The organism is Sphingomonas sp. ID1715 (assembly GCF_013044515.1).
Taxonomy (GTDB): domain Bacteria; phylum Pseudomonadota; class Alphaproteobacteria; order Sphingomonadales; family Sphingomonadaceae; genus Sphingomonas_B.
In genome coordinates this window covers 1-57,191 of the sequence record NZ_JABEPR010000006.1, presented here as the reverse complement: position 1 = coordinate 57,191, position 57,191 = coordinate 1, and the positions used below count along the sequence as shown (strand labels likewise).

The 57,191-nt window shown below is 64.8% G+C and carries 54 protein-coding genes (1 of these 54 running past the window's edge); 24 read left to right on the top strand and 30 right to left on the bottom strand.

Annotated elements, in window-relative coordinates; genetic code table 11:
• The 10 genes from HJG53_RS14165 to HJG53_RS14125 form a co-directional block, all read left to right on the top strand.
• Positions 1–740, top strand: partial view of a toprim domain-containing protein gene (locus HJG53_RS14165; RefSeq protein WP_368039589.1) — the 3' portion only. It extends 202 nt beyond the left edge of the window; only the last 740 of its 942 coding nucleotides appear in the window; its start codon lies beyond the left edge, outside the window; its stop codon occupies positions 738–740.
• A gap of 45 nt (positions 741–785) precedes the next feature.
• Entirely contained in the window at positions 786–5,021 is a 4,236-nt protein-coding gene (locus tag HJG53_RS14160) for a strawberry notch family protein (protein ID WP_171131680.1), read from the top strand.
• Positions 5,022–5,114: 93 nt separating this feature from the next.
• Positions 5,115–7,139, top strand: coding sequence for a ParB/RepB/Spo0J family partition protein (locus HJG53_RS14155; RefSeq protein ID WP_171131678.1), 2,025 nt, complete (start codon positions 5,115–5,117; stop codon positions 7,137–7,139).
• 125 nt (positions 7,140–7,264) lie between these two features.
• Positions 7,265–8,200: an ArdC family protein gene (locus HJG53_RS14150; protein WP_171131677.1), complete on the top strand. Its 936-nt coding sequence runs from the start codon at positions 7,265–7,267 to the stop codon at positions 8,198–8,200.
• 52 nt (positions 8,201–8,252) lie between these two features.
• The gene (locus tag HJG53_RS14145) at positions 8,253–8,630 is read left to right on the top strand and encodes an MbcA/ParS/Xre antitoxin family protein (protein ID WP_254447791.1); all 378 of its coding nucleotides are present in this window, start codon (positions 8,253–8,255) and stop codon (positions 8,628–8,630) included.
• A complete protein-coding gene (locus HJG53_RS14140; protein ID WP_171131667.1) occupies positions 8,602–9,330 on the top strand; it encodes an RES family NAD+ phosphorylase in 729 nt (242 codons plus the stop codon). The genes HJG53_RS14145 and HJG53_RS14140 overlap by 29 nt, the downstream gene beginning before the upstream one ends.
• Before the next feature lie 60 nt (positions 9,331–9,390).
• Complete coding sequence (locus tag HJG53_RS14135) at positions 9,391–10,035, top strand: hypothetical protein (RefSeq protein ID WP_171131666.1); 645 nt, start codon at positions 9,391–9,393, stop codon at positions 10,033–10,035.
• Between the two features lie 251 nt (positions 10,036–10,286).
• On the top strand, positions 10,287–11,261 hold the full coding sequence (locus HJG53_RS14130; protein WP_171131665.1) for a DUF2493 domain-containing protein: 975 nt from the start codon (positions 10,287–10,289) through the stop codon (positions 11,259–11,261).
• Positions 11,262–11,357: 96 nt separating this feature from the next.
• Positions 11,358–11,789 carry a thermonuclease family protein gene (locus HJG53_RS18810; RefSeq protein WP_254447790.1) on the top strand — a complete coding sequence of 144 codons (432 nt, stop codon included), beginning with the start codon at positions 11,358–11,360 and terminating at the stop codon, positions 11,787–11,789.
• Positions 11,790–12,392: 603 nt separating this feature from the next.
• Complete coding sequence (locus HJG53_RS14125; protein WP_171131663.1) at positions 12,393–12,797, top strand: single-stranded DNA-binding protein; 405 nt, start codon at positions 12,393–12,395, stop codon at positions 12,795–12,797.
• Between the two features lie 44 nt (positions 12,798–12,841).
• Here the strand turns inward: HJG53_RS14125 and HJG53_RS14120 are convergent, their stop codons facing one another.
• Positions 12,842–13,066, bottom strand: a complete 225-nt coding sequence (locus tag HJG53_RS14120) for a hypothetical protein (RefSeq protein ID WP_171131659.1) — start codon at positions 13,064–13,066, stop codon at positions 12,842–12,844.
• Complete coding sequence (locus tag HJG53_RS19010; RefSeq protein WP_171131657.1) at positions 13,059–13,358, bottom strand: DUF6437 family protein; 300 nt, start codon at positions 13,356–13,358, stop codon at positions 13,059–13,061. The genes HJG53_RS14120 and HJG53_RS19010 overlap by 8 nt, the downstream gene beginning before the upstream one ends.
• 318 nt (positions 13,359–13,676) lie before the next feature.
• On the opposite strand from HJG53_RS19010, the gene HJG53_RS14110 reads away from it, so the two are divergent.
• The 5 genes from HJG53_RS14110 to mobF all read left to right on the top strand — a co-directional run bounded on the left by HJG53_RS14110 (position 13,677) and on the right by mobF (position 20,530).
• On the top strand, positions 13,677–13,877 hold the full coding sequence (locus HJG53_RS14110; protein ID WP_171131655.1) for a hypothetical protein: 201 nt from the start codon (positions 13,677–13,679) through the stop codon (positions 13,875–13,877).
• 470 nt (positions 13,878–14,347) lie between these two features.
• Entirely contained in the window at positions 14,348–14,596 is a 249-nt protein-coding gene (locus HJG53_RS14105) for a hypothetical protein (RefSeq protein ID WP_171131653.1), read from the top strand.
• A 413-nt stretch (positions 14,597–15,009) separates the two neighbouring features.
• Positions 15,010–15,297, top strand: coding sequence for a hypothetical protein (locus HJG53_RS14100; RefSeq protein WP_171131651.1), 288 nt, complete (start codon positions 15,010–15,012; stop codon positions 15,295–15,297).
• The gene (locus tag HJG53_RS14095; protein WP_171131649.1) at positions 15,287–17,602 is read left to right on the top strand and encodes a type IV secretion system DNA-binding domain-containing protein; all 2,316 of its coding nucleotides are present in this window, start codon (positions 15,287–15,289) and stop codon (positions 17,600–17,602) included. Before HJG53_RS14100 ends, HJG53_RS14095 begins: the two co-directional genes overlap by 11 nt.
• 9 nt (positions 17,603–17,611) lie before the next feature.
• Positions 17,612–20,530: a MobF family relaxase gene (gene mobF / locus HJG53_RS14090; protein ID WP_171131647.1), complete on the top strand. Its 2,919-nt coding sequence runs from the start codon at positions 17,612–17,614 to the stop codon at positions 20,528–20,530.
• Here the strand turns inward: mobF and HJG53_RS14085 are convergent.
• Complete coding sequence (locus HJG53_RS14085) at positions 20,527–20,928, bottom strand: HIRAN domain-containing protein (protein WP_171131645.1); 402 nt, start codon at positions 20,926–20,928, stop codon at positions 20,527–20,529. The two genes, mobF and HJG53_RS14085, sit on opposite strands and share 4 nt — an antisense overlap.
• Before the next feature lie 348 nt (positions 20,929–21,276).
• Here HJG53_RS14085 and HJG53_RS14080 point away from each other — a divergent pair, with 348 nt between their 5' ends.
• The 6 genes from HJG53_RS14080 (at position 21,277) to HJG53_RS14055 (ending at position 27,149) form a co-directional block, all read left to right on the top strand.
• Positions 21,277–21,495, top strand: a complete 219-nt coding sequence (locus HJG53_RS14080; protein ID WP_171131643.1) for a sigma factor-like helix-turn-helix DNA-binding protein — start codon at positions 21,277–21,279, stop codon at positions 21,493–21,495.
• 53 nt (positions 21,496–21,548) lie between these two features.
• Positions 21,549–22,460, top strand: coding sequence for a HEPN domain-containing protein (locus tag HJG53_RS14075; RefSeq protein ID WP_171131641.1), 912 nt, complete (start codon positions 21,549–21,551; stop codon positions 22,458–22,460).
• A 673-nt stretch (positions 22,461–23,133) separates the two neighbouring features.
• Entirely contained in the window at positions 23,134–23,607 is a 474-nt protein-coding gene (locus HJG53_RS14070; RefSeq protein WP_171131639.1) for an SgcJ/EcaC family oxidoreductase, read from the top strand.
• A 205-nt stretch (positions 23,608–23,812) separates the two neighbouring features.
• Complete coding sequence (locus HJG53_RS14065) at positions 23,813–24,850, top strand: hypothetical protein (RefSeq protein ID WP_171131637.1); 1,038 nt, start codon at positions 23,813–23,815, stop codon at positions 24,848–24,850.
• A 285-nt stretch (positions 24,851–25,135) separates the two neighbouring features.
• Positions 25,136–25,795, top strand: a complete 660-nt coding sequence (locus HJG53_RS14060) for a PEPxxWA-CTERM sorting domain-containing protein (RefSeq protein WP_171131635.1) — start codon at positions 25,136–25,138, stop codon at positions 25,793–25,795.
• A gap of 211 nt (positions 25,796–26,006) precedes the next feature.
• Complete coding sequence (locus HJG53_RS14055) at positions 26,007–27,149, top strand: helix-turn-helix transcriptional regulator (protein WP_217352865.1); 1,143 nt, start codon at positions 26,007–26,009, stop codon at positions 27,147–27,149.
• A 268-nt stretch (positions 27,150–27,417) separates the two neighbouring features.
• Here the strand turns inward: HJG53_RS14055 and HJG53_RS14050 are convergent, their stop codons facing one another.
• Both HJG53_RS14050 and HJG53_RS14045 read right to left on the bottom strand, forming a co-directional pair.
• Positions 27,418–29,457 carry a hypothetical protein gene (locus tag HJG53_RS14050; RefSeq protein WP_217352864.1) on the bottom strand — a complete coding sequence of 680 codons (2,040 nt, stop codon included), beginning with the start codon at positions 29,455–29,457 and terminating at the stop codon, positions 27,418–27,420.
• 226 nt (positions 29,458–29,683) lie between these two features.
• The gene (locus HJG53_RS14045) at positions 29,684–30,610 is read right to left on the bottom strand and encodes an S-4TM family putative pore-forming effector (RefSeq protein ID WP_217352863.1); all 927 of its coding nucleotides are present in this window, start codon (positions 30,608–30,610) and stop codon (positions 29,684–29,686) included.
• A gap of 211 nt (positions 30,611–30,821) precedes the next feature.
• Between HJG53_RS14045 and HJG53_RS14040 the strand changes: the two genes are divergently transcribed.
• On the top strand, positions 30,822–32,270 hold the full coding sequence (locus HJG53_RS14040; RefSeq protein WP_171131628.1) for a cyclic GMP-AMP synthase DncV-like nucleotidyltransferase: 1,449 nt from the start codon (positions 30,822–30,824) through the stop codon (positions 32,268–32,270).
• 48 nt (positions 32,271–32,318) lie between these two features.
• On the opposite strand, the gene HJG53_RS14035 is transcribed toward HJG53_RS14040, so the two are convergent.
• The 24 genes from HJG53_RS14035 to HJG53_RS13925 form a co-directional block, all read right to left on the bottom strand.
• Entirely contained in the window at positions 32,319–33,839 is a 1,521-nt protein-coding gene (locus HJG53_RS14035) for a hypothetical protein (protein ID WP_171131626.1), read from the bottom strand.
• 103 nt (positions 33,840–33,942) lie between these two features.
• Positions 33,943–34,074, bottom strand: coding sequence for a hypothetical protein (locus HJG53_RS19005; protein ID WP_302477388.1), 132 nt, complete (start codon positions 34,072–34,074; stop codon positions 33,943–33,945).
• A 188-nt stretch (positions 34,075–34,262) separates the two neighbouring features.
• The gene (locus HJG53_RS14030; protein ID WP_171131624.1) at positions 34,263–34,838 is read right to left on the bottom strand and encodes a PIN domain-containing protein; all 576 of its coding nucleotides are present in this window, start codon (positions 34,836–34,838) and stop codon (positions 34,263–34,265) included.
• Positions 34,839–34,840: 2 nt separating this feature from the next.
• Positions 34,841–35,344, bottom strand: a complete 504-nt coding sequence (locus HJG53_RS14025) for an excisionase family DNA-binding protein (protein ID WP_171131622.1) — start codon at positions 35,342–35,344, stop codon at positions 34,841–34,843.
• A gap of 928 nt (positions 35,345–36,272) precedes the next feature.
• Complete coding sequence (locus HJG53_RS14020; protein WP_171131620.1) at positions 36,273–39,011, bottom strand: conjugal transfer protein TraG N-terminal domain-containing protein; 2,739 nt, start codon at positions 39,009–39,011, stop codon at positions 36,273–36,275.
• A gap of 71 nt (positions 39,012–39,082) precedes the next feature.
• Positions 39,083–40,432, bottom strand: a complete 1,350-nt coding sequence (locus HJG53_RS14015; protein WP_171131891.1) for a conjugal transfer protein TraH — start codon at positions 40,430–40,432, stop codon at positions 39,083–39,085.
• A 163-nt stretch (positions 40,433–40,595) separates the two neighbouring features.
• Positions 40,596–41,369: a conjugal transfer protein TraF gene (locus HJG53_RS14010; protein WP_254447806.1), complete on the bottom strand. Its 774-nt coding sequence runs from the start codon at positions 41,367–41,369 to the stop codon at positions 40,596–40,598.
• 20 nt (positions 41,370–41,389) lie between these two features.
• Entirely contained in the window at positions 41,390–43,114 is a 1,725-nt protein-coding gene (locus tag HJG53_RS14005; RefSeq protein ID WP_171131616.1) for a conjugal transfer protein TraN, read from the bottom strand.
• Positions 43,111–43,860: a type-F conjugative transfer system pilin assembly protein TrbC gene (trbC, locus tag HJG53_RS14000; protein WP_217352862.1), complete on the bottom strand. Its 750-nt coding sequence runs from the start codon at positions 43,858–43,860 to the stop codon at positions 43,111–43,113. Before trbC ends, HJG53_RS14005 begins: the two co-directional genes overlap by 4 nt.
• 8 nt (positions 43,861–43,868) lie before the next feature.
• On the bottom strand, positions 43,869–44,867 hold the full coding sequence (traU, locus tag HJG53_RS13995) for a conjugal transfer pilus assembly protein TraU (protein WP_171131890.1): 999 nt from the start codon (positions 44,865–44,867) through the stop codon (positions 43,869–43,871).
• A gap of 83 nt (positions 44,868–44,950) precedes the next feature.
• Positions 44,951–45,586 (bottom strand): type-F conjugative transfer system protein TraW, encoded by a 636-nt coding sequence (traW, locus tag HJG53_RS13990; RefSeq protein WP_368039588.1) that lies wholly within the window; start codon positions 45,584–45,586, stop codon positions 44,951–44,953.
• Positions 45,583–46,104, bottom strand: coding sequence for a S26 family signal peptidase (locus HJG53_RS13985; protein WP_368039587.1), 522 nt, complete (start codon positions 46,102–46,104; stop codon positions 45,583–45,585). Before HJG53_RS13985 ends, traW begins: the two co-directional genes overlap by 4 nt.
• Positions 46,091–46,420, bottom strand: a complete 330-nt coding sequence (locus tag HJG53_RS13980; protein WP_171131614.1) for a TrbI F-type domain-containing protein — start codon at positions 46,418–46,420, stop codon at positions 46,091–46,093. Before HJG53_RS13980 ends, HJG53_RS13985 begins: the two co-directional genes overlap by 14 nt.
• A 52-nt stretch (positions 46,421–46,472) precedes the next feature.
• Positions 46,473–46,811: a hypothetical protein gene (locus tag HJG53_RS13975; RefSeq protein ID WP_171131613.1), complete on the bottom strand. Its 339-nt coding sequence runs from the start codon at positions 46,809–46,811 to the stop codon at positions 46,473–46,475.
• On the bottom strand, positions 46,808–49,357 hold the full coding sequence (gene traC, locus HJG53_RS13970; RefSeq protein ID WP_171131612.1) for a type IV secretion system protein TraC: 2,550 nt from the start codon (positions 49,355–49,357) through the stop codon (positions 46,808–46,810). Before traC ends, HJG53_RS13975 begins: the two co-directional genes overlap by 4 nt.
• Positions 49,354–50,085, bottom strand: a complete 732-nt coding sequence (locus HJG53_RS13965) for a hypothetical protein (protein WP_171131611.1) — start codon at positions 50,083–50,085, stop codon at positions 49,354–49,356. The genes traC and HJG53_RS13965 overlap by 4 nt, the downstream gene beginning before the upstream one ends.
• Positions 50,082–50,960 carry a DsbC family protein gene (locus HJG53_RS13960; protein WP_254447789.1) on the bottom strand — a complete coding sequence of 293 codons (879 nt, stop codon included), beginning with the start codon at positions 50,958–50,960 and terminating at the stop codon, positions 50,082–50,084. Before HJG53_RS13960 ends, HJG53_RS13965 begins: the two co-directional genes overlap by 4 nt.
• Positions 50,957–52,273 carry a TrbI/VirB10 family protein gene (locus tag HJG53_RS13955; RefSeq protein ID WP_171131610.1) on the bottom strand — a complete coding sequence of 439 codons (1,317 nt, stop codon included), beginning with the start codon at positions 52,271–52,273 and terminating at the stop codon, positions 50,957–50,959. Before HJG53_RS13955 ends, HJG53_RS13960 begins: the two co-directional genes overlap by 4 nt.
• On the bottom strand, positions 52,267–53,076 hold the full coding sequence (locus tag HJG53_RS13950) for a type-F conjugative transfer system secretin TraK (RefSeq protein ID WP_171131608.1): 810 nt from the start codon (positions 53,074–53,076) through the stop codon (positions 52,267–52,269). The genes HJG53_RS13955 and HJG53_RS13950 overlap by 7 nt, the downstream gene beginning before the upstream one ends.
• Positions 53,073–53,639 carry a type IV conjugative transfer system protein TraE gene (locus HJG53_RS13945; protein WP_171131607.1) on the bottom strand — a complete coding sequence of 189 codons (567 nt, stop codon included), beginning with the start codon at positions 53,637–53,639 and terminating at the stop codon, positions 53,073–53,075. Before HJG53_RS13945 ends, HJG53_RS13950 begins: the two co-directional genes overlap by 4 nt.
• A 10-nt stretch (positions 53,640–53,649) precedes the next feature.
• The gene (gene traL / locus HJG53_RS13940) at positions 53,650–53,937 is read right to left on the bottom strand and encodes a type IV conjugative transfer system protein TraL (RefSeq protein ID WP_171131605.1); all 288 of its coding nucleotides are present in this window, start codon (positions 53,935–53,937) and stop codon (positions 53,650–53,652) included.
• Between the two features lie 31 nt (positions 53,938–53,968).
• The gene (locus HJG53_RS13935; RefSeq protein WP_171131603.1) at positions 53,969–54,289 is read right to left on the bottom strand and encodes a hypothetical protein; all 321 of its coding nucleotides are present in this window, start codon (positions 54,287–54,289) and stop codon (positions 53,969–53,971) included.
• 491 nt (positions 54,290–54,780) lie between these two features.
• On the bottom strand, positions 54,781–54,966 hold the full coding sequence (locus HJG53_RS13930) for a DUF6771 family protein (protein ID WP_171131601.1): 186 nt from the start codon (positions 54,964–54,966) through the stop codon (positions 54,781–54,783).
• A 55-nt stretch (positions 54,967–55,021) separates the two neighbouring features.
• A complete protein-coding gene (locus tag HJG53_RS13925; RefSeq protein ID WP_171131599.1) occupies positions 55,022–55,381 on the bottom strand; it encodes a hypothetical protein in 360 nt (119 codons plus the stop codon).
• Positions 55,382–55,768: 387 nt separating this feature from the next.
• Between HJG53_RS13925 and HJG53_RS13920 the strand changes: the two genes are divergently transcribed.
• Complete coding sequence (locus HJG53_RS13920; RefSeq protein WP_171131597.1) at positions 55,769–56,239, top strand: hypothetical protein; 471 nt, start codon at positions 55,769–55,771, stop codon at positions 56,237–56,239.
• Positions 56,240–56,622: 383 nt separating this feature from the next.
• The gene (locus HJG53_RS13915) at positions 56,623–57,015 is read left to right on the top strand and encodes a hypothetical protein (RefSeq protein WP_171131595.1); all 393 of its coding nucleotides are present in this window, start codon (positions 56,623–56,625) and stop codon (positions 57,013–57,015) included.
• A 53-nt stretch (positions 57,016–57,068) separates the two neighbouring features.
• Here HJG53_RS13915 and HJG53_RS13910 read toward each other — a convergent pair.
• On the bottom strand, positions 57,069–57,191 hold a 123-nt coding region (locus HJG53_RS13910), incomplete at its 5' end, for an ATP-binding protein (protein ID WP_171127209.1).

Sequence of the window (57,191 nt, the reverse complement as noted above, 5' to 3'; positions counted from 1 at the left end):
CTCTCGTCATCCAAGCGCTACGCGCGCTGCGCATCGTCGGCACGTCGACGGGCGGTGGCGGCGACATAATCTCCCCGCCGGCATTCACGAAGTCGCTCGCGCCATTGGCGGCACGGATATGGTCGGAAGCACGACCTGCCGACGGAACGTTGACCGAAGCTTATCTTCAATCTCGAGGCATCGACCTGTTGCCGACCGAGCTCCGTTTTCACCCACGTGCACCGCAAGGACGTGCGCCGCTCACAAGCTTTCGCCCGGCGATGATCGCAGCGGTCAGAGATGACAGCGGATTAATCGCGGTTCACCGGACCTTTCTCGCCTTCAAGCACGACAGCCTTTTGTGCGGATCTCCCTCGAAGCTGGCTTTGGGTCGCCTGGGCAAGGGGGCGGTTCGCCTCGCGCCACCGCGGGATGATATTCTAGGCCTCGCGGAGGGCATCGAAACCGCATTGTCGGCATGGCAGTTGTTCAACATCCCTTGCTGGGCGGCTCTTGGCACTGAGCGTTTTCGTCACGTCGCCATTCCCAGTTCAGTGCGACAGTTGACCCTATTTCTTGACAATGATGCCGCCGGCCGACGAGCCGAACGCCTCTGTCGTGAGGCGCATCGCGAAGCTGGGCTCTCCATCGAGGCGCGTTACCCCAACCTGGCCGGCCAAGACTGGAACGATGTTCTGCAACACGAACTCGGCCTCTCGGACCGCGCGCACGATCGAGAGGAGAGCAAGGCGGTGGCGTGATGCACCAGCTCGGGCGACTCCGCCCGGGCGGGCAGGAGATCCGCCATGCAGACTGCGCTCGCACTTGACTGCCCCGTCCCCGCCGACCCCGTCTTCACGGCCGCAACCCGCCTCGCCGAGATGCTCGAAGTCGATATTCCGATCGACGCGCGCCTCCTTCGTTGCCTGTTCGAAAGTGCGACGAGAAGCTCCGACGCGTCCGCGGGGTGGTCGATCCACGACGCCTATCGGGCGCTTGAGCTGGCCCAGGTCCTGTATCTGACGAGCCCAACCTGCCCGATTGGTCTCGGGTCCCCCGCCGCCGCGCTGAGCAGCCTTCAGGCCCTGGCTGCTCGCCTCCCGACGCAAAGTTATCGCAGCGAGGATCAGCTGGATCTGCAGCAGTTCTCAACGCCGATCCCTGTCGCCTGGCTCGCCGGCATGGCGGCAATGTTCCGCCCGCAGGACTTTGTCCTCGAACCTTCCGCAGGGACTGGCCTTCTCGTCTGGCCAGCGGCACGGACCGGGTCCCGCCTGACGCTGAACGAGATCGATGTCCGGCGGCGCGCTTGCCTCGAGACGGCTTTCCCGACCGCATCGATCACTGGGCATGATGCCGAGATCCTCGACGATCTGCTCCCGGCTTCGCTGAGTGCTGACGTCGTGATGATGAACCCGCCATTCGCGCGCTCGCACGGCCGCGGCGACGACCGTCATGCTGCGGTTCGCCATCTCGACGCCGCCTGGAAGCGACTCCGGACCGGCGGACGCCTGGTGGCGATCATGCCGGACCGGTTCAGCGCCAGGGGCTGGACCGATAGCCGCCCCAAAGAGGCGACGCTTCGGCTCGACGCGCGGCTCGCGGCAGGGCTCTACGCCAAGCAGGGCACCGGCATCGCTGTCCGCCTGATCGTGATCGACAAGCTCGTGGACACGGTCGCTCCATGCGATGTGGAGACCAACGACTTGTGTGCCTTGCTCGAGCCGATAAGCAGGATTCCCGCGCGGTCGGCTGCTCCACCGATCCCAGCACCCGCCCCTCCCCGGCTATCGCTGTTCGGCGATCGTCATCGTGGACGGCCAGCCCTCGCTCCTACACCTGTCCGGAGCCAGTCGGCGGATCTGGCCGAGGCCCTGGACCTCGCCATTCTCGAAGACCCCGCACCCGTTGGCGATCAGGTCGGCATCTACCTCCCATGGCGCCCGAGCCGGCTCAACATTCCGGATGCCTGCGAACATCCCACCCCGCTCGTTGAGTCGATCGCCATGGGGTCGGTCGCGGCGCCAAAGCCGACCTACCTACCTTGTCTTCCGCGCCGGCTTGTGACCGATGGCGTTCTCTCGAGCGCGCAACTTGAGACGCTCGTCTATGCTGGCGACGCGTTCGAGCGCGACACGCCGGGTCGGTTCGTGGCCACCGATGAGGGTTGCACGCTCAAGCCGGACGCCGACGGAACAGCCTATGCCGGTGGGTTCTTCCTGGGTGACGGCACCGGAGCCGGCAAAGGCAGGCAGATTGCCGGGATCATCCTCGATCAATGGCTCCGAGGTCGTCGGCGCCACATCTGGCTCTCCAAAAACGAGACCCTGCTCGAGGACGCGCGGCGCGACTGGTCGGCGCTGGGCGGGCTCGCCCTGGACATCCAGCCGCTGTCGCGTTGGAAGCTCGGAGCGCCACTCGCTCTCGATGCCGGTATCCTATTCGTCACCTATCCGACGCTCCGATCCGGACGCGACGACGCGACCCGGCTTCGGCAGATCGTCGAGTGGGCGGGCACCGATTATGACGGCGTAATCGCGTTTGACGAAGCACACGCGATGGCGAACGCTGCCGGGGAGACGGGCAGCCGGGGCAAGGTCAAGGGATCCGAACAGGGCATCGCCGGGCTTCGGCTGCAGAACCTGCTGCCTCGCGCCCGCGTGCTCTACGCATCGGCGACCGGCGCATCCGACGTTGCGAATCTCTCCTACGCGACCCGGCTCGGCCTGTGGGGCCCGGGGACGGCGTTCGCCGACCGGGAGCAGTTTGTCGGCGCAATCCGCAAGGGCGGCATCGCAGCAATGGAGCTGGTTGCACGCGATTTGAAAGCGCTCGGCCTTTACACCGCCCGTGCCCTGTCCTTCGCTGGCGTCGAATATGATCTGCTCGAACACGCGCTGAGCGATGTGCAGATCGGGATCTACGACGCCTATGCCGAGGCTTGGGCGATCATCCACCGCAATCTCAGCGCTGTGCTGGAGGAGACCCGCGTCGTCGATGCAGTATCTGGCGCGACGCTCAACGCCAACGCCAAGTCGGCCGCGCTGTCGCGCTTTGAGGGCACCAAGCAGCGCTTTTTCGCGCAGCTTTTGCTGTCGATGAAGCTGCCCAGCCTCATTCCCGCGATTGAAGCCGATATCGAAAATGACCACGCTGTGGTGGTGCAGCTCGTCTCGACGGCAGAGGCGATGCTTGATCGGCGACTTGCCGACCTGACGCCCGACGAGCGCGAAGCGCTCGAGATCGACCTGTACCCGCGAGAATATGTGGTCGACTATCTGACCACCGCGTTTCCGACACGCCAAATGAAGGTCTTCACTGACGCGGAAGGCACGGTTCGCTCGGAACCGATGTCGGATGACGAGGGACGCCCTGTCCATTGCCGATCCGCCATGCTGGCCCGCGACACCCTCATCGAACAGCTCTGCGCGCTCCCTCCGATTGCTACGGCGCTCGATGCCCTGATCGAACGGTTCGGGACCGAGGCAGTTGCCGAGGTCACCGGCCGCACCCGTCGGCTCGTCATTGGCAATGACGGCCGGCAGCGGATCGAGAACAGGACGCCACGGTCGAACCTGATCGAAGCTCAGGCCTTCATGGACGGCACCAAGCAGGTGCTGGTCTTCTCTGACGCAGGCGGCACTGGCCGCAGCTATCATGCAAGCCTCGACGCCAAGAACCAGGCGCGACGCATCCACTATCTGCTGGAACCGGGCTGGCGGGCCGACGCCGCCATTCAGGGTCTGGGCCGCACCCATCGCACCAGGCAGGCCTCGGCGCCTCTGTTTCGTCCTGTCACGACCAATGTTCGCGGCGAACGCCGCTTCATCTCGACCATTGCACGGCGGCTCGACGCGCTGGGGGCTCTGACCCGGGGTCAACGCCAGACCGGAGGCCAGAACCTGTTCGATCCGGCCGACAATCTTGAAAGCGACTATGCCAAGGACGCTCTGATGACCTGGTACCGGCTGCTGTTCGACGGCAAGCTTCGCTCGGCCACGCTCGGCGATTTTCAAGATCGCACCGGCCTCAGGCTGGAGAGCGAGGATGGAGGACTGCGCGAGGATCTGCCTCCCATCCAGCGCTGGCTGAACCGGCTGCTGGCCCTCCCGATCGCATTGCAGAACGCGATCTTCGACGAGTATCTGGCCTTGATCGAAGCGCGGGTCTCGGCCGCCCGCGATGCCGGCACGCTCGACATTGGCGTCGAGACGCTGCTGGTCGACCGCTTCGACATCGCCGAAGACCGCGTCATCCGGACCGATACCGTCTCGGGCGCGACCACCCATCTCCTCCGCCTTGAGATTTCGCGACGCCTCAAGCCGATGACTATCGAGCGCGTATCTGCCCTGCGCACCCCGCAAAATGACGCTCAGCCGCTCATCAATCAAAAGTCCGGAATGGTCGCGCTCCGGCTCAATGCCAGGAGCTTGATGACATCCGACGGCGAGCCTGTGCAGCGCTACCAACTGCTCAGACCAACCCGATCCGACTATCTGGCCCGCGACCTGTTCGAAGAGACGAACTGGCGACCTGTCGATGAAGCACGATTTGCGATCCTGTGGGCAAAGGAGGTCGGCGAGGCGCTCGCGACGCCTTGCCGCGAGACGCTCCATCTCGCAACCGGGCTGCTGCTGCCGATCTGGGACAAGCTGCCCGACGATCATGTCCAGGTCCTGCGCGTCGCCGATCCCGCTGGTCGCTCCCTGCTCGGCCGCGAGATACCGCCGTCGTCGCTCGCCGCGCTCGGCACGCGGCTCGGGCTCGAACTCGACGCGGGTCTTTCGCCGAATGAGGTTGTCGCATCGGTCCTGAAAACGGGCCGGCCTTTGCGCGTTTCTGGACCAGGGGTGCTCGAGCTCAAGCGGTCGCTGGTCAACGGGTCGCAACGCCTCGAGCTGACCGCGTTCGAGCCCGCACGGCTCGCCGAATACAAGGCTCATGGCTGCTTCACCGAGATCATCCGGTACCAGACCCGGCTGTTCGTGCCCGTCGACAGTGCCGCCGAGGTCATCGCTCGCATCGCCTCCGGCGCCGCCTGACATCAGCGGCTGCACCGCCCGATGTCGGGAGAAGAGGAAGCCGGGGTGAGGCGAGCCGGGCGATCGTCCGGTTCGTCCACAAGGAGATGTCCCATGACTCAGACGATCCCCCTCAACAAGCTTGTGCCATCTTCGCGCAACGTGCGCCGGCAGAGCGATCCTGCTGCCGATGCCGAGCTCAAAGCCGATATCGAGGCCCGCGGCCTCCTCCAGAATCTGATCGTCACCGCGCTCAAAAAGCCGCGCGGGAAATATGCGGTGGAGGGCGGTGGCCGACGGCTCGCTGCACTGTCGGCGCTGGCCGCCGATGACAAGCTGCCCGTCGACTTCGGGGTTCCCTGCCTCGTTCTCGACGACATCGGCACCAACGCCGCCGAGGCCAGCCTCGCCGAGAACTTCCAGCGGCTGGCGCTCAACCCCGCCGACGAATGCCTCGCCTTTCAGCACTTCATCGAGAAGGGATCGGATGTGGCAGGCGTAGCGAAACGCTTCGGCCTGACTGTCCGCTTCGTGGAAGGCCGGCTCCGCCTTGCGGCGCTTGCGCCGGTTGTGTTCGAGGCGCTCGGTCGCGGCGACATCACGCTCGATATCGCTAAGGCCTATGCCACGACGCCCGACCAGGAACGGCAGGCCTATGTCTTCGAACAGATGGCGACGAGCTACAATGGCGCTCATCCGGACAGCATCCGGCGCATGATGACCCAGGCGACCGTCGCGGCCTCGGATCCGCGTGCGCGCTTCGTTGGCGAGGACGCTTATGTCGCTGCGGGCGGACGTGTCGAGCGTGACCTGTTCGCCGACGATCAGTCGACACGGTGGCTCGACATCGCGCTGCTTGAACGCCTTGCGAGCGAAAAGCTCGAAGCCGCGGCTGCCTCGGTTGCCACCGAGACCGGTCTCGGATGGGTGCGCCCATCGCTCGATCAGCATGTCAGCTGGGAGCAGACCGAGGGACTGCAGCGCGTCACGCTTGAGGCCCCTGCCCTCACCGCTGAAGAACAAGCCGAAGTCACTGCGCTCGAGGCAAGCGCATCGGACCAGATCGCGATCATTGAGGATGAAGACGCGACCGATGACCAGCGCGCCGCTGCCGAGGCCGAAGTCGAACGGCTCGAACATGCGATCGAGGCGATCACGGACAAGCCGCCGGTCATCGACGAGGCGGCGCGGTCCACGCTCGGAAGGTTCCTCGTCCTTGGTCGCGACGGCCAACCGCGCCTCCATGAGGCCGTTTATGCCGAGAAGCCCGACACGCCGCCCGAGGACGAAACCGGCGATACATCCGAGGAGCGCGATGACTCGAGCACCGGCAGGCGTGGGGCGTTCACACAGCGACTGACTGACGAACTCGCGATCCAGCGTCGCGACATCCTCGCAGTCCATGTCGCCGCAGATCCCGACTTTGCGCTCGACCTCGCGATCTTCCTGATGATCGACCGCGCTAGTTGCGGTCAGCGCAACGGCTCCTCGCTGTCAGCGCGGCATCCGAGCGATCCGATCTTGGGGTTCAAGACGCCGTTGGCACCCGCGACGATCGCACGTGAGGAGGCTGAAGCAGCGCTTGACCGGTCATGGACCGAGGGCGAAAGCCTGGCCGCGCGGTTCGACGCGTTTCGGGCACTTGGGCAGGACGCACGCGCAGCCTGGCTCGGCCACGCAGTTGCAGGAACGCTTGAGGCAAGTCTGGATGTCGCTGGGGCAAGCGCCTGCCGCTTCCACGACCATCTCGGATCGCTGCTCGGCATCGACACGGCCCGCTGGTGGCGCCCGACCGGCAGCAACTTCTTCGATCGCATCTCGAAGCCGATGATGTTCGAAGCACTCGGTGAGGTCGGCGGGCCGGTCCTCGCCGCACGCTATATGGCCTCGAAGAAAGCCGAGCTCGCCCAGGCTTGCGAACGCATCTTCGCCGGCGACTTCATCGGCGAGGTCGAGGTGAAGGAAGCGGCCACGGCGTGGGTTCCTGCCCCCATGCGGTTCGCAGGTGGGAGTGTGCCTGCCGATCAGGCGGTCCATCCCGAGGCCGCTGCCGACGGTCCCGGCGATCCAGAGGCGGCTGGCGCCAGCGGGGCAGCGGCATCGCTGGAAGTCGATGCGGACAAGCTCGAAGCGGCCTGACGTCTCCTGCAGGTCGTGACGGATGGGCGGCTTCCTCGACAGGAAGTCGCCCATTTGCGTGCCTCAGGAGGAGAGGCGGCTGCCGCCGGAGCGGGCCGATTGGGCCCGTTTTCCGGAGAGAGACCATGCCATTTTCCTCGAAGACCGATCGTACGAGCCCGGCCGAGACCATCACGCGCGCTATCATCGAACGGCTTGAAGCCGGCACCAGGCCCTGGGTGCGCCCTTGGAGCGGCGCCGCGGTGTCGCGCCCGTTACGCTCTTGCGGTACTCCGTATCGCGGTATCAACGTGCTCTGGCTTTGGATGGCGGCCGAAGCCGGCGGTTTCTCATCGCCATTCTGGCTGACCTATCACCAGGCCCAGTTGCAGGGCGGCCAGGTTCGCAAGGGCGAGCGCGGCACGATCGCCGTCTTCTACAAAAGCTATTCCAAAACCGTCGAGGACCGGGAGACCGGCGAGGCGCACGATGAGGCCCGCCGCGTCCTGAAGAGCTTTGTCGTCTTCAATGCCTCGCAGGTTGACGGTCTGCCCGCCCGTTACGCCCCGCCGACGGCACAGCCGCTGCCTGTGGACGAACGCGATACGAGGCTCGACGCCTTCTTCGCCGCAATTCCGGCCAGGCTGCGGCATGGCGGATGCGAAGCCTATTACAGCCCGTCGACTGATCACATCACAATGCTGGAGATCGCAGCCTTTCGAGGTCGTGACCATTATCGGGCGACGCTCTCGCACGAGCTTGCCCATTGGACCGGCCATACGAGCCGGCTCGCGCGTTCGCTCGATGGCCGGTTCGGCAGTGACGCCTATGCGATGGAGGAACTGATTGCGGAACTTGCTGCCGCAATGATTGGCTCAGAGGTCGGTCTGCCCACCGAGCATCTCGATAACCACGCGAGTTATCTTGCGTCATGGCTGCGCGTGCTCAAGGCCGACAGCCGAGCGATCCTTTCTGCGGCTGCAAAGGCAGAAGAGGCGTCGGCGCTCATCCTGCGTTTGGGGTCACGGGAGACCGTGCAGCCCGATGAGCAGCGCGAACCCGATATACTCGAAGCTGCCTGACTCTCTTGTTCTTTGGAACAAGGAAGCTATATTTCGTTCTGTGGAGGTCTCGTTGGCGACGCAGCTCAAAAGCAGTTCGACCGAGCAGAGCCGGGTTTTGTCAGAGGCCATTGCGCGCATAGCGGACCTGTGGTCGCTGACGAACGAACGGCTCGGACGCGTGCTGGGCCTCTCTCCGGCCACCATCTCCCGGTTGCGCAGTGGCAGCTTCGGTTTGGAGGCCGACAGCAAGGCGTTCGAGGCCGGGCAATATCTGGTTAGGCTGTTCCGCAGCCTCGACGCCATGATGGGCAGCGACGACGAGGCCAGCAAGGCCTGGCTCAAATCACCCAATCTCGACCTGGAAGCGGCACCGATCGAACTGCTTGTCACTTTCACCGGCCTTGCCCGGGTCTGCGCTTATGTGGACGCGCACCGCGCTCGCGTCTGAGTTTCGCGAGGTCCGCAGACGGGTCTGGCGGGTGGTCGAAGCGCAGCACCGCATCTCGACCAATCGGCTGGCCGCCAGCATCGCCGATCAGGCGCTGCTTGAGGATCTCGCCGAGGCGGTGAAGCCGCTGGTACCACCGGCTGCGCGGCATCTGCATTACCTGCTCGCCTCGCCCTTTCGTTATGGCCACCGGTCGGCATCCCGGTTCCGTCACGCGGACGAGCGACCGGGCATCTTCTATGCCTCCGAGCATGAGCATACGGCTATCGCGGAAAGCGCTTATTGGCGCCTGCGCTTTTTCACGCGGTCGCCCGGTTTTGTGCCGCCGAGCACTGTCAGCGAGCATAGCTCGTTCTGCGTCACGATCGCTGCGCGACGCACCATTGATCTGACCCAAGCGCCATTCGCCGCGCAAGAAGCAGAGTGGCTGTCCGACGATTATGTGGCGTGTCAGGCGCTCTCAAGCGAGGCGCGTGCCGCGGATGCGCAGGCCATACGGTATCGGTCCGCGCGCGACCCCAAGCGTCGGGCCAATGTGGCGCTGCTGGATCCGGCCGGCTTTGCCGAAACGCAGCCCCGGACCGGCCAGACCTGGCATCTGCGCGTCGAGCAGGGTCGCCTGCTCGCGCTGGCGGCGTTTCCCGCGACCGAGTCCCTGACCTTTACGCCAGCGCAGTTCGGACTCGTCCAGCGTCCCTGAGAGGAGAGCTACCGCGCCGCACCGATGGGCGCGCTGGTGCGCCGATCAGGAGCAGCTCTCATGACCTACGATGTCCATTTTCGCTATGCCCAGGCGCTCGATCCGAGTGGGCTCGATAGCCTGGCTGCCTGTCTCCACGCCGTTCAGGCCGCGGCCAAGGATTGTCGAAATGCCGGGCTGCCGTTCGAGTCGGACCCGGCCGTGATCCTCTTGGCGCGTCACCTTGGCGAGGTCGCAACGGCCCTGATGCCGGACCGTGCAGCATTGCGCGGCCTGTGCGCCGAGGCTCTTGCCGATCTGGCCCGAAAGCCGGTGCTCGCGACGCTAGCGGCGCGGGGCGTGAGCCATGACGATGCCGCGAAACGGCTCTTCCATGCCGAAGCACGCAAGGCGCTGCGACGGCTTGCCGATGCCCTCCACCTTAGTCCCGCCGACTATGACCTTCGCGTGTGCGCGGGTGGCCCTGCCGTGTCCGGCGAAGTGATCCTTCATGCCGATCATTTGTACGTGCAGGTCGCGCTGTCGGGCTACGGCGCCGGCGAAATCCTCTTCCGCCGGGTCGCTGGCCGTCAAGACTATAGCGGAGGTAGCAATCACTGGGCCGGCATCCGCGAGCTGCTCCACCCTGACCGTTTGGCCGCACGACTGGCTCATGAACTCGGTCTCGAACTGCCGCAAGTCGTTGAGCCCAGGCTGGTGGCCTGACGCGGCGAGAAGCTATGTCGCAGCTTCCAGAGCTCTCGCCGCTCCGACGGGGAGAGGCCCTATACCCGGCGGCGGCTCTCCCGCAACCCGCCCGCCTGCGGCCCGTGTTGCCTCGCGGTGCGAGGCTGCCCGCGCCAGCCTTGGCGGGGGGTGTCCCGGCGCGCATGCGCGCCGGTGCGGGCGAGCCCGGTGCCGCCGGGTCTTCGGCTCCCGTCGTCGGATCGTCCGGCGATAATTTCAGGAGACCCGCCATGCCCTCAACCCTGTCCGCGCAGCTCGCAGCGCTGGAACTCGGCCATCTCTCGATCGGCGCTGCCGAACCCGATCTCACTCTCGCCATGCCCGACCCGGATGCCATCGATCAGACGCTCGGCGCTGTCTGGTCTGACCTGTTCGGCCTGTTTTCCGACACCGCGCTTGAGGCCGACGCCGAAGAGCTCGCCTGGGGCTTTGTGAACCTGTTCCATCGGGCCGCCACCAAGAAGTCTGCGCAGATCGACCGCGCGACTGACGAAATCCGGCTGCTGATCGCCACCGCCGACGGCTCGGAGGTCCACACCAGCGACCTTGAGCAACAGATCGAACGCGCACAGGCCGCGGAGACGACGATGCTCGGCCTCGAGGCGCTGCGCGAGACCGCCGCGCAGCTCTATATGCGCGAGACCGGCTCCTCCTGGCGGCCCGCGGGTGGCTCGCGCATCAACCACGACAGCAAGGCGACGTCCGCCGTCGTTCAGGGGCGAGACTTCCTGAAGGCACGCGCCGAGACCAAGCGCCGGGCAGCAATGCCAGTCGGATCGCCGGTCGTTTTCGCCGGAGGGCGACACGCTTTCGCGAGCAACGAGGAGGCCAAGGCGTTTGCCGACAATGTCTGGACGACACTCGACAAGGTCCGCGAGCATGTCGCCGAAATGGTGCTCGTCCATGGCGGCGACAGCAAAGGCGTCGATCGGCTCGCTGCGGCCTGGGCCGAGCGTCACAAGATCCCGCAAATCGCGTTCGGTCTCGACAGCCGGCTGGGCCAGCGGGCCGGCTTCCGCCGCAACGAGCAGATGCTTTCGCTCAATCCGCGTTACGTCGTCGCGTTCGCCGGCAATGGCGTGCTCGAACGGCTCGTCATCGGCGCCAAGGCACGCCGGATTGCAGTCGTCGATCGGCGCGGGCCGCTCGGAACGAACCCGAAGCGGCATGCAGTGCAAGCTGAAGCAGCGGCAGAAGCTGCATGAGGCTTGCGACCGCGATGCGTTGATGCGCATCGCGGTCTCCGCTGCGAGCGATGCTGGCCTGCCGTCCTTTGCAGGTCGATTGAGGATGCCTGTTTCATGAGCTTGCTGCTGCTTCTTGCCGCGTTCGTTGCGGGCGGCGCTGACTTCACCTGCACGCCGGTCGCCGTCTGGGACGGTGACGGCCCGATCTGGTGCGCCGAGGGCCCGCGTATCCGCTTGTCTGGTATTGCCACGCGAGAACTCGACGAGAGCTGCAAGCCCGGTCATCCATGCCCGCCCGGCACTGGAAAGGCAGCGCGAGATCATCTCGTTAAGCTGCTCGGCGGACCCAGAGGCCGGCTGAACACTGGGCACGTCAAGGTACGGGCACCAGCGCTGAGATGCACCTCGATGGGATCGGGCAAGGGCGCTCGCACAGCAGCCTTATGCGCAGCGCCGAAGGTCGGCGACCTCTCCTGCGCCATGGTGCGAAGCGGTCATGCGCTTCGTTGGCGACGCTATGGCGGTGACAGGCTCTGCTCGCGGTAGCTTACCGGCGCAGTTCGCTTCCAGACGCTGGCTTCAGGAGCCCGGTGCCGGGATGCTCCCATTCATCGAGCACAGACCCTGAAACGCCATCAGGCCCACTTCGGGGGGGACCGTGACGGTCTCATGGGCGCCGATGGAACGCCAATGAGAGCTGCCCCATTTGGCCTTTGACCTACGATCTATGCCCGTTGTCGGATTGGTGCAGATCGATCCACCTTCACAGGAGCGCTGGCAGAACCGCACCTTCTATGCCCCCCGTTCGTGGTTGGAGCACGCGGAATGGGGATCGACGGCGTTGCGGTTGAGGGGGAAGACCGGCGACACAACGCGGCGGGGCAGCTGACCAGGCCAGGGTCTGGCTGTTCCGGACAACGCCAGCACCGCCTCCATCGACTTCTCAAACCCCTATGGCTCGGATCGAATGGTCGCAACCCGCAGCCCAAGGCCCGTGTTGCCCTGCGGGCTGCCCGCGCCAGCCTTGGTCCGGGGTTCCCCTCGGTCCCTCGACGACGCTCGGGACTCTCGGTGCGCCCCTCCGCTCGGTCGCCATGGCCGGGGTTCAGTCGATCGGGACGGTCCCGGCGACGGATCAGGAGACGACCCATGACCAACACCGTTCTGCTCGTCGGCAACCTCGGCGCCGACCCCGAGACCCGCTCCACCCGCGGCGACACCACGATCACCTCGATCAGCGTGGGCACCAGCCGCCCCAAGCGCGACAGCGAGGGCAAGGTGCTCAAGGATCCCGCCACCGGCTACACCGTAAAGGACACCGAATGGCACCGCATCACCTGCTTCAACGGCCTCGGTAAGACCGTCGGCCAGTTCGCCACCAAGGGGATGCTGGTCTCCGTCCGCGGGCGCATCCACTACTCGCAATATGAGAAAGACGGCGTCACCCGCTACGCGACCGAGATCATCGCCGAGGACGTCCAGTTCCTGAGCCGCGGCAAGCAGGCGAGCAACCCGCAGTCGGATCTCGATCTCGACGAAGACGTGCCCTTCTGAGCGGAACCTCGGCCCCGGCGGCTGCAAGCCGCCGGGGCAAGTTCTCATGTTTCGGCGCGGTCCAGAAAGTGCCGAGCGACGAGCGCGTCAAGGTTTCTGGTCAGGATCGTTGAAAGGGCCAGCGCATCGCGCTCCGCATCGAACGGGTCGCGGTCGAGCGCGCTCACCAGCGCGTCCCTGAGCCAATAGCTTGTTGCCGGATTGGCCAGCAATGCGATGACCTCTATTGTCACATCGGGAGTATCAGTGGCGGGTTCAAGCTCAGCCACGCTGCACCTCCGCCGGCTCTCCGCCCGGGCGCTTCGGCTCACCTGTCGAACTCAGCACTTCGCTGCTTGATGCCAGCCGCTGAAGTGATACATCGGCGCCGGCCGCGACAATCCTCGCGACCAGCTCTTTGAGCTTTGCGGGTCCGATCGCCCCGCCGCCTGCATCAAGCACGATCATCCCGAGTTCGAGCGCAGCCGCGCGCTTGAGCTCGGCACCGCGGTTCTCCAGTTGAGCACGCTCATCGTTCAATCGTGCGAGCGCCTCGAGCGCGCTCGGCTTCTTCTTGGCCACGACCCTTCTCCTTGTCGGTCGAAGCCCCTTCCGGGAGCGATCATGGTGCACAGATCGGCCGTTAGGAAAGCGCGGAATGGACGGCCTCGTCGCTGAAGGGCCCCACAATGCGACCTGGCGGAACGGCTTCGCTGACCCGAAACCGGAAGCATGACGGCCGGTCCTGGCCGCTCCTCAAGGACGACGGTTCCCCCAAAATGCTCCGCATTTCGGCTCCCCCCTCGCCGCTTGCGCGACGGGCTGACGCCCGTCCCTGACCAGCGCCGATCGGCCGTCGCCCGCTTCCTCATCGCCAACGCGAATGAGGGAGTTCACATCATGTACGACGCACAATTCGAGAACATCGCAGCCCGGATCGACGTAATCGAGACGGTCCTCGCAGAGCTCCACGACGCCGGTCGCGGACATGGCGAACATGCGCTCGAACTCGAGGCAGAGCTTGCCGCGCTCGAGCAGCGGCTGGAGCAGATCGAGCTCTTCGCAAGCTATGAGCCGCGTCCCACCTACGAAGAGGCTTGAGGAATTGCCGTCTGCACTAGGATGTCCCGCCGAGAGCGGTCCAGCTCGCGCGTATCAAGGTCGCGATGTGGGCGCGGACCCATTAATTGTCGCATCGCTGCAGGACGCCGCGCACGCCTGATATCTTCAGCAGTCGGATTTTAGAACCTTGGGGAACGACGTCCCAGCACCTCGCCCGGCATCGAGATAACTCGGGCGCCGCGGGCATCGAGCCCGCGTCACCCGAGCTCTTTTGCTCGCTCGACATGAGGGAGAATGACAGCGGCAGAAGCCGGGCCTCAAGGACGATGGGGCCCCACCATTTTTTCAGCCGATCAAGCGTTAGCGCTCACCGGCGAAGGTCGGCGCGGCGGCTGAAAAAATCGTGACCCCCATCGCCGCTCACGCGGTCGTGCTGCGCACGATCCTTGACCCCCGACCCCTCCCGCTGTCCCCAGACGCGCCGTCTAAGACGAAGCAGGAGACGGACCATGACTTACCTCAGCCAGTTCAGCACCGCCGACGCCACCCCCTACAGCGATGTGGAGCTTGCCGCGTATCTGGCGGCCTATGCCAAGGCGACAGACCGTGCCGCCCATAGCTACTTCGACCAGCACATCATCCGCACCGACGATGGCTGCTACTGGGTCGCTGACGAAGGGGATTACGAGAGCCTGATGCAGGACCTGGCAGACCGGATTGTCCACACAGTCGGCGCCGGCCGCAGCGACGAATACTGACACGCGAGGGGGGCTTTAAGGCCCTCCTCTTTTTTGCTCGCAAAGCTGGGAAACGGTTCGACGACCCGTTCTGGGAAGATCGCGGCAGCGACCCTGCCAGGTCCCACCGGTAACGCCGATTGATCCCGATTTCCCGACTGACGATCCAACGACCGCACATCCTTCGCAAATAGGGAACAAAGAGCACACCTTACGCGGCGAGCCGCAGGAATATTCGGCGGAAAACCGCCACTTCCTCGCCTGACCATCAGCTGTCGCTGCTATGGTCATTGCCCACCAGCGCCCATCATTGATGGTCAAGGTGCTTCCTCTCGATCTCCTGCCACATTGAGCTTGACGGCACGGGACCGTTCTGCTTCTGTTCTCATTGCCTTGCGACGTGCCCACCATGCCCCTGACGACAGGTGTGTGTCATGTCCCGCCGTTTCCAGCTTGCCTGCTATGTCGCCGGTCAGGTCGGCCAGGCTTATGTCCAGCGTGCGCGCGAACGAAACCTGACGGTCGCGTCGGCGCTCCGTCAGCTCGTCATTGCCGACCTTTATGGACGCCCCGATCCGGTCGAGGCACGTCAGAATATGCTGTTCCAGACCATCGCACTTGATGGGCTGCTGGAAGCGCATCCCGACCCTGAGCTGCGCCCGCGCCTGCTCCGGATCTGGCGGGAACGCATCGCCGAGGAGGGTCTTGGCCATGCGGCATGAGTTTACAAACTTCACCCGCGGCAGCCAGCTGCTCGGGCATTTCGGCTTCATGTTCGCGGCCGGGCTGAAGGGTCCGCTGCTGGTCACCGCCGCCGTCTTCGCGGGCCTTATCTGGTGGCGGGCTTCCTCAACCCTGTCCGACCATGAGGCCTATCTTTGCTGGATGCGCGTCTATGCCTGGATCTATGGCTGGTTCGAGTTCAACCCGGACAAGGCAGTAAATCTGAATCTGGCCTCGGGCGGGCACATCCAGCTTACCTTGTCGGCGCTTCCCACCCACCCTCTCCTGCTCCGGGCCTGGGGCAGGTTGATGGCGGCCACCGGCGAGGCCAGCGCCCTTGCCGCATGCATCTCGATCCCAGCCATTGCGGCCTTCGCCTGGGTCGCGGCATGGTTCGGACGACGCTCGAAGGAGAGCCGGCACGAGCGGGGCGCAACGCTGGCCGAGCTCCCCCAGCTGGCGACGGAGATCGCGGCTCACAATCGAGTCAAACGGGCCGACGAATATCGCCGTGTGCTGGGCTGGTCCTGGCGTCTGACCTCGGCGCTCGAGCGGCAGCAGGCCGGGCTCTACGAACCCTATGCATTGGCCGGCGTCTCCTTTCCGTGGCGCCTCGAGCAGAGCCACGCGATGCTGATCGGCACGACCGGCACCGGCAAGACCGTCGCCCTGCGCGACCTGCTCTCCCAGGTTCGGGATCGTAGCGCTCGCGCGGTCGTCTTCGATCTCACGGGCGCCTTTATCGAGGCGTTCTACGATCCCGCCCGGGACACGATCCTCAATCCGCTCGACGCCCGCTGTCCCATGTGGTCGGTCTTCGAGGATTGCACCGAAGAGGCGTCGCTGACCGCGGCGGCCGAGGCGCTGGTGCCGCATGACGGGGGTGGCGCCGAACAGTTCTGGGTGCTCGCCGCGCGCATGCTGTTCGTCGAGATGTGCCTGAAGCTGATGCGCGAAGGCCGCGCCACAAACGCGGCTCTCTCGGCCGAGCTGATGACGGCCAGCCTGTCCCATGTTCACAAGCTCATGGAGGGGACCGTCGCCGACCCGCTGACCGCTCCCGAAGCGGCCCGCATGGCGGAGTCGATCCGGGCCGTCTTCAACGCCAATGCCAAGGCGCTCCGGATGCTGCCGACAAGCGGCGAGCCCTTCTCGGTCAGGCGCTGGGTCGAAGGCGCATCTGGCCCAGGGGCTATGCTGTTCGTGTCCGCCCGCTATGTCGACATGCCGGTTGCGTCCCGGCTCCTGACCGTCTGGATGGACACGGCAATGACCACCCTGATGTCGGGTCCGCGCTGCCCCGATCTGAAGCTCTGGTTCCTGTTCGACGAGCTCGGCGCATTGCATCGACTGCCCGCCATCGAGAAAGGCCTGCAGACCGCCCGCAACTATGGCGGTGCGATCGTCGCCGGCGTCCATGCCTATGCCAAGCTCAAGGAGACTTATGGCGACAACATGGCCATGACCCTGGCCGCACTCGCCCGCACCAAGCTCATTCTGGCGACCGCCGACCGCGAGTCCGCCACCTGGTGCTCCGACTTTATCGGGCACCGCCAGTACCGGCAGATGGAGGAAGGCTTCAGCTATGGCTACAACAATGCGCGCGACGCCGTGAGCCTTACGCCCAGGCGGCAGATCGAGCCGCTGTTGCTGCCCGATCAGCTGATGAACCTGCCCTCGCTCGACGGCTTTCTGAAGTTTCCTGACGGCTTTCCGGCGGCGCCGGTTCGGCTCCGGCCCCGACCATTGCCATCGGTTGCTGATCCATTCGTGCCGCGCTCCCCGATGCCTCATCCGGGACATACGCCAACCCTCACATCAGCTGCCGACAGGCGGCTCGCCGAACCCGGCGCGAACGCCAGTTCGGATCAAGGACCAGGCCCGGGTGCGGGTCGCGATGAGCCCAGGCCTGGGCGCGCTCAGCGCCCCATGCCACTGTTCGACAGCCTGGATGAAAAGGCCGCAGACAGATCGACCAGCGACCCGCTTGCGCGTTCAGATACCCAGCTCACCGGCCCCCTGGATGGACCCGTCAGACGCGACCAGGGAAGGCCGCCGGTGCTCGGCACCGGGACGGGAGAGCGGGCGAGCAGCACGCGGGGCGGTTCGCACGCGTCAGCGCCGGGAGCCGGTCAGGTCCGACCACAGACCCTGTCGTCTGGCCGGACCGAACTGTCCTCCCATCATCCGGGCAACGTCTTGCCGACCGCCCCTGCGCCCGAAAATCTCACCGTCCGCGAACTCAAGAGCGGCGCGGGCGCGGAGACCCAGCAAGGCCTGGACGAACCCGATCTGGAAGCCTGAGGCGCAGCCATGTTGTCGGTGGCTGCGGTGCGCTCGGCCGAAGGTGCTGCGGGTTATTTCGCCGCCGACAACTACTATGCCCCTGCCGAGGCTGAGCAGTCGGGCGAGTGGTTCGGCAAAGGGGCGGCCGCGCTGGGGCTGACCGGCAAGGTCGAGAAGGACAGTTTCGAAACGCTGCTGCGCGGTGAGCTGCCGGACGGCTCGCGGGTCGGTGTCGCCGGCCGCCATAGGAGCGGCATCGACCTGACCTTTTCGCTTCCGAAAAGCTGGTCTTTGCTGGCGCTCGTCGGTGGCGATCGGCGCATCATCGCCGCCTATCGGGAGGCGGTCAAAGAGACCCTCGCCTGGGCCGAAGCCAATGCGGCCGAGGCCCGCATGGAGGTGCGCGGCAAGGAAAGGATCGTCCCGACCAGCAAGCTGGCGGTCGCGCTGTTCGAGCATGACACCAGCCGTGAGCAGGAGCCTCAGGCGCATCTGCACGCCGTCGTCGCCAATGTGACGCAGGGGCCGGACGGAAAATGGCGGGCCCTCCATAACGAGAAGCTCTGGTCTCTGAATACGCTCTTAAATGCGATCAGCATGGCGAGCTTCCGGGAGAAGGTGCAGGCACTCGGCTACGAGACTGGTCCCCCGGGCAAGCACGGCAACTTCGAGGCCGCCGGGATCACCCGCAACGCCGTCATGGCGTTCAGCACCCGGCGCCAGCAGATCCTAGCCAAGGTCGGCAAAATGCGGGCGCGCACGCCCGAGGCCTTCGCCGCCGCGACACTGATGACGCGCACCGCCAAGGCGCCCGTGACCGACCGGAATGCGCTCTACGCGGGATGGCGGGAGGCAGCCGAGAAGACGGGCCTCGACCTGCCCGGTTTGATTGGCGAGGCCGCCGCGCGCGCCCAGCACACGCCCACACCCTGGGAACGCATCGGGATCGCGGCCGGGCTGATCGGGCGCGAGCTCAAAACCGCCCTCGGCGGCTTGGCGGAACGGCTCGGTCTCGCGCCCAGAGACCCCTATCTCCCCCGCGACCTTCACCATCTGGATGCGCCAAAGGTCGCCGCTGCTCACGCCGTTGCGTCAGGTCTCCGGCATCTCGAGCAGCGCGAAGCAGCGTTCAAGAGCACGGACCTGCTGAAGGCGGCGCTCGATACCGGATTGCCGGTCAAGGTCGCTGATTTGGAGGCCCGCATCGCCTCGCTGCTCCACGGCAGGCACCTGACACAAGGCACCGGTCGCGCTGCCGAGATGGTGACGACTGCGCAGGCGATTGCGACCGAAGAGCGCATCCTCTCGGCGGTCGAAGCTGGGCGCGGCCAGGGCCGACGATTTGTTGCCGTCGACAGGGCAGCGGAGCTCCTCCAGGCCGAAGCAGCGTCGGGATCGGGCCTCAGCCTCAACCTGGGCCAGCTGTCCGCCGGCGCGATGCTGCTCGCCTCGTCAGACCGGATCATCGCCATCCAGGGCGTCGCGGGTGCGGGCAAGAGCAGCATGTTGGCGCCAGCCGCGAGGCTCATCGAGCAGTCCGGCGGTCAGGTGATCGGCCTGGCTGTCCAGAACACGCTTGTGCAGATGCTGCAGCGCGAGACCGGCATAGCGTCATCGACGGTCGCGCGCTTTCTGAAGCGCTACGAGGCCCTGCTCGACGGCGGTGCTCTCGGAGCAGACGTGCCGTCGCTGAAGGGAGCCGCCCTCCTCGTCGATGAAGCGTCGATGCTGGCCAATGCCGACCAGCTCAAGCTGATGGTTCTAGCCGAGAAGCTGGAGGTCGGCCGGCTCGCCTTTGTCGGGGATGCCCGGCAGCTCGGCGCCGTCGACGCCGGCAAGCCCTTCTCGATCATGCAGCAGGCGGGCGCGCCAACGGCACATATGTCTCAGAACCTGCGCGCTCGCGGCGAGGCGGTGAAGGAAGCAGCCGCAGCAGCCCAGATCGGCAGTGTCGAGCGCGCGATGGACGCACTCCGGCCCTTTACGGTCGAGGCGCCCGGGCGTGGCGCTCGGGAAGCGGCCGAGCGATGGCTGGCGCTTGGCGGTGAGGACCGCGCTGCAACGGCCATCTATGCCTCAGGCCGCAGGCTGCGCAGCGAGATCAACGTGGCGATCCAGGAAGGTCGGCATGCCCGCGGCGAACTGGGACCCGGCCGGCTGGACCTGGAGGTGCTCGACAGGATCAGCACCACGGATGAAGAACTGCGCTACCATCAGACATACGCGGCCGGCATGATCGTCGAGGTGTCCAGCCCGCAACGGCGTCAGGGATTGCCCCGGTCTCGAGCGGAGGTCTCCCGTGTCGATCACAGGACAGGGACTGTCTACCTCAAGCTCTCGCGCGGTCGAGAGATCGGGTTTCGACCCGACAGGTTGCGACCTGGTTCGAAGTCGCCGCTGCAACTCTACGAGCGCAAGGCCCTGTCGATCCATGACGGCGACCGCATCCGCTGGACCGCCAACGACCACAAGCGCGGCCTGTTCAACGCCGACCAGGCGCAGGTGAACACGATCACCGAGCGCGGCGTAACGATCCAGACGTCGCTGGGCGTCACGCTCGAGCTGCCACGCGGCGATCCCATGCTGAAGCGACTCGACCTCGCCTATGCCCTCAACGCTCATATGTCGCAGGGGCTCACATCTGATCGCGGCATCGCAGTCATGGAGACAAGCGACCGGAAGCTCGTCAATCAGCAGACTTTCCTGGTCACGGTCACTCGGCTGCGCGACCAACTCACCTTGATCGTGGATCGAGCCGGCGCCGTTGAGCGGCAGCTGCTCCGCAATTCCGGCGGCAAGACCTCGGCACTCGAGGCAACGGGCGGCGTTCGGCCCCTCCCCTCCCAGGGTCACCCGGTGCCCGCGAGTTCCAAGCCGAAGGTGGCGCCCGATCGAGGCCTAGATCCGGAGGGTGGCCGCGCAAGGTCGTGGGAGATCGGCATCTAGTGGTCAGGCGGGATGTAGTCCGGCCAGAAATCATCGTCTCGCTCAGGCCGAGCTGACGCCCGTTTCGGCTTGATTGGTGGCAAGACCGGCCCTGCGCCGACGAGGTTCACTCTTACAAGCGCGCCATAGTCTGTGGCTCGCTGAAACACGGCCCGAAGATCGGCACCAGCAGCCATCTTGCTGCCGATCCACGGCGCGCGCTCGGCGGTCAGATACCCGATCTGCACGCCTCGCGAGGACAGCACAGCAATCGCATGAGGATCCGCCTTGTTGGTGGGCTCCGGTACGAGTTCGACGGCCTCCCCCGGAACACACAGCAAAATTTCGAAGCGGCGATTGCTGCCGTCCGCATTGGCATGCGCTGCGCCGACCACGGACAGAGAGAGCTCACTGGGCATGAGAGCTCCTATGCCTGCTTCGCTTAGGAGTAAAAAACTACCTTTCGAGATCGGCCGGCACGAGCATCAGGATCGTCACGCTCTGTGGAACACCCTCCTGGGGCCAGCGAGCGAGATCTGAGCCGCCCCGACGAGGATGCTACGGAGCTTCAGGCGGGCTCTAGTGCATGGCGGCCCCCTGCACCCGCTTCCTCTCAGCGTCGTGCGCTGCGGCGGCTTGTTACTAGCCGGGGCGCCCTTTGCCGCGAGCAGGCTGCCGAGCAGCAACCATGCGCCGATCCCCTCTCGATAGCAGCGACCGAGCAGAGGAAAGGAGGGCGGCGGCAGGCGCACAGCAGGAGCGTCTCCATGACCGACCATCTCCCAATCTTGTCGGACGATCACCTGAAACAGCTGCAGGCGCAAGTTGACGTACTGCCGGCGCTCGAGAGGCAAGCCTTCCTACTCGCCGCCAGTCAACGGCTCACCAGCGAGCAGGTCGCAGAGCGCATGCAGGTTTCCAAGCGGCAAGCTGGTAAACTGATTGCGCGCGCGCTCGCCACGCTAGATGCACGCCTCAACCTCTAACCGGAGCAACTTGGTGCTTGGCAAATGACGCTGTCCTCATCAGCTTGGGCGCCATGAAGTCGGGCCTCGGCCATCTACCAGAGGGCAAACGGCGAGAGCTTGCGCTCGTCGTGGAGGTCCTTCGTGTGGAGTTCGCCCGAGCGATTGCGCTTCGGACCCAGCCGAAATTCCGGAACGGCAAGCTGCTCAAAATCATCCTGTTTGGCAGTTACGCTCGCGGCGACTGGGTTGAAGACCCTGTCGGGCGCTACTTCTCGGACTATGATCTGCTGGTGGTCGTCAATCACGACGAACTGACCGATGTTCCTGAGTTCTGGCTTCAAGCCGAACAACGCCTCACGCAGCTGCTGGGCGACAGCCGCGAGCTGCGCACCCCGGTGAGCCCCATCTATCATAGCCTTGATGACGTGAATGAGAAGCTCCGGCTCGGGCGCTACTTCTTCATGGACATTCTGCGCGAAGGCATCTTGCTGTTCGAAGAGCCTGGCCACCCGTTTGTGGAGCCGCAGCCACTATCCTCGGCGGAGGCACTTCGAGAGACCCGGGCCTATTTTGACGAGTGGTTTAGTATCGCCGATGAATTCCTCGACGGCGTCATATTTCACTCGCAGAAAGGTCATTCTAGACTTGCGGCCTTCAACCTGCATCAAGCAGTTGAGCGCCTTTACCACTGCCTTTTCCTCGTACGGACGCTGTATAGTCCCAAGACCCACAACCTAAACCGGCTAAGGGAACAAGCGGAGAGCCTAGAGCCGGCTCTGAAGGCGATTTGGCCTACTGAAACGAAGTTTGAGAAACGCTGCTACGAGCTTCTTCGCGCAGCGTATGTGAAAGCGCGATACTCGCGGCATTATCGCATCAAACCTGACGAGCTCTCCTGGCTAACTATTCAAGTCACAACGCTACGAGAAGTTGTACGTGCGGCCTGTGAGGCCCGGATAGGAGAGCTCGCCCAAGCAGCATGACGAGCTGATATGGAACATCTGTTCGTCATCGAGACATCGCTCCCGAATAAGGTTCTTCCTTGTAGTTGATGACAGCTCCGCGCCCATCTCCGCCGACCAGCGTAGCGGCTGTACACGTCCGATATTGGCTGCATTTTAGCCATTCAGCGCGCCCAAGCGAAGGCGCAGAATCGGCCGTTCGGCTACGGCGCCGGGCGATGTGCGCGTTTGCAGGCATCCGGTACGCAGTCTCCGGTGCGGCAGCCCTTTTCGTAATAGCCATTTCCCTGTTCGTCGTCATGGCAATGGCGTAAGGTGGCAGAGGCGCCGGTAGCGCCAGTGACTACAGCGTCGCGCACCAGTCGTCCTATCTACCCCGGATAGGCGAGGCAGATCGGTATTTAGCTGCGGGCCGCTGCCCCGTGCAGACCGAACCTGCCGAGCATCACGGCCCTGGAACAGGGCTCAAGCTCTCCGCACCGAGGTCCGGTGTTGTAGTCGATGTATCCATGACCCAGGACCGGGGTTTGCTTGGATGTGACGTTCGCGCTTCGTGAACGGTGCAGTCCACGTCATTGACGAAATAGCCGAGGGTGCTCGCGAAAGAGCGGTTGTGCCGCACTCCAGACATTCAGCATCAGTAACGGCGCTCACGCGACATCGTTGCTGCGCTACCCAAACTCTGGAGATCAATATGCGTATGTTCTCGCCCTGCTGGGCAGTGATTCCGGCTGCAATCGTATTTACTAGCCCTTGCGGCGCAGCCTCGACCGGCGAGATCGCAAGCGCAAAGGTGCGCCAGGCCGCGGCCGCAATGGATGCCGCGTGGGACCGAGCGGATCCTGCCGCTATGGCGGCCCTCTTCGCAGACGAGGCGACAATCCAAGCCGGCCCTAACTCAGTGCTTGAAGGCCGAGCAGCGATACACGCCTTCTTCAAGAGAGATTTCGACACTCGGCCAGCATTACTGCGTCACGTCAGCGAACTTCGTCGGGTCGACATGATTACACCTGACCTTGCTTTGGTGGATAAGGTTGTCCGCATCGAACAGCAGGACAGTGAAGGCCGCTGGGAAGCGCTCCGTACCTTTCTGAACGCTACCATCATGAAACGGGTCACGGGCGTCTGGAAAGTGCGAGCCGTCCGGGCGCATGTGATCCCTAATTAGTACAACGGCGGAACTTCGTCGCCGAAGTTTGAGGGTTGATCGCTCAGTTCAACAGATCGCCAGCCCCCTCGGCCAAGACCGCTGCCAGGCTCAGCGAATGGCCTTCCGGAACCACTGATCAAGTATGCCCAGCCCCGCCGACAAAGAAGCCCTAATCGAGGCGATATATCAGGCTCCGCTGGAACCCGGAGGCCTCAGCATCCTGGTGCCCAGCCTGGAGGCCGCGCTGGGTGCTCGCGTCGGCCTGTTTGTAAAGCGCCAGGAAGGCGTGGGCCTCCTCGCCGGCTGCTCCAGCTCGACGGCCCTGCAGATGGCGGAGTATGGCCTCCATCTGTGGCGCCATGACAGGGCGCTTCATGCGTTGGACGCCGAACGGCCTGGCCAGATAGTCTTGGACACTGATCTCGTCACAGCTGATGAGCGTCGCAAATCCCCCTTCTACAATGACTTTCTGGGGAGCATGGATGCCGAGCGGGGGGTGTACGCGTCCTTCCTGAGTGAAGGCGGGGAGGTCTACTACGTCAGCGGCCAGCGCTCCGCGCGATGCGGCGACTATGAAGAAGACGAGGTGCGGCTGCTGGACGACCTCGTTCCGCACCTGCGACGCAGCTTGCAGACGTGGCGGCATCTCCGTCGCGCCGCCGTGGAGCGGGCGTTGGCGTCGGAGGTGCTCGACCATGCGGGGATGGGCGTCATGCTGGTCAACGCGCGCTCCAAGATGGTTGGCGCGAACTCAACCGCAGAGGCATGCCTCGAAGCGGCCGGTCTAATCATTGAGGACGGCCATATCCGCGCTTGCGACGTCCGCATGGAGCGTCAGCTTCGGCGAGCGATCGCGCTTGCGACGCAGCCGCGGGCTGGCGCCGTTACCGTCGAACTGAGGGCCAGTCACGGCTCGCTGGGCGTTTCGTTGCTCGTTACGCCGTGCCGCCAGCAGCAGCTTACCGGTCGGGAGCCGCTTGCCACATTGCTCCTTCCACGTGTGGGTCAGGCGAGCACGGATCTTGCCAGCTTCGCTCGGGCTCATGGCCTTACTCCAGCCGAGGCGCGCCTGCTGGACGCACTCGCGCGAGGTGAGCGCATCGCCGACTACGCACGTCGCTCGGGAATAAGCCCCACGACCGCCAAGTCGCACCTTCGAGCGCTGTTCGACAAGACTGGGGAGCGCAGGCAAGCGGACCTGATCAGACTAGCGCTGCAGACGGCGCGCTCTAGTATCGAACCAGCGGCAGACCGAAACTAAGCTTCGGTTCCATACCTGATCCGCTTCCCACCCCCGCGACGCGGACGAGGGGTCGGCAGGCGGCGCGTCGCGCACGTGCGCCGGCCGCCGAGAAGCGGGTTATAATGCCACTCGCTCAGGGTACTGATCTGCTGTCCCATTTCGAGGCGACTTCACAAAAAATGAGCCCCCTCCTCCGAACGGACGAGGCGCGCACCTCGGTGCTTCCGCTAGCCCGGCCGAGCAGTCCAACTGCTCAGGGAGTGAAATGTGCAAAAGTTGAGTTCCTTTCATCCGAGGGTCCAGATGACCCTTTCCGCCGCCGCATTGGCGATTGCTGTCGCGTCGTCGGCAGAGGCTGCCACCTATACGGTCTACACCGACCGCGCCGCGTTCCTGGCGGCAGCTGGTCAGGTGGCCAGCGAAGACTTCAACAGCGGCAATCCCGAGAACTTCTTCTTCAGGGAAAGCTCGGTCGACATCGGGGACTTCAGGCTGACCGACGTCCGCTCACCGCAGACCGGTCTGTTCAGCAAGATCGGAGCGACGCCGGTCGGTGGCCAGACGATCGACGGAACCCGCTTCGTCGAGACGTTCGGAGTCAGCGGCGGCGCCCAAGACGCTGGCCTGGTCCTCACTTTCGACAACGCGCTGCGGGCGTTCGGGGCCAACTTCGCGAGCGGTGGGAGCAACAACGTCCAGCTTCGGATTGGCGGGGAAAGCTTCTTCAAGACGAACTTCAGCCTGGGAGGCTTCTTCGGCGTGGTGGCGGACGGCGACTTCAACGACGTCCTGATCACCGCTCCAATAAACACCGGCACGATCGTCGCCTTCGACAACGTGCTCTACGGCAGCGGGGCTGCCGCAGTGCCCGAGCCCGCGAGCTGGGCGATGATGATCGCCGGCTTCGGCATCGCGGGCGCCACCGCTCGATCTCGCCGTGCGCGCGCGCGGGTTCTCGCCTGAGCCTGTCCGTGGAGGTCGCGGGCTCGCGTCGGCGGGCCCGCGGCTTCGCATTGGGCTTGAGTTCTGGTCGTAAGTCTATGGGGCATCCTGTCCGTACGACCGCATTTGAGCTTGAACCCCTGATCGCGCACTTCGTCATCCCTGTCGTGGCTGAGACGACAGGTTTCCGGGACTGCCCCACGGGGGGCTCGGGATGGACAGGGCGACGGGCGTGGGCGGGCGGAGCTTCGAGCAGCTGATTGACGACATCTATGAAGTGCCGCTCGGCGCAGCCGGCTGGAAGGCGCTTGCGCCAGCGCTTCAGGATCATCTGGGTGCCCCGGTGGCAATGTTCCTCGCTCATGGTGCCGACGTCAGGGTCTTAGGTGATGCAGGGCCGGTAAGCGGTGCCGGTATGCTAGACTATGCAGATCACCTCTGGCGCGACGACCGCGGAATGTCGGCGCTGCGATCGGCTCCTGCTGGTGAGATCATCGTGGACAGCAGCCTCATCAGCGATCCGGAGAGGAGGAGATCTGGCTTCTACAACGATCTGCTAGGCGCCCACGGTCTTGATCGGGGTCTCTATGCCTCCATCGCCTCGGGAAGCGAGGGGATGATGTTCATGGCCGCGCAGAGAAGCGCACGCCAAGGCGACTACGACCTTTCTGAAATTCAGGCGCTGCGGCGGCTCTTGCCGCACCTGCGCCGCAGCTACCGAACCTGGCTTCACGTACGGGAGGCGGAACGGCAACGGGGGGCCGTCCTCCAGGCTGCGGATGCGATGGCCGTCGGGGTCGCGCTGGTGGATCAAGACGGGAGGCTCCGATATGCGAACCACGCCGCGGAGCGGGAAATGAGCAGGGGCACTCTCTTGGTGACCAACGGTCGGCTTACGTGCCGTTCCCCATCCTCGGCCAAGGTCCTCGGCGGCGCCATTCGCGCGGCCACACGGGATAAATTGCCAGCGGGTGAGCGCCTCTGTCTCCGTCCGCTGGAGCAGGGCGCGACCTACTTGTCGGTTCTCGTCGTGCCCGTCCGGGACGCGCTAGACCCCGGCTGGCGGCCTGACAGCCTCGCCATGCTGCTGATCAGCCCGAGCGAGCCGCCGGCCGCGAGCGAAGGAAGCCTTCTCCAGACTTACGGCCTCACTGCCGCTGAGGCACGGCTGCTCGCCGCCCTGGTGGGCGGGGAGCGACTGCCGGACTATGCCCGGCGGTGCGGCATAGCGGTCACGACCGCCAAGACGCATCTGAGGGCCCTGTTCGATAAGATCGGTGAGCGCCGCCAATCCGATCTGATCAGACGTGCCAGTTTGGACCCGTTGCTGCGGGCTGCGCCTGCCAAGACCCGAATTGGAGCCCCGCCCCGCTGAAGGTCTTGGCAGCTTGCTTCGCATGCCAGAGATCGACGCGGAGATGATCTATCCGACGGTTGCAAGCCGTGCGACTGCATCGGATCCGCGCCCTTTCCGGACGATCGACGCTGATCTCGGGACTGACCGCTTCGCACAGTTATATCAGCCGTCCAGCGAAGTTTCATAAGTCTCGAGAGCAGACGTTCGTTCCTAATCAAAGTGACAAAGAGGATGGAACGCGGTCGGTCCACTTCGCCGACACTTGGAAGGCTAAACTGCTGTTCGTCTATGATAGATCGGTCGCAGCCTGATTTGGCGGCAAAAAGAAGTGGTCGCTGACAATGCAGCGCACATCATTGCCTTCCGGCCAGCAATACAGCCCGAAGCTCCAGAACAGCCGTTCGACATGACGGCTGAGCGTGGTCACGATCGAGAATTCGAGGATGCCACTTGGGCCGTAACAGGCGGTCAGGTCACGACCGAACACTTCAAGCCAGCGATCAAGCCCGCGGGGCCTCAGTCGCTCCGGCAAATTAGCGCCAGCAAAAGAATCGCCTTCCGTCAGACCATCGCGGTGTCCAAGCCAGTCGGCGGCGTGACCGAGCACAGCCGCAACACATTCGAGCGCACGCTGTGTGGTTGGCCCGATGTCGCTCCCGTCTGCCATTTTCCCGCGGCTGGCAGTAATCTCGCGTTCGGCAAAGTCGAGGCTCTCAAGCACAAGCGCGGCGTATGTCTCTCCCTGATCGGGGGCGATGAAAGCGGCATGCCGAGCAGCCCAATAGCCCGATGGCACCGTGGCTACAGCGAAATGGAACTCGCGCGTCATTGGGTCGGGCATGAAGGTCTTAGTTAGCGCGCCAGCATAGCGAGTGGTGTGAGCGATACCGGCCAGCATTTTTACCAACGTATGCAAACCGAACGAGCGCGTCTCTGCATTTTGCGCGATCCAAGCTTCGGCAATGCCGGCTGCGATCACCAGATGCTCCTTGCGCCTGCCATCACGGCACACCGTGACCGGTTTTGCGACGCCCAAGCCATAGCCAAGCGCGCCACTCGTCACTGGCGGCAACTCCGGGTTTCCGCGGTCAAGCAAAGCAAGAGCTTCGTTGTAGTCGGCAGCGATTGTTAGACCGTCGAGGTCCTGCAGGGGGATCTCGCGCGAGAGCCGCGCCACCACGGCCTGGACGATGTCGGCGATCTCCTTCGCAAGGATGGTGTCACCGAAGTCCGCGAGGCGAACGGAGTAGCTGAAGTTCCCACTGATTCGCTCCTCAGGTTGAACGGGTTCCAGCGCGCAGGTCGTCAGCTTACGAGCCTGTTCGGCCTCCTGGATCGTCTCCTCAATCGTTTGCTCGAGCGCCCTGGCGGGACCAGTGCCGATCTGCTCCACCAGCCCAGTTCCGCCCATCGGCGTCGCGGCAACGAAGAAGCTGTCCGATGCGGCCGCAGCATCGTGGTTGAAACGCGTTGTATCGAAAGTGGCATCGTTGCGCCGCCCGACAAGAATGCGGGTCGGCGCGACCGGCACAACAATCAGCTCTGTATCGGCCCCAGAAGTGAAGAACATTGGCGCGAGTGACTCGCCAGGAGCGCGGGACAAAGCGACTGCGTCCGGCAGGATCAAATCCTCTCCGGCTTCCACCCTCCAGACAAATTGCGACAATTCGCCAACCCATCCGTTATCGGCAAGCGGCCGCGCGAGCGCGCTGGCATGCGCCTCACGGATCCGCACCGCAACGTCGCCGAACGCCCCTACCATGAGCGGAGCCAGGTCATTTGCCGCATTGGCGACAAGTTGGTCTCCAAGTTCGCGAAGCATGAAGGTCATCAACCGCTCCGCAAATGCCGCCGGGATGCCCGTCGGTACGAGTTGAGCCGCGGTGTCGCGGATTGCCCGTATCATTGCCTCGCCGAGCGCAGGCCCGCCAAGCCCGATCATCGCTCCTAACCGGGCAGGATTCGTGAACATTGCGGCGATTTCGTCCTTCAGCCGCGATACGCCCGAGGACAACAGATTGCGCAGATGAGCAGCACGCAGGACAAGATGGACAACAGTTTGGGCCGTCTCGTGAGGATCGATAACGACGCCCGGCGCTGCCTCGCGCAGCGCGCGCACACTCGGCGCCAAATCGCGCTCATAATTCGTTATCGCGTCGTCTAGGGTTGGCGACCCGTCGACGGACTTGCTGGAATAGAACCAATCTTCAACGCCAATGTGACGGATCCCTACCAGCTTGGGCTCGGCCCCGCGACGGTGCAGCCACGCGCGCTCGCCTTCGTCCGCCGGATCGGCAACGAAGCCGCGCTGCAGGAAGCGAGGCACGTAATGTTGTCGTTTTCCCGCCATCGCCGCTGCTCAACCTCTCGGGCACCATCTGATCTATTCATTCGTATGTAATTCGTATGTAATTCGTCCGCTCGTCTCGGTCGCGTATCGGAGTCCCGCCGCAGATTTTCATCGAGCTAGGTGCACGTGCCTATCCCGGGTTTGAACTGATTGACGATCGCGTATGTCATCGACTCGAAGAACGGCATGCGCTGACGCGCGGTTAGGCCCTTGCCTGCCGGGCCTGATATTCAGCTAGAAAGTTGCTCGCAGCGTCGTTCATCTCATCCTCGAGCTGCATCCGCTTGATCCTGTAGAGATAGGGAATGATAAGCGGGCTTGTCGAACGGCGCAGATAAATCGCGTTCTGAAACTCGCGCGATTCCTCTAGGCAGGCATCAGTATCGCAACTTCCGGCCAGCGCTCGATCCCAGAAGCCGCGAGCCTTCTTCATCAGTTCTTCGAGCAAATCGGCGGTGTCGCGCTGGCGGAAATATTCTCGACCAGCCCATGAAAGCAGAGGCGTGGCCGGCGCGAAGGTCAGGATCCAGGCGGTGAAGTTAAGGTCTTGGGCAAGGCCGGCGATCAGCAAGCCGATCACGACGACCGCGACCACCACGATAATGATCGTGCCGAAGCTGCGGCGCAGCTGGCTATCATATCGCAAGTTGGTGCGCTGGCAGACGATGCGACCGAGCGCGAGCGGCAGGTCGCCGGCGGCGACCGGATACCAGTTCAAGATATTGCTGTCGTCGTGGCGCTTGGAGAAGGCGCGCGCGGCGGCACCAATATCCTCTGCCTCTGGCCTCTCGCCGACGACGAAGTTGTTCCACGGCAACTCGAGCACCTGGCAGTCAAACATTTCGCCGAGCTTGGCGGCGTGCTTGATCAGTTTTCTGTATTTCCGGTCGAGCACCACGGTATCGAGCAGGAGCACGATTAATGCTAGCGCGGCGAAATGCGGCCGAAGCCCCGGGTAAAACAGGGTCATGACTGCGCCGGCCACCGGCACTACCACCGTCAGCAGGATCTGAAAGATCAATAGACCCTCCGCGACGCTATACGTCCGCTGGCGCGCGCGCATAAACTTCAGGGTCGCGTCCTCATTCTGGCGCATTGGGATGGCGTTCGTCGACATGGCGTCAGCCATAGGCTGGGAAATAACCGGGCAATAGCAGCGACCACTAACCGAGCGCCGAAATGATATCGCCCGGACTAGCTAAAATTTCCGCTTCGCGTGCGCGGCTGGCTGCCCGTTGAGCCGGTAATCCCGGATACGAACTTCGGGTCTCCTGAAGCCTTGTGCTTCAGCTAACCACCCCCATCTACGTGAAACAAAGGCAGAACGGGGGCGGCGGCCGATGGCGAAACTGGTCAGTCAGTTTGGAGACTTTCTTCGCGATACGGTCAATCTCAATCAGTCCCGTATCGACAGCCTGGAAAGCAACGTAGAAGCGTTGCAGCGCTTTATTCGGCAATGCACCTGGGAGCCCACTATACGCGGCTTCGAGGAGCAGGGGTCGTGGGCGCACGATACGATCATCAAACCGGTCGATAGCGGCGAGTTTGATGCCGATCTTTTGGTTATTGTCGACCCCGTCGAAGATTGGACTGCTGGCGAGTATGTCCGCTCGCTGGGGAAGGTGTTTGCCGACAGCGCAACCTATGCCGATAAGGCCAAAACCTGGGACTATTGCGTCACGGTCACCTATGCCGGCGAACGCAAGGTAGACATTGCACCTTGCGTGCGCGGCCGGCTTTTCGAAGGCAGTCTCGAGGTCTGCAATCGGACGACCGACAGCTTTGAACGCAGCGAGCCGATTGAGTATACCAAATGGCTGCGCGAACGAAATGCGCTGTCAGGTTCGAACTCGTTCCGAAAGGTTACCCGGCTGCTCAAGTATTTGCGCGATATTAAAACGACTTTCACTTGCCCTTCGGTGCTGCTGACCACCTTGTTGGGCAAGCAGATCGAGTGGTTCGACAAGGATTCGGCCGACTTCGCCGATGTTCCGACGACGCTACGGACCGTGATCGGGCGTTTGGACGACTGGCTGCAGGGGCGACCGACTAAGCCGCGCGTTGAAAATCCGAAACTGCCTTCAGAGGACTTCGCGGCGGGCTGGACCGATGTCCAATATTCCAACTTCCGCGCCTTCATTGCCAGATATCGTGGATGGATTGACGAGGCATACGAGGAAGAAGATCGGGATGCGAGCATCAAGGCTTGGCGTCGAGTATTCGGCGACGAATTCGCCAAGAGCCACGTCATTAGGGCCACAGCGCGTGTCGACGAAGGGGTCAGCCTGGTAGCCTCACTGCTAACGTCGACCGCCCATCATGCCGATGGCATCGTTGATCTCGTCAAGCGACTTGGCGTGTCGATCCTGCCGTCCTGGTTCAACCAGCCGCCGCACATGCAGTCGCCGCCTTGGCCGGCAGTTGGAACGCTTTCCACCAATGTGCAGATATTGGCTAATTGGCAGGCTTCGCAACATGCCGCGTCCAAGCGACCTGTGCAGCGCGACGACACATTGCCGCGCCATGGGGGTATCTGGTTTGATCTCACGATCAATCACGGCGACACATTGCCGAGCGGCTACCGTGTGCAATGGCGTGTGACGAACACCGGCGTCATGGCGATGGCGCTCAAGCAAGGCCGCGGCGGATTCTACCCGCCAACTTCGGGCAATAGGCGGTGGGAGTCGCTTCAATATCGCGGCGTCCACATTGTCGAAGCGTTCGTCATCCGCCGCTCGGATGACGTGCTTGTCGCTAAGAGCCCACCCTTCAATGTCATCATCGAATAAGGCTAGAGGCTATTGTCCGTCGCCCTGAGAAGATGCAGGGTCTCCGCGCTAGCCTTCAGCATCCCAGAGTGCATCCCAGCCACCCGCCTGCTTGATCGCCCGGGTGATCCGGCCGACAATAAAGACGGCCTCGGCGAGTTGGACCGGGTCTATCGGCCGCGAATGCATTACCGGCCTGCGGATGGCATTCAGTCGCGAAAGGTCGACGCGCAGCGCCTCGGCCGACTGCAGCGTCGGCTCGAACAAGGGCCAGTTGTTGCGCTGGGTAATGATCGTGACGAGGTCACCCAGATCAATGAAGTGCAAGGGGTCATGGGCCGCTTCCCCGGCGCTGCGAGCCTCGTCTTTACGGGTCTGTGCTCGGCGCGCGATCTCACCCGGGACACGCTGCTTGAACCAGCTTTGCTCGGCGAGACCCGCGGCGGCTTGCGCGTCGGCGAGCGCCCGCGCGACGAAGGCGCGCATTGCGGTCTCGAACGCGGTGATCAGGCGATAGGCGCCGACCCGGGGCTGGCCTGCGGTGACGCGGACCTGCAAGGGGCCGGCTTCGATCATCGCGACCATGATGCCATGATGTCGCTCTCCGGCCACGACGCCGGCTTCGACCATCACTTCCACGGCGGCCTTGCTGTCGATCTCGACCAGCCCAGTATCGACCTCGGCACGACGGTAGTGCTCGCGCCGAACCTCGCGGTCCCGCCAGAAGGATCGAGGCAGGTCGGGGCGCGTGCGCCAGCTGCCCAGGAGCGCCGCCATGCTCGCATCCGACTCCCGGCTGAAGGCTCCGACGGCAGACACCGAGCCGGCGAACAGCGCCATGCGCTCGGCGGTCCGACCGAGCCCTTCGTGCATGCCGAGCAGCGCCTCGAACTCACGGGACGGCCTGAGCGCTTCCTGCGCGGCGGAGAAGCCGGCCGCCAGCTCCGAGATCTTGTCGAACTTGAAGTTTCGCGCCGCATTCGACCCGACCAGCAGGTCTAGCTTCCCGTGGGAGAGCCCGCCGATCCGCTCCGTCCAGCGCGCACTGCGCGCGATCTCGGATGCGCGCATCTTGTCGAGCGCACCAAAGGCGGACAGCCGCTCACCCCAGGGCGGCGCCTTGAACATGCTCGGGTCCAGGCCGACTGGCAGCCGCTCGCCGACCAGGCCAGCAACGCCGAACTGCGTCAAAGCCCTCTCAACAGCCGTTCGATCCTTTGACAGGGCAAGCATCTTACTTACCGTGTCGTCGAGGCCCACCCCGATCCCGGCGCGCCCGAGCGCATCGGCGACGGACGAAAGCGAGCCTAGCTGAGTGAGCTGGTCGCGCACGCTGGCCGTCAGGCCCAGTCGCTCGGCGAACGGCTTGCCGATGCCGAGTTGCCGCATCGCATCGGTCACGCTCGACTCGAGGCCCAGCGCCCGCCTTGCGACATCTTGCGCTGCGGTAAGCTGGTCGCTTGCCCGCGCAGCCTGGCGCAACGCACCGCCAACGCTCCCGCCGCGAGCGGCCTCATCGATCGCTGTCGATGCGATCGAGCCGCGCGCCGCTGCCTCAGCCGCTGTCGGCCGATCCGCTGAACCTGCCATTCCGCTGCTCTTCCTCGAAGGTTGTCCTGCCGGGCGCTTCGGACCGGTCGACAGGGGTCTGTAGAAGAAGGGCCGGCAGCATTCGCTGCCGACCCCCACGCTCTCACTTCCAGTCAGGACGCTTGATGCGTTCGTGCTCGGTCAGGTGCGGATAGCGCTCCGCATATCCTTCCTTCACGAATCGCCCGGAAACCGAGCTCCGGTGCGCTTCCTGGATCGGGACCTTCTTCGACATGCTACTACTCCATTTGGCTTCCCGCCTGCGTACAGGTGGGAAGCGGGGAGCAGCCCTTAACTTGTGTACAAGCCGAGCCGTGCTATGCCGCACGGGTGTATGCCTCTGGCTGTACGCACTCCCGTCCGGGGGCTGCGTTCCGTACGAGGATTCCTGCGGGCGCGGCTTTCGGGTCGCGCCCGATTTCTTCATAGCAACTCCTTGTGCGCGCTGAGCCGCCCGTGGGCCTGGATCAACCCAGCCGCCTTGTAGCGCTCAAGATACTCCTCGGAGCTGGGGCTCGACCGGGTCATGGCGGCGCGGTGGCGCTTGCAGGCGGCCACCGCCCGGCTCGGATGCAGGTCGATGATGTTGACGATGAAGTCGTCGGGATGGACGACCTCCATCTTGAATGGTGCGACCTTCTCGGCGGGGAAGTGCTTCAGGTTGGCGGTGATCACGCCGTGGCACCGGCCGACGATGGCTGCGGCAAGCACGTGGCGGTCGGCTTGGTCAGGCAGGTCCAGGACGTCGGCGATCGCCTCGTAGCCGGTGATCTCGGCATCGGCGAACTGCTCGGTCATGATGGCCTGCATTTCGTCGAGCTTGGCATCGGTGATGTCGCCATGACGGCGCTGCACGCTGCGGCGCCATTCGGCAAGAATGTCCGGCGACCAGGCCGGCCGATACAGGCGCTCCTCTGCGAACCATAGCATCGCCCCGCGCAAGAAGGCGGGATGAAGTACGTTCGCGTCGAGCAGCGCAAGGTATCTGCCGATCAGCATGCCTAGTCCCTGGTCCCGACCTGCTCGTCGTCATAAAGGCCGAGCTCCTCGTCGAGGGCGACCATGCGGCCGAGCGCCTGGCGGCGAGAGAAGATCGTCTTGTCGCGATAGGCGAGCACAGCCTTGGCCGGGAGCTTCCGGTGCGTGCCGACCATGCGATACGGCAGCTCCTCGCGCTCGAGAAGCTTGATCAGGTGCGGCCGCGAGATGTTGAGCAAGTCGGCAGCCTGCTGCGTGGTCAGCTCAGCGGTGACCGGCACGACGGCAACGGCGTTGCCATTGCCCATCTCGACGAGCATGTTGACGATGACCCTGAAGATATTGGCCGGCAGGCTAATCGGCTCAGCCGGCTCGGTCGTCTCGCCGTCTTCCCGGCGCGCGACGAAACTGAGCGGGCGATTGCCTCGGTTAAGCTGCGAGAGCTGGCGCGCGGCAATCCGGGCCGCATCGATCTCCTCGACACTCGGCTCGTGAACCTCTTCCAGGTTGATGGCTAGTGCGGACATATCTGCTCACTCCCAAGGACAAATTGATATAACCAATAAACGAAACAAACGCAATATCCGCAGCAAACGAAATGCTGTCTCCCAAGTTAGTGTAAATCCGGCCTGGCTCTGCTAAAGCGATATCGGGCCTCAGGAGCTCAACCCCTCGGCGGCGCGACAAAACAGGGGATCGCTAGCATAGACCTGAACGATCGCGTTCCGCCGTATACCTCTGCGGCACAGAGGCGCAGCGAGCCCACGCCGGCCGCTTTCGAGAGGTCGTATTGCGGCGTCGATCGCGCGGCCGCAGCGTAGATCGGAGCGCAGACGCGGCGCTGAGGGACCTTAAGGCAGTTCCGTCAGCTCACCGCCCTCGCTCTCACATAGTCAGGTCCGTCGCTGCCTGATTAGACGGCAGCTTTGCGGACGATCTCTCAGCCGGCCGAGTGACCGCACTTGCCGCCCGATCGGAAATCAGCTGGCGGTTTAATGAACGGCTTGGAAGGGCGCCTAGCAGAAGCAGGGTGGCGGCCGACCGGATTGGCTTGGAGGGCGCTCCTCTGACAACCAACAGAACCGCTGGAGACTTCTATATCTTGAGGAGAGGTATACGGATTAGATTAGCGATCTTCGGCTCGCGGTATCAGCTCTGAATATGTACAATGTTACTAGGACGGCATGATCATGGTAGACACGGACAATTTCACAGGGGCTGAGCAGCATAGGCAAAGGCTGCTCACGCTTGAGCATGCTGAAGAGTCTCACTGGCAACGTTCGCTCCAAGACGAACGAAACTTTCCGTCAGATCGCACGGGAGTTTACCCCAGCCCTGAGGCCGAAAGCCTTCCTCTGAGCGACAAGACTCCACGGAGTCCTTGGCTTGTTCTTCTCCTTCTTGTTAGTTTCATCACGATTTGGGCGCTAGCTTTGTCAAACTGAGATCTGTCAATCAGTTCCGATCCTTGTTTGAGGTGAACCCTCTTGTTGCTGATTTGTGCTCGTCACGGCGAGTATCGCGCTCAGAACCAACGAGGTGAGCCCCTTCTTCCTTTGCGCGTGCGACCTCGTCTTCTAAGGCTACGGCAGCTTCCCGGATACTCCGCGTGTCCAAATTCGGAACCTGAATTGGAGTAAAAGCACCGTTCTGTCGTACATCGTCCGCCCCCTCAATCGAGGGTTGTGAAATCCCGTCGGGCACCGGCGAAGCAAGGCGAAGCTCTACATTCTCGCGCATCCGCTGTCCCGCTTGCTCCACATACTTCCGTAGCAGCTGATTGCGTTCGCCGGCGACCGCAACATCATCGCTGTGCCAGTGGCCCGCATTGGCTGGGTCGAACTCCCGATAGACCAGAGGAGTATTGGCAATTTCGGCTCGTGCGAAGTCCAGGAAGGCGTCGCTCGTGTTGAGCGTGCCAACGCTTCCCTCCCCTTCCCTAGACGACCAGCTTGCCTCCAGCCGCCGGGCCTCTTCAAAAAAGCGCCTCGCCTCGCGACTGTAGCTCTGAGCGTCCGTCACGCTCGAACTTATGCCGGAAGCACTGCTGGCGATGTCCGATCGAGAGCTTGTCGCAATCGAACGCTCGAAGGCGCCTCTGCTGTCCGACCACTCGCGACTAACGGACCATTGCTCCAGCGCGTCTTGCAGCCTTGCGGCCTCGCGCGACTGCGAAATGGACTCGCTATCCGTCGTTCTTCGAGAAATCCCTGCAGTTCCACTTGCGGAAAAACTTCCAGACAGGGCTGCCCCTCCCACTGAAGCTCGACCACCGAGGCTAGCCGAGCCGCTGACGAACTTCTCGATTGCAAGTGCGTCCGCGACATCTTCCCTCAGCCCAAAACGCGATTGGAGCATTCGAGAGGCCTGATCGACATCACGGAAGCTGCTGGAGATGGCCGCACGCGCGTCAGTGCCATAGCTGTTCGCGACCGACTGATCGGTGGTGATTGCGCGCCTCAGTTCTTGGAAACGGCTTACAGCGTTGCTGATGCTCTCGCTCGCCTGGTTGGACAGCGTCTCGCCGCGGGTGCGGGTCTCGCTTGCAACCCGGGCGGCCTCAGTGGCCACCGATTGCGTCACCTGCGGCGCGAAGGGCAGCTTGGAAACGGGGACATCGAGCGTGCTGTTGGCGGGGAAGGTCGTCGTCGCTGTGCCGGTCTCATTGAAGCCGCGGGTCTGCGCCGCACCGAATGTGAAGCTCGGCGCCTGGCTCCATTGGTCGTGCTGGCGGGTCTGCACCGTCTGATTGTCGAAGCTGACATTGCCGACGCCGATGTTGCCCGTCGAGGCCTCGCGCGCCGCCTCTTCCGCGGCGTTTTGCGAGGGATTGAGATAGCTGGTGGCGTGGCTGGAGATGGCCATGGCGCCCTTGGCGATGCCGCCGGCCAGAAACGGTATGGAGGCCACGAGATAGCCGGCGAGCAGGCCGATATCGTCGTTGACGTCCCGCATGCCCGTGAAGCTCGCTAGCGTGAGCCCGTTCGAGCCGCCGGCGGCCGCCAGCTCCCCGGCCCCTTTCAGCATCAAGATCATATGCAGGACCACGTAGAGCGGACCCCAGGCTGCCAGGTAGAAGAAGCCCGTCAGATAGCCTTTCAGCGCGACGGGACCGCTCTTCGGCATCAGGAAGAGCGGGAAGAGCACCGGAAACAGGGCATAAAATACGACCGTCAGGACGATGTTGAGGATCGGCACCCACTTCATGGCCGAGTGTGCGATCGAGCCATAGGTTCTGCGCGTCTGGATCTCGGCCCGGGTCTGGGCATAGACATCGACCTGGCCGGTGCCGGACGCGCCCGCCATTCCGTGCATCGCCTGCCCCATCGCGTTGACCACAAGGCTTTGCTTGAGGATGTCGCTGGCGGACGCCGAGATGCCCGTCAAATAGCGATAAGCGACCGGCAGATCGGCAAAGAGCTTCGCCTTGGCCAGCTCGGCGCTCTGCTTGGGATAGAGCTGCCGGCCGAAGACCCGGCCGAGATCGTCCGTCATCGCCGTCCATTGGCTGCTCAGCCGCGCATAAGCATCCCGGCAGGTCTCGATCGTCGAGCTGACCTGGCCTGAGCCGTCTCGCGTCAGAAAGCGTTGTGCGCGGGCCTGGCTGCCCGGTCCGATCACCGTCCAGATGTCGTTCGCGTTGGCGAGCGTCTCCATGGACGTGCGGCCGAGCAGCACATCATAGAAGACGCACTGACGGAAATGCTCGTCCAGATTGGCCGCGAACTCGGGATCGCGGATGCGCAGCGACTGGGTCGCCTCGAAAAGACGCGACCCGTAAATCATGCCGTTCCGGCTATAATTGAGGTCGCCCGGAAGGCCGAAGACCAGCTCGGACGAGCGCACCAGATAGTCGCCGACCTGGCTGGTGAAGCTCGCCATTAGCGCCAGGCCCATCGGCACATTGGCGACCTGCGCCGGCGCAAGCCCGGGATTGATGCGGTCGGTGACGTGCACGTCCATGCGCGGCACCATCAGCACCATGTACATGAGCGTCGCCTGCAGGAACCAGTTCAGCCAGGCGCGCCAGTCTGCATTGAACGCGACGATCAGCACCGCATAGCCGAGCCCCATCACCATCACGACCTGGATGAGGCTCTTATACCCGCCCGACCCGGTCCAGGCGGCGACCGCGTTTAACACGTTGACGACATATTCGCCGCCGCCGACCGTGAAGAGCTCGACTGTGCTCATGGGCTATCGTCCGCTCGAAGAGCATCGCCCGTCGGTCGCGGCCCTGCGGCCGCGCCGGCCGGGCGAAGCCATCAGTTCAATCCGCGATTGTTGACGGCTCGCGACCAGTCGAGTGAGGCCGCCATGCCGGGGCTCATCGAGGCCGCGAGCACATTTTCCAGGAACTGCGTCTTCTGGATGATCTGCATGATCGCGGTCACCCGCGCCTGGGTCGTCTGCTGCCGATCGGCGAGTGCAGTTCGCGCAACATTGATCTGCGCCGTCCATTGGGCGAGCTTCGCTTCATCGGCCGCGATAAAGCTCGCCTTGGACTTGCCGACTTCGCTGACCAGCTGGTCGAGAATGGCGTGGAGCAGGTCAATGGACGCGATCTCGGCCAGGGTCGCGCGGTCATCTGCCGACAGCCCGCGGGCATAGGCAGCCTGCACGGTCAGGATTTTGTAAAGCGGGATGGAGGCGAGCTGAAGCAGCTCCTTCTGCTCGGCCGTGATCGCCGTGTCCGCGCGGATGGCCGCCACCATGCCGTCGATCAGCGCCGTCACGCGCGGCCGGATGGCTTTCGCCTGCGGCACGCTCAGGGACGTCAGCGTCGGCGACAGGCACTTGTCCTCCGAGTCGCAGCGATACACCTGCACCTGTCCGGCGCTGGCGCCATCGAGGAGCGCGGTAACGAGTGTCGACGAGGTGTCGCCCGCGATCGGCTGGAAGCGTCCGGGATCGCTGTCGGTCGGCGGCACGTAGATGATCGTGCCGACCATGGTCATGACATATTCGGCGAGCTCTCGGTCGAAGCTGCCGCCGGCGTTGAAGAACCTGGAGGCTTTCAGCACCGTCCAGGTATAGTTGCGAGGGACGGCCGAGTTGACCGCATCCCATTTCGCCGGATCGCCCCGGCCAAGCGTGGACGCCCGCTCGCCGCGATTGCCGCAGCCATGCTTGGCGGCGGCATAGTCCGAGAAGATGCCCTCCGAGTTGCCGATCGCCTCGCAGATCGCCTTGTCGGCCAGATCGCCCTTAGGCCAAAGTGAGCCCACCAGCCCTTGCGCCGTCTCGCAGCTCGAGATGTTCAAAGAGTTCATCATCTGCGCCTTTTGCGCAAACTCATCCATGACCTTCGAACATTCCGGGCAGACGGTGTCGATCGCAAGCTTGAAGGCGAAGCCGACCGCATTGTTCGCGACCGCCTTCAGCATGGCGACGATCTCCGCGGCGTTGATGAAGGAAAAGGACCCGGCAAACAGGTCGATGCCGCCACAGCCCGCACGGGCGGACGGCAACTGAAGGTTCACGAGATTGGTCGTCTTCTGGGGAAAGCGGGTCCAGACATTGCCAAGGCTGTAATAGCCCGCCGATTGCCCCTGAAAGGCGCTCGGGCCGGTCACATTGGCGGCACCGCCGGCATCGCGCATGAAGTCGTCCATCGCGCTCGCCACGCTCGCCTGGGCTGTCGCAGGCGGCGTGACGACCGGGAGCAGGCTCGCAAGAGCGATTGCGGCACGGAGCCGCGGTCGACGACCGCGTTTCCGGCGCGACTCGGGAGTCGCTGGCTTGGGGGTGTGGCTCTCGTCCACCACTTGGGCGCGCTTAATAGTCACTGCCGGCCTCTCGCTGCGTGAGGAGAAAGATGCGGTCCATCAGCTCGTCGGCGGCGATGATGCCGTAGCCGATCGGGATGGCTTTTTTGGTCTGGCTGTCGAACAGCACTACGGCAGGGGTGATCCGGGCGGTCAGGCCCATAGCCGCGCGCTGGTTGGTCTCGACCGTATAGCGAGGAAAGGTCTCCGATGGGCCGCCATCGGTCGAGATGGCGCGCACCGTCAGGCGGTGCGTGTCCGCCACCGCCTTCACGATCGGCGACATGACGCGGCAGGCGCCGCAATCCTGCGCAAAGAAGTAGAACAGGCCGTAGCGCGTGCCGAGCTGGTCCAGCGCCCGCGCCCGCTCGCCCTTGCGCTGGTCGAGCCATTGCTGCTTCGCGACCGTCCCCACCGGCCGCTCGAGCGTATAATCGAGCTCGGGCGTCTGCCAGATCGCGCGCTGCCAGACATCGCCGAACAGGCTTGCCCGGTCGAGCTGCGCGCGCTGGAAGCGGATATAGGCGGTGACGTTAGCAGGCGTCGGATCGAGGATCGCCCTCGCCTTCAGCTCCCGCAGCTCCGCAGTGATGGCCTCGAGCTGCTCGACCGCTTTCGCCTGCGCTTCGGCAACCTTGGCAGGCGGCGCCTCCGGCCGTTCGCAGTAGAACCAGGTGCCGAGCCGGCGCTCGCGGCAGTAAAAGGCATCGCCCTGCTGGCCGTTCGCTTGAGCGGTCCGCCCGGCTTCGCCCTGTTGGATTGGCACCACCTCCGCGGCCAGCATGGCGAGGAGCAGCAACACCGTCATTTGCGAGGTCCGTTCAGGGCATAGAAGTCTTCGATCTTCTGCTGGATCTCGGCGACGGTGCTCAGCTCGTCCGGGAGCTTCGCCGCGTCCTGGAACTCGGCGAAGATCTCGGAGAAATCCATGCGGCTGAGATCAAGCCGGGCGAACTCATCGATGGTAAAGCCGCGGCAGGTCTCGCGCTTGGGCTTGTCCCAGCCAAGACCCAGCTGCGGCCGACCCTGCTCCTGGAGGATGCGGCTCAGCTTCGACTCGAAACAGCAATAGGCCTTACGCTTGGTCACGCAGACGCCGAGCACACTGTCCGAACAATAGCTGCCCACATAGGAGCACAGGCCTTGTGCGTCCCGCTGGTGGAGGAGGATCTCCTCGCGGCTGCAGCCGAGCACCACCAGCAGCTGACCATAGGGGATCAGGGGAAAGGCCTTGCCGGCGCAGCAGTTGAGAAGGCCGAACACGGCCTTCTTGCAGGTCTGGCGCTCGCCCTTGAACAGGCTCAATGTGCTCTCGTCGAACTCGAGCCCCGCTTGCTTGGCCGCGTTCAAGGCAATCGCCGCCTGGCCGAACTCGGCATTGGCTTGGCGGTCGATCGTCTCACACTCACCGCCGATGCAGTAGATATCGCCGTCGCAAATATACTGCCTGGTGGCTTCCCGATCTGGAAGCGGGCAGCGGTAGACACGCTCCCAGGTCGGACAGGGGTCTTCCTCGGTCAGGCACTCCTGGCGAACGAAGCTGCAGGCGCGATTGGCTTCCAGCTCCCCGCAATCCTGCGCCGCGCCTTTTCGATTGCATTCAAAGGTTCGCGACCAGGCCCAGCATGGCCGGGTGACAGCGACACCGTCGATGACGCGGGTGACCGGATCGCTGGAGGTGCAGGTCTCGGGCGACCCGGTGCAGGCGGCGTCGCCTGCGAGCCCGGCGCATGCACTCTCGTCGCGCGCTTCGTTGAGGGCCACGCTCTGTTCCGTGCCCAGCAGCGTGCCACCGGGAGCCTGGCCGGCGCACAGAAGTTCGGACACCGGTTCGCCAGGCTCGGTGCAGTTCTGCGGCGTGCCCTGCAGGCAGCGCCCCGGATGCGTGCCCGTCAGCTCGCAGCCGGCCGGATAGATCAGACTGCAATCGTCGACCCCGTTCCGCTCCCAATCAAAGTCGCTGCACCAATAGCGGTAGCGTGTGGTGCGCGTGACGCTCACATTGAGAGGAATGGTGCAGCTCTCGACCGACTGGGACAGCGCGACGCCGCTGTTACAGGTGGCTTCATAGAAGCCAGCGCCGCTCACCGATGGCGGCAGCTCGCGACAGCTTCCCTGGCCGCCGTCAATCCCCATGCCCGTGACGAAGGTCGCGGGCTCATCGGAGATGGCCTGCGACCGTGCAATCGTCGCCTCGATGTCGATGGGCGCAATCCGCGGCCGGTTGCCGATCGACGAGCGCACCGCGCGATAGCCCTCGTTCGTTGCGGCGGCGGCCGCCGACTGGGCGCCTATGGCGTCAGGGTTGTCGAACAGTGACGATTGCGGCGCCGTGTTCGAGAAGTGCGGCACGGCGTCGGCGGTGGGGGCCGTGCGCGCAGCCGCCTGCGCTTTGCCGGCGATCGCGTTCGCAAAGCTCTTGCCATCCGCCTTGGCGGCACCGGGGGTTTGGCTCGCCGCAATCGTCTCGATCCCGCCCATCAGCCCGAGGACGATCACGAGGATGATCAGGAGATGGCGCGGGATCATGGGCGCCTCCTCACGCGATCGGCATAAATGCGGGCCACATCCGCGGCGGGGCCATCGCCTCCGGCGAGAGTCGTCAGGACATAATCGAGCGTCAGGTTGCCAGCGATCCGATCATGCGGCGGCAGGGCGGTTCGGCAGTTGAAGCCGTCGCACAGATCGAATCCGGTCGTGGTCACGACATAGGTGGGAACGACCTGGACGTTGAACGCTCGGAACAGGCGCGGGTCGATTCCGATGCTCGCATTAGGTGTGCCCTCGGGCATCAGCGTCGCGATGCCCGCAGTAAACCGCCTGGCGCTGTTCGCGGGGAAACCCCTGAAGACGATGACGCCGCCCACGCGGCTCACATCCGCGATCATCTGACGGAGCGCCGGCTGCGGCATGGAGAGGCTTGCAAAGGCGATCAGGCGCGGCAGGTCCTGCGCGTCGCTCTCCGCCCGGGCGCCTGCGCTCGCCACCATCGCATCGAAGTCGAAGGAACCCGAAGGGGCAGACGATCGCGCCTCGCCGCTCAGCTTAGCCTGACCGGCCCGAGCCTGCGCCGCGAGTTCGGCGGCTTCCGCCTTGAAGCGATCGCCGCGGCGCGCGATTGTCTCCTCGAACTGTGCCGCTGCGCCGGGATCGAGCCGGGCACGCTCGCGCACACGCTCGAGGTCCAAGCCATCCACCGTCTGCGCGCCAAGCCCGGTGCCCAGCGCCAGCACGGCCCCGATCGTCGCCGCGACACCGGTCACGATCAATGTCACCGCACGCATCACAGCACGCAGCAATTGCGTTTGCGCCAGACCAGATAGCCCATATCCTCTCCGATCGCGGGATAGACCTGGCCGGCCGACATGAAGGTGGTGGACGCCCCGATCGGCGCGCAGGCGTACCGGCCGCCAGTCTGGGGATTTGGATTGGTCGCCTGGAAACGGTATTGCTGCTTGCGCATCACCGGCATCAGATATTTGCCGCACAGGCCCTTCGAGCCCATGGTCCCCCAGGCGACGAGCTCGCGGTGCAGCTTGTAGGCAAAGCGGGCAAGCGCGAGCCGGCTCGCCTGCACATGGCCGATCGACGCCGCGATGTTGCCATTGAGCGGGTACATGATGCCCTGACAGCCGGCGCACCAGAAAAGCGGGTCGGTCGGCAGGCGCGTGGTGGCGGCGACACAGTCGGCGGCGCAGGCGGCGAGCGCCAGCGGATTGGCGAACAGAACGGCTTCCGGGTTGATCAACGCGGTAAGCTCGGAATCCTGCCAGAGCGGATCGATCTCGGTGATATAGAGAATGTCGATCGAGCCGCTCTCGAGGCACAGAAAGTCGGTGACGATCTCGAGCCAGTAGATCAGCGGATAGGCGTACCAATGGACGTGCCAGCCGCTCGTATTCTGGGCCTTGCCGCCCACTGCGCTCGGGCCGGCGATCGTCTTGAAGCCGATGTCGAACCCCGGATCGAGCTTCATCCCGCCCAGATTGACAAAGCACCAGGGCTTCATGCTGACGTCGGCCAGCCGGACCGGTTCCCAGAACCCCATGGCGATGCCGAGCCTCAATCCGCACGCGCAGACCGGCAGGTCGGGGTTGTCGGTGTCGGGGCGACCGGCCAGCGACGGCCAGATGTTCAAGCCACCGACCGACATCGGGAAGAGGCAGCTCCAGCAGATGTCGGTGATCGGATTAACGAAGCGCCCTGTGCAGCGGCCCGGGGTCCCCGCGGCGCGCGCACTGCTTTCAGCGGCGAAGACTGCAATGACACACAGCGCCGCCATGAAGGCCAGGCGCAAGCGCCGCCGCCGGCCGAGCCTCGCTTGCAGCGCCTGTTCAAGCCATTGCCGGTTCCGCACAGGCCCGCTCATCTTTGCGCTCTTGGGCGAGGCACGAACTCCGTGATCCGGAGCGTGCGGCCCTGTTGCTCGACCAGAGCCGGCACGGCCCGAATGCCGAAGTGGCGGGTGAGCGTTCCGGCCTGGTCGAAATAGACGCGGCGCTGATCAGTCTTCATCAGGTCGAACGGGGATCCGCCGACCAGGATCAGCTTGGCGGTAAGCGACGTCGTGTGCCGCCGAGCCCAGGCGACCTGCGCCGCGTCATCCCCATCGAGAAACAGGAGCTTCTGGCGCAAGGGCACCGTGTCGAGGGGATTGACCCTCGTGCCGGCACGCACGACCACGCGTCCGCGGGCGTCGGCCAGGTCCTTCGAGACGGTGATGGTCGGATCGACGATCCACTGCCTGGCCGCGCTGGCGGTCACGATCCCCTGCACCCTGGCCGGTCGCCGCACGCGCGCGGCCGTGCGCTCCGCGAGCTGTCGATTGGCACGATCGAGCGCGCCCGAGGCCTGCATCGACACGAGCCGATCCCGGATGACCCTCAGCAGGTCCGCCTCGATGACGGGGAAAACGGCGCCGTGCTGGCCATAGTCGCGGGCAGCAGCCGCAACGCTCAGGCTCGCGAGGACCAGTGCCGTGGCAGAGGCGACCCCTCTCACAGGATCGCCCTCCCAACGCCCAGGATCTGGTGACGGCAAACCCAGCCAATCGCCGCATAGCGGCTGTCGAAGCTGTCCGGATGAGGCGTGCCGACAAAGAAGCAGCCGGGCGGGAGAACGCCCGTTGGCCCAAGCGCGAGCGGTTCGCCCCGGCGGCTTGCGGCTTTCGCCGTCGCGACTGGCCTGCCGCCGATCACAAAGGTACGGTCGACCGCGGTGATCCGGTCGCCTGGCGCGCCGATCACGATCTTGCCAAAGGGGTGCCGGTCGCGCCCAAAGTGACGGACGAGCAGAGCGCTTTCGGGCGGCATGAAGAAGATGATGTCGCCGCGCTCAGGTGACTTCCTGCGATCCAGGACAAACGCCCAGTTCGGCAGGCTCGTCGTCGCATTGATGAGCAGCGCGTGATCATCCCGCCAGTTCGCAAGCGCCCCCAAACCCATGGCAACCAGGGACAGGACGCCCGCGAGGCCGATCCGCGCCAGACGCGGCGAGCCGATCGTGTCAGCGAGGCGCACGGATCACCTCCTGCTCCACCGTTCGGCGCACCTGGGCCGTTCGGTCCGGTACGCCCTGTCCGAGCACCGATTCCCGAACGAGCACCACCGCGCCGTCGCGCTCCAGAGCAGCCACCGCCCGATCGAGGCTGGCGAGGTAGGCGCGCACGCGCGCCGCAGCCTGTTCGGGCGAGTCCGCTCGCCTGCTTTCGGCAGCGATAAAGTCGCTCACGAGGCCGGTAAGGCTGACCGACACGATCTGCCTGCCTTCAAGCGCCAGGATCGCCCGCGTGGCCCAAACGCCCCAGACCGTGTTGGCAAGACACAGGGCGATCATGGCTATCCGGGCGGGGGCCCGACCGGCGATGGTCCAGCGGGAGCTCATCAGCTCAGCCAGGTGAGGTGCCCCGGCTGAGACCTGCCCGCACGCGGGCAATCAGCCGCGGCACGCGCACCAGCACGACCAGAGTGACAATGCCGGCAAACAGGCCGGCGGCGTCGCGCTCGAATACGGATCGTGCCGCGGCGTCCGCCGAGAGATAATGGACGCTTAAGTTCTCGAGATGGCTGAACAGCACCTCGCCATCGCCGCCGCTCGCGGCAAGCGCGATGGCGAGTATGGTGCCGAGCGAAACCAGGAGCGTGGCGCCCGACCAGAGCGTGAGCATCAGCGCTACGAAGCAGCTATCTGCGAGAAGCTGGCGAAAGCGGGCAGCCGCCTTGCTCATGCCCGCTTCCCCTGTGCTGAGGCCCGCGCAATCGCGTCGGCGATGCTCATTCCACCTGACACCGCATGCTCAATCGCGGCATAGGTTTCGGGCGAGGACGAGAAGAGCGTGGCGGAATAGGGGTCGAGGACAAGGCGGCCGAGCGCCTGCACCTCGGGTCCACGAATGAACACTTCCGAATATTCGTTTCCGGAGCGCTTCAGGGATCGGATCAGGCTTTCCGTCCGGTCGTCCATCTGCAGGCGATCCGACTTTCTCAGATCGGCGATGGTCTCGGGCTTCTGCTGGAGGATCAGCATCCAGTCGCTGTTCTCGAGCGCCGCTGTGGCTCCATCCGACTTGTAGAAGTCGTTCAAGGATTGGGTCGCGGTCGCGATGGCGCCGCCATATTTGCGCGCCGTGCGCGCATAGGTCTCGACGAACTCGGACATCGAGCCGCCCCGCAGCATCGACCAGGCCTCGTCGATCAGCAGCAGCTTCTTGGTCGATCGCGGTGTGCGTGTCATCGCCTGGCTCGTCATGAACATGATGGCGGTGAGCACGACCGATCGGAGCTCCTCGCGCGTCGCGAGATCCGACATTTCGAAGACGGTAAAATCCGCCTCCAGCCTCAGCGTGGCCTCGCCGTTGAAGAATCCGCCATAGGTGCCACCCGACCGGAACGGGCCGAGCGCAATGGCGAGATTACGCGCGTCCTCATTTCCGGTGGCGTCGAGCGCTTCGGCGACAGCGTCGACCGACCCTGTCCCCCTCTCGACTTCCCACACCCGGTTCACGGCCTGGTCGATCAGGCCGCGCTCGGTATCTGTCAGCCTGTCCGTATAGCGCGCCATCTGTCCAACGATGCTTTTCAGCATCGCCATGCAGTCGAGCCGATAATCATCGTCCCCATCGACGCGGTCGGCATCGATCATCGAAAAGGGGTTGAGGCAGAAGCCGGACCCGAGCGTGAACTCGACAAAGGCGCCGCCCTGCAGGCGACAGCTGTTCATGAAGCTCCGGCCATCGTCGATCACGACAACCTTGGCGCCCGCCCCGCACAGGGCCGTGCACATCTCCTGCAGGAGCACCGATTTGCCCGACCCCGACTTGCCGAGGATCGCGACATTGTGATTGCCGGCGCTGTTCTCGAAGGGCGACCAGAAGAAGGGCTGCCCGCGGCGCCCCAGCAGGATGAGGTGCGGCACATTGCTGCCCAGATACTCGCCCTGGAGAGGCGCAATGTTCGCAGCCGTGGTCGAGAGCAGGGTCCGCATGCGCCGGCACCGCTCCAGATCGGCGCCGAGCCCGTCACCCAGCGTCATCGGCATCGCCGCGAGCAGCCCCTGGACCTGGAGAAAGCGCTCGCAGGCGAGATCCCAGCCGGCGGCCTTGTAGAGCGACTTGATGGTCCGCTCATGCGCGTCCCCCAAGCCGTCAGGCGAGAAGCTCGTCACCCCGAAAAAGGCGCGGACCAGCCGCCGGCCCTCCTGCATCTGGGCCTGGACCTCGCGCCACTCCGCCGCCTGCTCGGCCAGACGCGGCACATAGCGCGCCGAACGACCTTCGCTGAGCGAGGTTGAACGCAGAAACTTCAATCCCGCGCGCGCAGTCGCCGCCTCCTGGTCGGGATAGACGAGGCACAAACATGTGGCGGCCGGACAAGGAAAGCGCAGCTTGTCCGTGAACAGGTCGCCGATCAGCCGGGCCGTGTCCCAGGGCGCCCAGCGCTGGGGCATGTTACGGACACCATAGTGGCGGACGTCGAAGCGGTCAGGATAGACTTCACCGATCTCCGGCGCGCCTTCGTTGGTCCGGCCCGTCGGCCGGAAGCGCTCGGTGCGGAGCTTGAGCCGGTTCTCCTCGACGACGATCTCGATGTCACGCCGGATGGCCTGGTCGGCGATGGGATCGAGCGGATTATAGTCGATCGCATCATCGCCGCTCGCCGTGGTCGGCGAGGTCAGCTCGTCAAGAAATGCGATCAGCTCGACGGGGCCCATATCGGCGGCGGGCACATCGAGCGAGCGGAGCACGCCCGCCATATTCTCGCGGACGGCGGCCAGCTCTTCGCGCGAGACCGGGCTTGAGGTCGGCAGGGTTACGGACACGAGCAGCTGGTGATGGCGGGCGTGAAAGGGCGCGGTTGCCGATCCGCTCGACCAGACGAGGTCGTAGAGAGCGTCTGCCCGGCGGCGGGCGATCGCCTCATAGACACCGCCTCTCGCATAGCGCGGCGCAAACCAGGGGGCGATGTTGCGCCCGATCCTTGGGCTCGCCCAATGGACGATCTGCACGCAGGCGCCCGCTGGCAAGCCTTCCGAGAAGAACTGGCCGATCAGCTCGCCCGTGCGCTCGTCGGCGCCGACCAGCGGCGCGACGTTCAGCACGAAGCCGGTCGAGCGGGCGTTCAGGTAGAGGCGGGTCGCTGGCTCATAGACCCGGTACGGCAGGAAGCTCGACAGCATGTCGAGGCCGATCACCGGTCGCGCGCGCTCCGCGGCTTCCGCATCGCCGAACAACCCTTCCGAGACAGTCCGGACCAGCTGGGCGACCGAGAAGCTCATCGCGGCTCTCCCGTGGCGGGCGTCACCGTCAGGAACTCGCTCAGATCGAGCGCGTCGGCTCGCGGCTGACTGGTCGCACCGTTCGGGACCGGCTGGCTTGGTTGCGGCTCGCTCTCAGGCCTGTGCGATTTTGCCCCCGGCACGACCTGCGGGATGCGGGCTCGCCGCGGTGCTCGCGGCACTGCGACCGCCCTTTCCCCGATCCGGTGCCCCGCGCGCGCCGCATCCAAGGCTGCCTGGCCAGGAACGTCCGCAGGGTGCCCGGTTGAGATGGGGTGAGGGGCTTGAGCGGGGAGCGACTCAAGCCCCTCGATCGCCGGAGCGGATGCTCCGGCGACGGCCTCGCGCAGGGAGGAAGGGGCGGGACTGCGCGAGAAGCGAGCATGGGGATTGGGCGAGATCGCCCAAGCGGGTCCTTCGACCACGGCATGCGCGACCGCCTCCTCGTGGAGGACTCCGCGCGCGTCGATAAAGGCTGGAAAGTGGATGGTGACTGTCCGCTCTCCCGTGCGCGCCGGCCGGGGTACACCGCTGCCGGACGATCGGGGCCGGGTCAGCGTGTCGGCCCTCGCCTCGGCCGCGGCCACCGTCGCGTCGATGGCGGAGGTCGGCGCGCAGCTGCCCTCGGGCGCACGGCAGTCGAAGCTGCCTTTGACTGTGCTGCCAAGCGTCGCGCATCCGGCCAGGAGCGAGGAGGCGGCGGCGATCAGGAGACGGCGCCGGGTCATGCCACGCCTCCGACAAGAAACGCGCGCAGCGCCTTGGCGGGGCGGTAGCCCTGCAGCACTGCGCCGTCCGCGCGGATGATCACCGGCGTGCCGGTCAACCCGTGGCGCTTCGCGAAGGTCTCGTTGGCGTCCAGTCCGGAGGTGTCGCAGGCCCGCGGTGCGGGGATCTCCCGCTGCTCATAGGCCGCGTGCAGCGCCCGGACCGGGTCGGCAGCGCACAGGACCCGCTCGGCCGCAGCCCGGCTTGCCTCGCCGAAGATCGAGATCGGCCGCTCTTCGACCCTTGCGCCGATCGCCTGGAGCTCGGCGGTGAGGCGCTTGCAATAGCCGCACGCGAAATCGCTCAGCACCACGGCCTTGGGCCCGCCGCGCGGCCCCCAGCGGATCGCGCCGCCTGTGGGCAGTTCCGACAGATCGACACGCGGCGACCTCCGCACCGGCGCCTCTTGGGAGTCCGCACTTGCCTGACGCCGCGCTCCACCAGCGGCCAGCAGGTCGGGATTGAGCGCGAGGAGCCGCGTCGCGGTCAGGTCGGCGCGCGTCTCCATGTCATAGACGCGGCCGATGACCAGATAGCGGGCAGTCCGGTCGGTGTAGAAGAGCGTGGTGCCCGCAACCACCTCGCACAGCCCACCCAGGCCGTCACAGGCGACCGTGTTGATCCTGGTGCGCGGCAGCCGTGCCTTGAGCGCCGCGAGCACCTGCCCAGGCATGGCTTGCGTGGCGGTTCCATGCTGGGCAGCGATGCGATTGCTGACGCTACCGGCGGCCATGCCGGCGCCGAGCGAGCCAAGGGCCAGTACGCTCCAGAAGAGCGCGCCCTGCGCACGGGAAAGGCGCGTGCGTCCCCGCGCAACCTGATGGGTCCAGCTCATTGGGTGTTCCTCACAAAGACGCCGTCCAGAAAGACGATCTCGACATCGATGCCGGTCGGCATCTCGATGACGGGCTGATATTGTTCGGCGCGCTCAATCAGATATTTGGAGACGGTGTCGGCGGCCTCTCCGACCCCCTGGCCGAAGCCGCCCTCGGCCACCTCGCCGGCCGACAAGGTGCGGCGGCGGCCATCCGAAGCCGCCCCCAGCCCCTGGAACAGGCTGTTGGCATTGGCGGAGAAGCCCCGCCCAAATCCGCCCACCACGCCCGCGAGCAGCGCCTGGGTGACGAGGCTCCCTTCGCGGCTAACCACCCGGCCGCGGACGCCCGTCTTGCCGGCGAAGCTGATGAAGCCCTTGACCTCGCTCACAGCGACGCGGCCACCCGGCTGGTCGCATGTCATCTTCTGCAGTTTGACATAGACCTTCTCGGCCGAGAGATCGCCCCGGGCCGCTCCGTTCACGACACAGCCTTTGATGTTCGTCTCAAGCAGCTTGCCGTCCTGGATGACGGATCGCGCCGGCCCGGTGATCCGGAGGACGACAGGAAGCGGATCGGTCTGGCTCGCGACGCCTGCAGAGGCGTCAACGCCAACGATCACGCGCGCCGGCGCATAGGAATTGGGCGGCAGATAGTCCGGGCTGTCCTCGACCTCGATAGCTGGCGCCTGGACGCGCGCGACCTTGAGCCCGCCTTTCGGAACGCCAGCTTCGATCGTGACGAAGCTCAGCGTCTTCACGCTCCGCTCGGGCATGGGCGCCGGCATCTCCGCGCCGGTGCCCACTCCCGCCTGCGCGGTGCCGGCGGTCGGGCCATAGACGGGCGGGCCTGGCGGCGGGGCAGCTGCCGCTTGGGTCGCCTGCGTCCGCAACAGCTGGTTCTCCTGGGTGAGCGCGTCAATCGTGCGGGTGCCATCGGCTTTGAGCGCCTGGTTCTCGGCGGCGAGGGCATCGAGCCGGGTCTGAAGCTCGCCCGACTTGGACTGACTCTCCTCGAGGCTCTTGAGCTGGCGGGCCTGCGCATCCAGGCGATTGCCATAGATGGCGACGAACTCGCGCTGGCTGAGGTCGCGGTTGACCAGACCGTCGGTCTCGATCTGCTGCGGCGCGTCGGGATCGGACGTCGGGTCCGAGCCGCCACCGCCGAAGATCAGCCACAGCGCGGCGAGCGCCAGGGTGCCGCCTCCGCCCGCCAGGACCATGCGCTGGCGCCGGGCGGTCTTCGCATTGAGCGCGCCCAGGGCATTCTCTGTCGCGGCGGTATCGGACGCGGCGCTGCCCGGCTCAGGGGCTCGGGACACTGGGCTCACCATGTCCCCTCTCCCGCTGCACCCACGACATAGGCGGTGGTCGCCTCGCCACTCGCAAGGTCGGTATCGGTGATGCTGACGGCGAGCGTGCCCGAGGGCGCAATATCGGTGCCCCTCACCGTCACCGGCCTGGCGCTGCGATTGTCAATCCGGAGCGTCTTCCCGACCAGCTTGTTGCCGCGATATTCAGCGATCAGCCGAATGCCGAGCTCGCCGACCCGGACTGCGGCCGCCGCGGGCTGCTTGATCTGAAAGCCGTCGGGCACGGCCGAGACCGCCATCGCTTGGATGAGCCGGGTCGCCTCGTCTCTAGGGGCGATGGGCGGCAAGCCCGCGTCTGCCTTGTCGAGGGCGATCGCCGGGTTGGTCACGAACACCTGCGTGGCGTCGGCCCCGCCAAGTTCGCAGGCGAACTTGTACACAAAGCCCTTTTTCGTGGTCGCGAAGAAGCTCACGCGCGTGCCGACGAACCCCACAGGCACTGACAGGTAGATGTCACCCCGGACCGGCTCGTTGGTGACGGTGAAGTCCTCGAGCGGCGACCCGCTCGTGATCTTGCTCACGCTGGCAAAGGCGTCGCCGACCAGCGCCACGCGCGTCAGCTCGCGGGACGAAAGCGCGCAGGCGACCTGACCATTGTCCACGGCCTGGACATGCTCGTCGGCCAGCGCCGGACCGGCGGCGAGCACCGCTCCAGCGGCGAGCAGCGCGGCCCCGAGCGGCCTCAACAGGGTATCGGCCTGCCGCGCGCTGCCAAGCGCAAGCGACGTCGCGCCGAGCCCGACCAGGCAAAGTGCAGTGATCATTTGGAGAGGTCCTCGGGCTTGCTGACCAGTGCGAAGCTGGTCAGCGCAAGGTTGAGGCCGGTGTAGCGCCAGCCAAATCGGAACCGCTTCCTCTCGCTGGCAATCACCTGGCCGCCGACAAAGGTCTTGAGCTCGCCCTCGACCTCCGAGACGAGGCGCTTGGGATCGATCGTCATTCCCGTGATCATGAAGGCCTGGGCGAGATCGGACCCGCGCTGCTCGGTCACGATCTTGACCAGCTCAGCCCTGAGCGTGCCGTAGGCGGCCGGATGCGCGACCTTGAGGATCTGCTCCATCCAATAGTCGAGCCCTGCCGGCGACCGGTTGAGCAGCAGCAGGGCAACGTCACGGGTGACGAGCTCGAGATAATCGGCGCTCACCCCGGACGATGTGATGCTGAGCGGTCGCGTCGTGATCGGCTGCAGGATGACCTCCCGGTCCTTGGACGACAGCGCCAGCAGCCCGCCCACATTGACCAGGAAGGATGACGCGAGCGCAATCAGGAGGAGCCTTCGCTGCCTGAGCAGCGCCTGGCCGCGCTGATGCGCGATGTCGGCAAGCATAGGTGCCTCCTCACCCGGCCAGCAGGCGGCAATGAGAGGGCGGAGTGACCTTCAGACGGACAAAGCTCTCCCCCAGATACCAATAGGCGGCATGCACCACCCAGGAGCTGGCGCGACCGGCCTTTGCCTTGCGCAGCACCCACCACGCCCCGAAGGAGAAAAGGACGCCCAAAAGGATATGCTGGGAAAGAATGCCCCAGGCGAACGGGATCGCCAGCCCCATGAATTCATCAAGGGTCCAAAGGCCGATGAGCTCGGGATCGTCGAGCCGCCGGGGCACGAAATATCTGTCGGTCATGATCGTCGCTCCGCCCTCCCTCACCAGGCGCTCAGATGAGCGCGGTGACGGTGGAGGTGACGATCGGCACGCCGGTGCCGACGCCGATGCCGACGCCGACCGGCAACGCGACCTGGCCGAGGCTGAACCGGCCCGACGCCATGCCAATGATGCCGCCCGCCAGGCTGAGGACGGCGATGATCTTGCCACCCGAGCCCTCGAGGAAATCGGTGAACTTGGTGAGCGCCGGGGCGAAGGTCGCGTCCGCGCCCGCATGGGCTGCCGTCGCCACCGCGGCGGCCGCGAGGCCGGCCAGCAGGTAATCGCCCGCACGGCTGTTCAACAGCCCGCGCACCCGAGCAGAAACGTACATTCTCTTGTCTCCAAGCTTTCGATGCGACCCGCCATGGATCGCTTCGAAGACTTGGAACCCGATCGGCTCGGCGCCTCAACCAATAGGAACGAATAAAGAACGGATTGCCGGAGCTGGCGTGGCTGGTGCGTCACCGATCGCATTTGCAGCGAGGCCTTCGCCGCCACGCTGATGAAATACCGAACAGATGCCGGGCGTTTCGCGTGTTTCGCGATTGAGAGAGCGATAGCGGCTCTCCCTATGATGCCGGGCCGAGTCGCGCCCGTCCGGGCGAGCCTTGTGGCGCCAGTTTCTAGAGACCTGACCCGGCGCCGACAGCGTGGCACGCGCCGAGACCGTCTGCATAAACAGCCCTTCCAGCGAAGCTCATAAGCGACGCGGCTGCTCTGAAGCATTGAGCTATGCCGGCATCGAGCACCGGTGCTTGCGCGGTCACCGCCTGGAGCCGCCGATCGCAGGCCGGGCCGGCGCCTCAGCTTCTCGCATCCGCTTCAGTTCTCGACCGGCGGTTCAAACGTGAGGTGCGGTGCCTTGACGAGCGCCGCGGCAAGCATAGCCGACAGCGTCTCGGCTGCCCGCTGGCGAAGGATCGCATCTTTCGAAGCGAACTCCGTCCTGACCCAATCAGGCGCCTGATCGAGAACCGCCGTCAGGATAGAACTCAGATCACTGGCCATACGCGCCCAGAAGCGCCGAACCGGTGGGGGTGCAAGCACAAAGGTCGGTTCGGCATCAGTGACCGCCCTCAATCCACCCAATGCCGGCCTGCCGGAGCGCGTCGGCAAGCGCGGCTTCGACCTCGACCGCCTCCCAGCCACTCATCGGATTGAGATGGGAGACAAGCGACGGGAGGAGTTGCACTCCGAACCGCCGCACGGCGCCGCTCGCCTTGTACCCAGCCTTATGCTGGTCGAACCGCTCGTCCGGATCACGAGCGGTCTGCCCGACATAGAGGCCCCAGCGCCCACCTCTCCGGGCGTCATGCAGCAGCACGAGATAGACAGAAGTGCGAGCACCGCCCGCGTACAGGGTCTTGGCCCGGAAACGGCGGGTGACACGCTCCGCGGCGGCAATGACCTCAGAGGCGCTCATGCGCCGCTGCTAAGCGCATCTCACGGGGACCGCCACGCGCCTCCTTCGATGATGCCGTCCATACGAGCATAAGTCGGACCCTTGAGATCGGAGCAGGCGTCGTGGCCGAAGCTTGCCAGGTGAGTGATCCTGCTTCGGAGTCTCGCGGTTTCAGAGAGGAAGCTTCCTATTCCGCGCGTGTTCCAGTGAAGCGGGAGCGCGCCGGTTCGCAAAGGCCGCGAACGCCTTCGCGTCTTCTTAGCCGCCCCGAGCCAGAGGGCGATTAGCCTTCATAATGAGATCGACTCCCGATTGCCGATCTGCGCCATTGCGATAGAATGTTCTTGTTTTGTTTTCCTATGGCTTGTGGACCGAATACATGGTCGAGCCTTCAGGAGGTGAGTAGATATGGATGTGTCGAGCCTCTCGGCCGCCGGCAAATCGGTGCCGCTTGGAGTTGTCGTTTCGAAGCTGATCACGCGCTCGAGACTCTCGCAGCGGGAGCTCACCGCCCGGTCGGGACTCAGCAAGGATCAACTGAGCCGTACCCTTCTGGGCAAGCGCGCCGTCAGATTTGACGAGGCGATGCGGCTCCTCGCCGCGGCCGAAGTACCGGCGAGGGGGGCGCTGACCCTGGCGCTGTTCGATCGCTCGGATCTCGCCATCGAATGGTCTGACTCAGGCCTATCCGCCTTCTTCGAGGCGCTCATCGAGGCTCTGCCTGAAACACTCAGGTCCGAGCTTGGCGACGATATTGAGAGGGTGAATCCGCGCTGGGGCCAGCATGCCGCGCGGTTCGTCGCCCAGCGTATCAATCACCACATTCAGGAGCTTATCGAGCGGGAGCAGAAGCTCGGGGAATTCGAGCCGCAACGCTGAGCGGCAAAATGTAGGGGAATGGGCAGGACGAGACGCCTGCTGATGGGAGGAAGGGCACACCGAACAAGGCCGAGGCCTTTCCGAGATTCCCATGCAATCAGACCCAAATTGCGCATTGCTGACAGCGCGTCATCGCGCACGCACGGTGCTGCTGCCAGACTGGCCGCGCCTGATGCCGATCGAACTGGCCGCGGCCTATCTCTCCCGGAGCGTATCGACGATCCGGGACCGGGGCCCCTCCCCCAAGCGCGATGGACGGAGCGTGCTTTACGACCGACATGACCTGGATCGATGGGCGGACAGCCTTGGCGGCCAGCCGCTCAGTCCCCTGCAGAGAGAAGAGGAAGCGAAGGAGGTCGAACGCAGGTTTCTGGAGAGACGCCGTGGCCGACGCTGACCTTCGCTACACCTATCTTGCCAAGGGCCGCTACTGGCGCTTCCGGCATGCGCTCACCGGCGACATCGCCATGCCGCACACGCGCGGCTTGAGCATCGAGGACCAGCCCAGACAGCCCAAGTTCGTGGCGAAATATGAGGAACTGCTCGCAAGGGTGGAGCGCGGTGAGCTCGCGCCGGCTCCGCTCGACCGTCGCAGCTTCCGGTGGCTGATCCGACGCTACCAGGACAGCGAGGAATTCCGGGTGCTCGCTGATCCTGTCAATCGGCGTCCAAAAAGGACCCCCTATCGGCGTCCAAAAGAGACCCCCTTCGTCGAGCAGCGTGACAGGTATGACGGGCGCGCCGTTCGCGCTGGTTGCGGCGTAGGGCGGGCGTAGCCCGACCGGAGGCGCAACCAGCGCGAAGCGTTCTCTGCCGGGTGCCTCGGGCGTCAGCTGCGGTGTTTGAAGCGCCAGCTGTCGTTGCCGGTCTCGACGATGTCGCAGTGGTGGGTAATGCGGTCGAGCAGCGCGGTGGTCATCTTGGGGTCGCCGAAGACAGTCGGCCACTCGCC

Excerpts from the sequence above, each read along its gene's own strand:
- HJG53_RS14160 (WP_171131680.1), top strand. The coding sequence starts at position 786 with ATGCAGACTGCGCTCGCACTTGACTGCCCCGTCCCCGCCGACCCCGTC.
- HJG53_RS14155 (WP_171131678.1), top strand. The coding sequence starts at position 5,115 with ATGACTCAGACGATCCCCCTCAACAAGCTTGTGCCATCTTCGCGCAAC.
- HJG53_RS14150 (WP_171131677.1), top strand. The coding sequence starts at position 7,265 with ATGCCATTTTCCTCGAAGACCGATCGTACGAGCCCGGCCGAGACCATC.
- HJG53_RS14140 (WP_171131667.1), top strand. The coding sequence starts at position 8,602 with ATGTGGACGCGCACCGCGCTCGCGTCTGAGTTTCGCGAGGTCCGCAGA.
- HJG53_RS14135 (WP_171131666.1), top strand. The coding sequence starts at position 9,391 with ATGACCTACGATGTCCATTTTCGCTATGCCCAGGCGCTCGATCCGAGT.
- HJG53_RS14130 (WP_171131665.1), top strand. The coding sequence starts at position 10,287 with ATGCCCTCAACCCTGTCCGCGCAGCTCGCAGCGCTGGAACTCGGCCAT.
- HJG53_RS18810 (WP_254447790.1), top strand. The coding sequence starts at position 11,358 with ATGAGCTTGCTGCTGCTTCTTGCCGCGTTCGTTGCGGGCGGCGCTGAC.
- HJG53_RS14125 (WP_171131663.1), top strand. The coding sequence starts at position 12,393 with ATGACCAACACCGTTCTGCTCGTCGGCAACCTCGGCGCCGACCCCGAG.
- HJG53_RS14110 (WP_171131655.1), top strand. The coding sequence starts at position 13,677 with ATGTACGACGCACAATTCGAGAACATCGCAGCCCGGATCGACGTAATC.
- HJG53_RS14105 (WP_171131653.1), top strand. The coding sequence starts at position 14,348 with ATGACTTACCTCAGCCAGTTCAGCACCGCCGACGCCACCCCCTACAGC.
- HJG53_RS14100 (WP_171131651.1), top strand. The coding sequence starts at position 15,010 with ATGTCCCGCCGTTTCCAGCTTGCCTGCTATGTCGCCGGTCAGGTCGGC.
- HJG53_RS14095 (WP_171131649.1), top strand. The coding sequence starts at position 15,287 with ATGCGGCATGAGTTTACAAACTTCACCCGCGGCAGCCAGCTGCTCGGG.
- mobF (WP_171131647.1), top strand. The coding sequence starts at position 17,612 with ATGTTGTCGGTGGCTGCGGTGCGCTCGGCCGAAGGTGCTGCGGGTTAT.
- HJG53_RS14085 (WP_171131645.1), bottom strand. The coding sequence starts at position 20,928 with ATGCCCAGTGAGCTCTCTCTGTCCGTGGTCGGCGCAGCGCATGCCAAT.
- HJG53_RS14080 (WP_171131643.1), top strand. The coding sequence starts at position 21,277 with ATGACCGACCATCTCCCAATCTTGTCGGACGATCACCTGAAACAGCTG.
- HJG53_RS14075 (WP_171131641.1), top strand. The coding sequence starts at position 21,549 with ATGAAGTCGGGCCTCGGCCATCTACCAGAGGGCAAACGGCGAGAGCTT.
- HJG53_RS14070 (WP_171131639.1), top strand. The coding sequence starts at position 23,134 with ATGCGTATGTTCTCGCCCTGCTGGGCAGTGATTCCGGCTGCAATCGTA.
- HJG53_RS14060 (WP_171131635.1), top strand. The coding sequence starts at position 25,136 with ATGACCCTTTCCGCCGCCGCATTGGCGATTGCTGTCGCGTCGTCGGCA.
- HJG53_RS14045 (WP_217352863.1), bottom strand. The coding sequence starts at position 30,610 with ATGGCTGACGCCATGTCGACGAACGCCATCCCAATGCGCCAGAATGAG.
- HJG53_RS14040 (WP_171131628.1), top strand. The coding sequence starts at position 30,822 with ATGGCGAAACTGGTCAGTCAGTTTGGAGACTTTCTTCGCGATACGGTC.
- HJG53_RS14035 (WP_171131626.1), bottom strand. The coding sequence starts at position 33,839 with ATGGCAGGTTCAGCGGATCGGCCGACAGCGGCTGAGGCAGCGGCGCGC.
- HJG53_RS19005 (WP_302477388.1), bottom strand. The coding sequence starts at position 34,074 with ATGTCGAAGAAGGTCCCGATCCAGGAAGCGCACCGGAGCTCGGTTTCC.
- HJG53_RS14030 (WP_171131624.1), bottom strand. The coding sequence starts at position 34,838 with ATGCTGATCGGCAGATACCTTGCGCTGCTCGACGCGAACGTACTTCAT.
- HJG53_RS14025 (WP_171131622.1), bottom strand. The coding sequence starts at position 35,344 with ATGTCCGCACTAGCCATCAACCTGGAAGAGGTTCACGAGCCGAGTGTC.
- HJG53_RS14020 (WP_171131620.1), bottom strand. The coding sequence starts at position 39,011 with ATGAGCACAGTCGAGCTCTTCACGGTCGGCGGCGGCGAATATGTCGTC.
- HJG53_RS14015 (WP_171131891.1), bottom strand. The coding sequence starts at position 40,432 with ATGGACGACTTCATGCGCGATGCCGGCGGTGCCGCCAATGTGACCGGC.
- HJG53_RS14010 (WP_254447806.1), bottom strand. The coding sequence starts at position 41,369 with ATGCTGGCCGCGGAGGTGGTGCCAATCCAACAGGGCGAAGCCGGGCGG.
- HJG53_RS14005 (WP_171131616.1), bottom strand. The coding sequence starts at position 43,114 with ATGATCCCGCGCCATCTCCTGATCATCCTCGTGATCGTCCTCGGGCTG.
- traU (WP_171131890.1), bottom strand. The coding sequence starts at position 44,867 with ATGGCGGCGCTGTGTGTCATTGCAGTCTTCGCCGCTGAAAGCAGTGCG.
- HJG53_RS13980 (WP_171131614.1), bottom strand. The coding sequence starts at position 46,420 with ATGATCGCCCTGTGTCTTGCCAACACGGTCTGGGGCGTTTGGGCCACG.
- HJG53_RS13975 (WP_171131613.1), bottom strand. The coding sequence starts at position 46,811 with ATGAGCAAGGCGGCTGCCCGCTTTCGCCAGCTTCTCGCAGATAGCTGC.
- traC (WP_171131612.1), bottom strand. The coding sequence starts at position 49,357 with ATGAGCTTCTCGGTCGCCCAGCTGGTCCGGACTGTCTCGGAAGGGTTG.
- HJG53_RS13965 (WP_171131611.1), bottom strand. The coding sequence starts at position 50,085 with ATGACCCGGCGCCGTCTCCTGATCGCCGCCGCCTCCTCGCTCCTGGCC.
- HJG53_RS13960 (WP_254447789.1), bottom strand. The coding sequence starts at position 50,960 with ATGAGCTGGACCCATCAGGTTGCGCGGGGACGCACGCGCCTTTCCCGT.
- HJG53_RS13955 (WP_171131610.1), bottom strand. The coding sequence starts at position 52,273 with ATGGTGAGCCCAGTGTCCCGAGCCCCTGAGCCGGGCAGCGCCGCGTCC.
- HJG53_RS13950 (WP_171131608.1), bottom strand. The coding sequence starts at position 53,076 with ATGATCACTGCACTTTGCCTGGTCGGGCTCGGCGCGACGTCGCTTGCG.
- HJG53_RS13945 (WP_171131607.1), bottom strand. The coding sequence starts at position 53,639 with ATGCTTGCCGACATCGCGCATCAGCGCGGCCAGGCGCTGCTCAGGCAG.
- traL (WP_171131605.1), bottom strand. The coding sequence starts at position 53,937 with ATGACCGACAGATATTTCGTGCCCCGGCGGCTCGACGATCCCGAGCTC.
- HJG53_RS13935 (WP_171131603.1), bottom strand. The coding sequence starts at position 54,289 with ATGTACGTTTCTGCTCGGGTGCGCGGGCTGTTGAACAGCCGTGCGGGC.
- HJG53_RS13930 (WP_171131601.1), bottom strand. The coding sequence starts at position 54,966 with ATGGCCAGTGATCTGAGTTCTATCCTGACGGCGGTTCTCGATCAGGCG.
- HJG53_RS13925 (WP_171131599.1), bottom strand. The coding sequence starts at position 55,381 with ATGAGCGCCTCTGAGGTCATTGCCGCCGCGGAGCGTGTCACCCGCCGT.
- HJG53_RS13920 (WP_171131597.1), top strand. The coding sequence starts at position 55,769 with ATGGATGTGTCGAGCCTCTCGGCCGCCGGCAAATCGGTGCCGCTTGGA.